Here is a 46,262-nt window from a genome sequence, read left to right as displayed (position 1 = left end):
CCTTCATGCAATTCTGTCGCACCTATTTTCTCTGCTAATTTCAAATTGACATCAATGGTGTCTGCCTTTAAGGCTAAGCCGGCATTCAGATCGACCATGCCTACTTTCTCCGCTAAACCTGAGCTCAACTCGATTTTACTTGCCTTTAAATTCAGATCCGTTACATCGGCTTTTAAAGCCAGACCGGCATTGATAATGGTCGTACTTTCTGTGAATTTTGCATTCACATCAGTTAGGTCGGCTTTTAAAACTAATCCATTATGCAGTTCTGTCGCGCTTACTTTTTCGGCTAATTTCAAATTGACATCGCTGGTGTCGGCCTTTAAGGCTAAACCGGCATTCAGGTCGGTTATATTCGCTTTTACTGCGAATTTTGTATTCACTTCAGCCAGGTCGGCTTTCAAAATTAAGCCATCATGCAATTCAATAGCACTTACTTTATCAGCTAATTTTGTATTGACATCGGTTAGGTCTGCCTTTAAAGCTAGACCGGCATTAACATCAGCGATATTCGCTTTTACAGCAAACTTTGTATTCACTTCAGCCAGGTCGGCTTTCAAAATCAAGCCATCATGCAGTTCGATAGCACTTACTTTATCGGCTAATTTGGAATTCACTTCAATAGTGTTTGCTTTTAAAGCCAGTGCATCAGCAACGCCACCACTTGAAACAGCATTATTACTTCCTGCTGTTGGTGTGCTATCCACATCGGTTGCTTTTGGAACACGTCCCCAGGCAGTACCATTAGAAATAACCCAATCACCAATTTTGAAATTGTTACCCTGCTGAGCTCCTTCAACATTTACCACCCAATATTTTCCTTTATTAACCGATGCGGCCGGTAAAGCAGGATTATTTGTTGCCGCATCATACGTTCCCTGATAATTAACCGCACCAACAAGGGCATCATTAATTTGTGAAAGGGGTATTTTTCCGTCAACAAGGTCCGCTTTATTCAAGAACCCGGCATTTAAGAAGTCAATTGCGTCCTTTAGCTGCTGATCAAAACCCAGCGCTGTCCATTCCGTTCCATTATGTCCTTCAAACTTTTCAGTCATTGGATTAAAACGAATACGTCTCTTAAGTGCAACATTCGGCAATACATGCGCCTCAGAATCCTCAGGAACCTGCATAACAGTTGTAGCACTTACACCACCAAGATATTCCGAAATTATAACTTCGTCTCCTGTTGTAATTGTTTTACCTTGTGCATTGATTTTCATATTATCGTTTTGTATAAAGTATTATATATTGTGTGTTTGCTCTAAAATCCCAATTCGATAAAGTCCCGGTTATCGGGTCCAGTTGTATTACATCCATATCTATCTGCCCCATATACATCACTGCATTCAGCGTGGTATTTTTAAGCGCATCAACCTGCAGTTCAGAAGTGTCAACGGTTGGAAAAACGGGTAAAAACCGATACGGTGTCGAAACCCTTGCAAATAGTTCAGCATGGGCATTCATGTCTGTTGCATGAATACCGAGCGATGCTTTTTCTGCTTTATTATCAAGATCGGCTTTAAGATTCTGAATTTTAGCCTGTGGAATAATATCGTCTTTATGCCAATAGCTTTCCATCCATTCCCAAAACTGGGATTGTGTTGGAAACAAGCCCGTTTTAAACCAATTTTTTAAAATATTCTTACTTGCCATAATTATCCTTTAAATTCAATAAACATTACTATTTTTTATAAGGGCTCCTTATTTCAAAGGTTTGACCACCATTTGTTATCGTTGCTGGATTCCCCTTATCCGAACCCAATGCCTGAAGGCAGCCTGATTGCATTATTCTTAAATTCTGTTTCCGAATTAAAATTCCGGCAGGCTTTTTCCTCCTGCCGTCATTACTTTTACCTATACCGTTGGTTCGGCGTCTTTATTCGCCTGTTTTGCCGGTGGTTCCTGCAATCTTAATTTAAGCGCTCCACATACTGCCACAAATATTCTCAAAGCAGCTCCCACCCATTCCGGTGCATTAATTTGTTTTAAGAACAAAGGCATAATGTCTGTTGTCTGATCGATCACCGCTAAAATGATTACTACTGCGAACAAAGTCCAATTTTTAAATTTTTCCATAGTCTATTTGGTTTTATTTGGTTACTGCTTTATATCCATCTTGACGTATCGATTGGCAGCCTCACCCAGTTATTGGTGTCTACGCAAAAGTATACGTATGAAGATCCTACTCTTATTTCGCCTTTTCTGCCGGTGTCTGTCTGCGATGTCGGAACGGTATAGCCTATATTGGCATCAAAGTATTTTTTGACCCCTCCGGCCGTCACATAATTCAGATCATTGTTAAACTCGCTACCGGAGTGATCCGTTACGTTTCTAAGACCGTAGTTATAGGCATTTACTAATATTCCGTGTCCGGATGCATCGGAAGCTCCCAGTTTCAGAAATGTTTCAAATCCGAAATAGTCTCTAACATACAGTTCTGCATTAGTACCGGTTCCGGTATCGAATAAATCCAGTTTGGCGCTACCGTAGGCAAGCCCTGGTCCTATCTGATCATTACTTTTAGATTCAATTCTTACCAGGCCTCTTTTTTCGGCAATTGAATTGACTGCCAAAACTTCCTGCAATCCGGAAGCCGGAGGAATAACCGGTATCTGATCCGTAGTTGCCAGAGTACCGTTTCGCTCCGGTACGTTCAGGTTGTAGGTAGCGGCTGTTACACCGGAAGTCGGAAAGTTCAGGTTAACGCTGCCGGTAGCAGCATTTTGAATACTTATCCCGTTTTTTTTATAAAATGTTTCCGCCAGATTCCCGGTTGTGGCTTTAATCATCATCCCGCCGGGATCTGAAGTATATGGAACCGGATTTAATATTGTGAACTCATTGGTATTGTTTAACGTGATGCTATTGAATGCAGCACTCGACCTGGTATTAAGAACCGTATCTAATCCGGGCGATAATGAACTTCCTTTAAAAAGATTACCGGATTCATCTGTTACAATGGGTTTATAATAGCTGTCATTGCCCGTTGCTTCCATTAGCTTCATGTTAACAACTGCCGGTTTAACCGTTGGCTGAAAATAGGATATCGGGGTTACCACCGTTCCGATTGTTCCATCATAAACAAAATATCGGTATTCTCCTATCATTATTGACGAGAAGCCATACACACCAACAGCTCCGTCTACATCTAACATAACCGCTACTTCATTACCAAGCTGGTCAGACAGGTTATAATGTATGTTAAGTCTTAAAAAGGTATAGTTATCATAATCCGGATACCCTGTGTCATTGCCCACTATTTCGATATTGGCATATTCGCCAAAATGCTGATACGGTATATTTTCCACTACGGCTTTACCCGTTAATTCCACATAGGACAATTCTTTTAAAACAAGCGCTTCCGATGCATGACTAACGGAACCATTGTCATTCATCAGCATGACTCTTTTTATGCCTGTTTCCGGTTCTCCGGAATCGGGAGGAACCTGCATTCTGACATCGGCATAGTTTAATTTCCGGTACTGGTAGTTTCCGGTCATCTCTATCGAAACGGTATTCTCATCATCCCAAAGCTGGTAGTTGGAACAATACATTATTCCGCCTCTATCGCCAAAATCTTGTTTTGTAAAGGTGTAGTAATCTGTATAAGTATCTTCGTTTTCGGTTATGGTTAACTCAAAGTTTATTTCATTACTATTTGTTATCGCACTACGGTCCTCGTTGAATATAAAAGTTCTGTTCAAAAGGTTCCCGTCCGGGATGTCTGCCCTTACCGGTACTAATATAAGTGCCGGATCGGTTTCACTGGCATCCGTATCATCACCTAACAAAGCAAAGGTTCCGACTTTGTTATAAGTAAAAGAATTATAATCCATGTCTACCGACCTGTCATCGTCCATCTCGTTATCTCCTGTTCCGAATTTGTTACCGTTAACCATCTGAACCAGATCCTGCTGCGCTTCTATTTCGCCGCTAATTGTTCCCCAGGTAGCCGTTCCGGAACTACCACCATCTATAGTAATATTTCCTTCTTTATCGGCAGGCTTGCCATTTACGGTAATGGGTATGATATACGGATTTGAACCGGGGTCATTTCTTCTCGGGCTGGCCGGCCACACATAAAAATGCCTGCCTTTATAGGCAGAACCCATTTCATGCTGCAGTCCGATATAAACATCATATTTAGGTTCTCTGCTATAGCCGCCATAAAGCCTGTAACCGGAATCATAATATTCGGCATAGTTGTCGTCTGTATCGGCTGTTCCGGATCTGGATATTATTAGATTTTTCCTGCTGACGTTTCCCTTATTGGTTACTTCATTTAATGTTGTCGCCGGCAGCACATTGTAAATTGGGGTCTTTTTTAGTTTGTCACCTTCAACAACGACCACTTCCTGGCCCATTCCTTTATCCATAACAGGTGGTATTCCTGCAATTATATCGGAATACTTTTCACCTACGAATCCCTGATATTTATATGATCCTCCAGATAAAAACTCAGACCTATAGGTCCATTTCCGGTTGTTTGCATCATAATTAACATCGAAGCCTTTCGGGAAATAAGGAGCTCCGTCTTTTGAAACCAACAGCTGCAAATATCCGCCGGGAGGCGTGTAGCTTATATTACTTCCATCGGCTCTGTAAATTGTACAAACCCCTTCCGTTTCGTCATTTTCTAAAATAACTGCTCCCTCATCCTGAGCTGTCAGCTCTTCTATGTTTCCATAAGATGTATAGTTGTTGATTATGAAATCGCCAGCATGGTCAAACTTCATATTCTTTCCGTTCATATCCACAAACCGGTGGTTAATCCCATCCGGCATTTTATTGTCCTCTATACCGAATCTGCTTCCGGCACCTTTTTCGGCTTTATTCTCAAGGTCGGTTATAAGGTTTTGAATTCTGGATTGCGGAATAACCTCGTCTTTATGCCAAAACGAGTCCCATGTTGCCCAAAATTGTATTTGTGTTGGCTTCAAACCGGTTTTGAACCAGTCTTTTATTTCTGCTAAACTTGCCATATAATGTTTTTTATTATTTACGTTCCTGTTTATTGTGTCTTCCGGTAATTATCGCTGCAAAATATCCGGTTGTATTTGTGATCCTCTTTTTATTTTATCCGACAATTGTCCATCCTTTATTGGTCGCAATAGCCCTTTCTTCTGCAGTGAGTAATGAAGAACCCCAGTTATTGGTAATGGTTACGGTTTTTGACGCCACACCCGATGCCAGGTTGTTGAATATATCAACCAAGGCACTTTGTGACAGTTTTGAATTAGCATACGTAATTGTATTTTTCGTTCCTGAGAGCGCCGCTTTACTCAAGGAGCCGCAATTGATGAATATGTCGGTGAGATTTGTTCCATTGGACGTATTCAATGCCGGAACAATATCCAGTTTACCGCATGAATGAAACATGATACTGAAATCTGTTCCATTTACCGTATTCAACAGCGGAACGGTTCGCAAGGCAGTACATTCAAAAAACATACTGTTGAATTCGGTTCCGCTTACTGTATTCAATAAGGGAACGGTTCGTAAGGATGTACATCCTAAAAACGTGGCAATAAAGCCCGTCACTTTTGACGTATCAAATAAAGGAATGGTTCGTAAAGCAGTACATCCCAGGAACATGGCATTAAAGCTCACGCCATTGGATGTATTGAATAACGGAACGGTTTTTAATGCCGCACATGAGGCAAACATATTCGTAAAAAAAAGTCCTTTTCCCGTATCAAATAAGGGGACTTTTTGCAATGAAGTACAGGATCTGAACATATAACTGAAATCTGTTCCGTTTGAAGTATCAAACAGCGGTACTATTTCCAGTGCTGTACAGGAGGCGAACATATTGGTAAAATTCGTTCCGTTTGAGGTATCCGATAATGAAACGGATTGCAGCTGACTGCATCCCTGAAACAATTTACGGAAGTCGGTCATTGCGTTATTGCCTAAAAAACAAAACGCTTCTAAATATCCGTGATACATTACAGATCCGCCAATAGCGAGACTCGTCATGTTTTTTCCGCTTAGCCTGATATCCATCCATCCGGAACTGTAAAAATTCAGGAAAGCCTGTTTGTGCTTTCGCTGCAAATTGATACCGGTCAGATTCTGGCCCGCCTGAGGCGTAATCGTAACAATAGCCTGCCGGCAACCGCCTGTCGTTTCCGTTCCTTCAAAAGAGCCATACGAATAGGTATGATAGGCCGTAACTCCGGAGGCGAAGTTTTCAACAACACCATCGCCCCAATCTACCGTATAATCTGCTGTAGCAGCAAGCGAAATAAAGTTACTATCTTCCAATACCGCATATAAGCCCACGAATTTCTGATCGCCGGCCACTACCTTGTTTTCTATGGGTAACCAATCTGCAGGACGCACCCATTCCAGCGGATCTTTTTCGTTATCCGCTGTCGTTATTTCAAGAATCTTACCGGCATATTCCCTAAAGGTCGTTTCCGCAGGAACCGTAATGCCTTTTAAAATGATAGCCTCCCTTATTTCGGCTTTCGTCTGGCCCAAATAGGTTAGTTTATCTGCAATTGTTCCCATCCCGTTAAACTATTTGTCCGTTAATGATGTCCATAGCATTTCCTATAGTTCCTATGGCTCCATTTACCGCATCCACTGTGGGAAACTTTGTTCCCGTGCCATCCGGCGTCAGACTATTTTGTTTGTATCCACTATTTTCTTTAGATGCAAACAGAACAGTATGAGCCTGCTCGTCTGTGAGGTGTGCTGTAAATTGTACCTGTCCGGCCTTTTGGTTAAGCATCGGTTCCAAACCATCGATTTTATTCGCTGGAATTACCTCATCCTTATGCCAAAAAGACCGGAATGTTGCGTCAAAATGTAACTGCGTCGGTTTCTTACCCTGTAAGAACCATTGTAGCAGGTCATTAAATGGTGTTATCATATTATATGCTCTGTATTTGATGAAATTATTACGCCATAGGGATCCACTACCCCAAGAGGTAGCCTGCTTCCTTTTATAGTTTTCGGTTTTGTTCTGGTCAGGTTCCGATGCCTGAAGATGGCTTTTTAAATACCGGTTATTCCGATAGTCTATCCGGTTTTATCCCACGATAGTCCATCCTTTATCGGTAGCGACAGCCCTGTCTTCTGCTGTTAGTAATGCTGCGCCCCAGTTATTCGTGATGGTAATGGTTTTAGCGACCACACCTGAGGCCAGGTTGCTGAAAACAGCGACCAAAGCTGTCCGGGAAAGCTTGCAGCCTGTATAGGAAATATTTTCTTTGGTTCCTGAGAATGACGCTTTGCTCAATGTCCCGCAATTGGTAAACATGCTGTCAAAACGAGCAACGTTTGAAGTGTTCAATAGCGGAAGCGTTTCCAATGCATAACATCCCGAAAACAGGACACCAAAATCTGTTCCCTTTGAAGTATCCAATAACGGAATGGTCTGTAATAGTGTACAGCCACTAAACATGCTACCAAAATTAGTACCGTTTGCTGTATTCAATAAGGGTATTGCCTGTAAGGACGCATTTGAGGTAAACATGCTACTAAAATTAGTCCCTTTTGCCGTATCCAATAAGGGAACGGTTTGTAAGTTGTAACACATAGAAAACATACCGCTAAAATCCGTTCCATTTGCTGTGTTTAATAACGGAACCGTTTGCAGGGACGTATTTGAGGAAAACATGTTATTAAAGTTAGTTCCTTTTACCGTATTCAATAAGGGTATTTCTTGCAATGCGGTACAGCTCTGGAACATACTACTAAAATTAATTCCCATAGAAGTATCAAATAGAGGAAGCGTTCGCAATGACTTACAGTTTTGAAACATATAACGAAAGTCCGTTCCTTTTGCCGTATCAAAAAACGGGACGGTTTTTAAGGAAATGCAATCCTGGAACATATTACCAAAAACAGTTCCTTTAGCAGTGTTAAACAATGGAAGCGTTTGCAGCGCAATACAACTCTGGAACATACTACTAAAGTTAATGCCTTTGGAAGTATCGAGCAAAGGAACGGATTGCAGTAAAGTACAAACCTGAAACATATATTTAAAATCCGTCCCGTTAGAAGTATCCAACATGGGGATGGATTGCAACACATAACATCCCGAAAAAAAACGGTTAAAATCTGTTATTGCATTATTGCCTACAAAACAAAAAGACTCTAAACATCTATGGTAGATGGTTTGTCCGCCAATAATAAGGCTTGCTATGTTTTGCCCGCTTATCCTGATATCCAGCCACCCGCTGTTATAAAGATTATTCAATCCGGCCTGGTTGTGCTTTTTTTGTAAATTGATACCCGTCAGATTCTGTCCGGCCTGTGGTGTAACTGTAACTATAGCCTGGCGGTAACCGCCTGCCGTTTCTGTTCCCGGAAAAGCATCATAGGAATATAGATGATACGCCTGAGCTCCCGATGTAAAATTTTCGACCAGACCATCACCCCAATCCACCGTATAATTTCCGGTAGCAGACAGGGAAACAAAGTTACTGTCTTCATAGATCGCGTGTAAACCCACAAACTTCTGATCGCCGGCAACCACTTTGTGTGCTATCGGCAGCCAATCGGCCGGGCGTGTCCATTCCGCAGGATTTGTGTTTCCCTCTTCTGAGGTTATTTCACGGATCTTACCGGCATACTCCCGAAAAGCAGTTTCTGCAGGAACCGTGATGCCTTTTGAAATGATCGCATCCCGTATTTCGGCTTTTGTTTGTCCTAAATATGCTAATTTATCTGCAATTGTTCCCATTCCCTACTGTTTATCCGTTAGTATTCTCCGATTGTTATCCCGGTCCTGTTTCGATCATTAAAGCTGATTTTATCATTCTTTTTTAAAAAATTCTGAAATAGAACCGGTTTTCTTTTTCGCTGCCAATAATTTCCGCCCAACCATTTGCCGGTATCGTTACCGAAGTATTCGATACTCCTGCTACCCAAAAGGTCGTTATTCCAACCCTGTTAATGGTTATGGAGTGTCCGGTATTGTTGATAATCGTGTACCTGTAGCTGTTAAAACTCTCTGCCGGAATTGCCCAGGTAGCATTTGCAGTACCATTATAAACCAGCGTTGTGTGCAATGCTCTATAATCACCACCACTGTTATCCAGCGGGGTTATCAGGGTATTTAACTGCGAATCCGTTAATGTTGCTGCCGTAGTAGCAATCGTTCGGTGGATCAATGCCGGCAGTTCTGATTTAACCGGCAAATGCCCGCTCTTTTTAGGCAATACTACCTCGGCTGGGTTACTATTTCCCTGCGCCATGTTTGGAATTACCGACACTGCATATCGGCAGGAAGGGTTATTATAATGTGATTCAAAGCGTACTCCATTCAAGGTATAAGAGGCAAACCTGTCGTTACCCGAACCATCATTTGCATTATAGGCAATCAAAGAGCCTTCGCCGTTTACCTGATTTCTGTTGTGGTTATCGTTCGTTCTGAAATCGACATCTGCATTTATGGTATTCCCGCTTGCCGCAAGTATGCTATCGATATCCGGAATTCCCGGCGCTGCCGCTCTTAGCGTTCCGTCGGGTTGTACCCGGACTACATTATCATACAGGAATCCGCCCATATCGTCGGTATCCGCCGGCAGGTTCAATTTAACCGCGTTAGGCGCTATTCTATGTACGGTGGCTCCATCCAAATAAATACTGGTGTAGCCTGTTAACGCAGGCATTGTCCACGTAGGGCCATAACCGGTTGTCACTGCAAAATGGTCATTCTTGGTAAAAACGTAGTTTCCGGAATGATCATCAACCGATAAGCGTACGGTAATTGTTTCACTTTGGATATTTTCATCAAAGCTACCCGGATCAAGAGCAAAAAAGAATAAACCGTCAAACTCCGGATATTCCGGTGTCGGATTAATACTATCAAAATACATATTCCCCGTTTCAGGTCCGCCAAAGCTTGAATACCATTCGAAGCCCGGTTTGACATTACCTTTTAACTCTAAATCGCCTTGTATCGTCTGCTTGTCTGTAAAGGTATTTTCTCCTTTTAGATTTGCTTTATTTTCAAGATCGGTTTCGAGGTATAGAATATTGGCCTGCGGGATAATCTCTTCTTTATGCCAAAACGAGTCCCATGACAACCAAAATTGCATTTGTGTTGGTTTGAAACCGGTTTTAAACCAGTTTTTCATTTCTGTTAAACTTGTCATATTAAAGTGCTTTATTTTTTTTAAATTCCTGTTATTTCGACAATATATCCGGTTGTATTTTTATTCTCTTGCTGCTCTTTTATCCGCAAATAATCCAGCTTTTGTGTAACTATGGCGCTTTTTTCTGTCCGGAATCGCGTTTCGTCAAGTTCTTCGCTCCTGCCCGGCAGCTTATACTTCCGGGGTACTTTCAGTGGGTACCGGTTCTCTTTCGATCCAGCCACTCAAATCAGTACCGATAGGTGCCGTAACTCTGTTGGTCGTTTCCTGTCCGTTAAATAATTCCATTCCTTCTCCGGCAATTATTTCTACAAAATATTCGGTTGTATTTGTTATCATATTTTTATTTTTTTTATCCGACAATGGTCCATCCTTTACCGGTAGCGATTGCTTTTTCACCGGCCGTTAATAATGGTGCTCCCCAATTATTTGTTATTGTTATTGTTTTAGACGATACTCCGGATGCTAAGTTGTTAAAGATGTCAACTAAGGCCGTTCGGGAAAGTTTACAGCCCGCATAGGAAAGTACATTTTTAGTTCCTGTAAAGGATGCTTTACTCAATGTCCCGCAATTAGTGAACATCCCGCTAAAATTAGTTCCGGCGGAAGTATTCAGTAACGGAAGTGTTTCTAATGCCGCACACGATCCGAACATGTTACTAAAATTGCTTCCCTTTGCCGTAACAAGTAGTGGAATGGTCTGCAAAGCTGTACATCCGAAAAACATGTTACTAAAGTCCGTTCCGTTTAACGTTTTAAATAAGGGAACGGTTTGTAAGGAAACACAGCCCTGGAACATATAACTAAAATCGGTTCCTTTTGACGTTTCCAATAACGGCACGGTTTTCAAAGAAGCGCATGATTCAAACATACTGGTGAATGCAGCTCCGTTTGAAGTATTCAGTAACGGAATGGCTTGCAAAGCGGTACTCAGTGAAAACATCAGACTAAAATCGGTTCCTTTTGCGGTATTCAATAAGGGCACCGCCGGCAGTAAAGTACATCCGAAAAACATGCCGCTAAAACTCATTCCGTTTGTTGTATCCAGCAAGGGAACGGTTTTTAAAGAAGCACATGATTCGAACATATAACTAAAATCCGTTCCTTTTGACGTAACCAATAAGGGAATGGTTTTCAGCGCCGTACATGACGTGAACATATTACTGAAATTCGTTCCTTTGGAAGTGTCCAGTAAGGAAACGGACTGCAGGGCACTGCATCCTGAAAAGAATTTGGAAAAATCGGTTATTAAGTTGCTTCCTAAAAAACAGCATGCTTCTAAAGATCGGTGCATTATTGTGGCTCCGCCAATAACAAGGCTCGTCATGTTTTGTCCGCTAATTCTAATATCCAGCCATCTGGTACTGTACGAATTCAATCCAGCCTGCTTGTGCTTTCGCTGTAAATTTACGTTCGTTAAATTCTGCCCCGACTGCGGTGTAACGGTCACAATAGCCTGACGATAACCGCCCGTCGTTTCTGTTCCCGGAAAAGAGCTGTAGGTATAAATGTGGTAGGCCTGAACACCTGACGCAAAATTTTCGACAACGCCATCACCCCAATCTACCGTATAATTCCCGGTAGCCGATAGGGAAATAAAATTACTGTCTTCATATATTGCGTGTAAGCCCACGAATTTCTGATCGCCTTCCTTAACTCTGTTCTCAATGGACAACCAATCCGCCGGGCGTGTCCATACTACCGGATTTTCGCCTCCGCTTCCGGCTGTTATCTCACGGATTTTACCGGCATATTCTCTAAAGGTTGTTGCGGCTGGAACCGTTACACCTTTTGAAATGATCGCATCGCGTATTTCTGTTTTTGTTTGTCCTAAATAGGTTAGTTTATCTGCAATTGTTCCCATTATACTATTTGTCCGTTAATTATATCAATAGCATTACCAATGGTTCCTATAGCCTGATTCACAGCATCTACTGTAGGAAATTTTGTTCCGGTATTGTCCGGTGTCAGGCTATTTTGTTTGTTCGCTATATTTTCTTTGGCAGCAAACAATCCAGTATGAGCCTGCCCATCTGTGAGATGTGCTGTAAATTCTGCCTGTCCTGCCTTTTGGCTAAGTACCTGATTAAGACCATCCACTTTAGTTGCCGGAATGGCTTCTTCCTTATGCCAGAAAGATCTAAATGTTGCTTCAAACTCTGACTGCGTTGGTTTCTTACCTTGTAAGAACCATTGTAGTATGTCATTAAATGGTGTTGTCATATTATATGTATTTGATAAAAATTACTGCCTTATAAAAGTAGGTTGTATACAGAAGGTACTTTTCCATTATGGCCGTTGCACCTTACCTTAAATTCCCGCTGTTTTGTGCTGTTTAAAACCAGGAAAAGCCTCTGAAATGAAGGCAATAATTAAAATTTTGGTGTTTTACTTCCGATAAAAATTCCTGTTTGAGCTTGTCTGCAATCAGGATTATTGTTTGGTCCTATGGAATTGTGAGGTTTTCAATTCCCGGGATATATCGGTACCCAAATGCATGGAGTACTTCTGTATGTGTATTTGGGGTATTACAATAGCAATCAGCACTTTGCCCTAAAGCGTATTCTGATCGTATTTCGATTGTACAAACACCCCTCATCAGAAGGCCGTTCCCAGACGGATGGTCCCACGGGTTTCCCCAGAGTCCTTCTCAAAAAGTATCCCATGCGGTTCCGGATCAGCTCCTGCGGTAGCAAGGAACCACACCCGACACACAAGGGCTACATACAAAAAGAACGTCCTACCTGGACAAGGGTTGTATTGTACTGTTTTAATCGAAATATTTTATTTTTTAAAGATAAACCCCGTCAGAAGGCCGTTCGCAGACGGATAGTCCCACGGGTTTCCCCAGGGTCTTGCTCAAAACGTATCCCATGCGGTTCCGGATCAGTTCCTGCCGTAGCAAGGAACTATACCCGACGCACAAGGGCTACTTACAAAAAGAACGTCCTACCTGGACAGGGTTATCCCTGATAATTAATCTAAAAGATAGTTTATGGAATCGGTATCGCCTGCAGAACCTAAAATGATTTTTAATCCTACGGGCTGCGACCGGTATGCAATACCGTTAATCAGTATTTCCACCTGCATGGTAATCGGTACAAAAGCTTTTCCATGTCTTGAGTACTTAAAAGAACCGGATTTATTGAGGCTTCCTGATGGCAAAAAGTTTTTATACGCTTTATTCGGTCTGAAATAGTGGATGGGTTCCAGGTCAAGAATCATTTCCCGTTCTTTCACAATGTATTCTGATTTTCTTTGCCATAGTTCTGCATCCGTCATTTTTTCCCGATAAAATCCGGACTTTTTCTTAAAGCCGCTACGCAGTCTTTTTTTCTGCTTGTAGCGCTTTATTATGATTTTCGGCTGGTGTGTTTCAATCTTAATTCCGCCAAGTAGTTCTATATGCAATTTTTTATAGAACACTTCCCGGCTTAAGACATGATGATACCCGTTAAAAATCTGAGGATCCTTTCCTGCTTCCGATTCGATTATTATGTGGCCAGCTCCGGAATTAGCAACATCGTCAGCTTTATAAAAGTCATAATACTTATTGAATATTTCTGTGGCCGGCTTGATTGAGAGTCCGAAATTAAGTTCATTTAAATGAACATATCCGTCAATCAGTTCCGAAAACTGGCTCTCAGTAGGGCGGTCTCCTCTTTCAAAATATTTTTTGAGTTCCTCTCTCGTCGTTATATTTTTCATAATCTTGTTGTAATGTTCCTGATGGTTGCCTGTTTGTAACAATTCCACAGTCCGTTAAACATTTCTCAGTATTTTTTTGTTGTTTTTATAAGCCGGATATGCCTTCCGTTACTTGTATGCAGCACTATTGTATCTGCTTATTTTATGGTTACAAAATTCAAATATTGGATTTGAATTTTAAGTATATTTTGTGTTTGAATTCTGTAGTTGCAGTAAGTCTTACCTTCCGGTTTTCCTGCTGTTCTTCTTATTGAACAATGCAAATTTCAAGTATTTTTATTTCATGCTATAGCTTTTCGGCTATTCTATTCTGTAGTTGCAATACTTCTGATTTTCTTCGAACATTATTGTATCAGCAGCCCGCCCAGCACAAGGCCTACAGCAAAACCGGCCACACCAAACAACAGGCTTTTGCCGCTGCCGCCCTTATTCAGCCGGAGTTGTTCATCTCTGATTTTCAACTGTTTTTCAGTCAGCAGCAGCGTTTCTCCATAAAGCTTGTTTTGTTGTGCCATATAGCTGATCAATACGTCTTTTTCTTTTTGGATTCCGATACAGTCCTCCAGATTTGTTTCTACTTTATTTTCCCTGAGCCGATCATAATCCGCCAGGTCAATCAGTACTTTTCTGGCCACTTCTTTCGAGATCACAACACTATCTTTCGGAATAGCGGTTTGTGAGCTGGCGTGCCAGGCTGTCAGCATCATCAGTATTACCAATGTTAATTTTGATTTGTTCATAACGCATATTGTTTTCTTTTGCCTTAGCAACCTGATCATAAAGCGATTTTTCTTTTTCAGCTATCACGGCGATTTTCTTTTCTTTCAAAAACGCTATGCTGTCTAATCGCATTAAGTGCTCTTCCTTCAGCAGTTCCAATTCCTCCATCTGTTCATCGAGAACAGCATTGAGTTCTTTTTTCAAAAAATACATTCGAATGTTCAGTACTAAGATTATAACAACCAGAACACCCAAAGCATAGCATAGCACCTTATCTCTCATTTTCCTTGTTTTTTATATCCATTCCTTATGCTAACGATTTCAGCATCGCGATGAGTTCTTGCTGAGGATGCACATCAGACTTGTCCGGCCTGAAAGAAACATGTCCCCATATTCCGCTTTCGCCGCTCAATGCTCTTTTGTTACATTCAAACATAACATCGCCTTTATAATCCAGCGGGATTTCATATCGTTTGCCCCAATATTCCAGAAGTTCCTTTAAAGAGTCGAGCTGTGCCGGCGTGTATTTCTCAAAATACTGATAGCCCCGAAATCCTTTTTCATAATACACCACGTTTTCTTTCTTTACTTCCTGGCCTGAAAAGGAATAATACCGGGCATTTTTACTGGTCAATCCGCCCCAACTGTCAAGCTCCACTCCTATAAATTCTTTATTTCGCTGGGTATTTGAGGCCGGAAGACCGAATAGTTTAAAATGTTCTTGCTTTATTCCTAAGTGATGTGCCCAATATTGAGAAGAATATAACTGGTGTATCCCGCCATCTCTAGCGATGATTATAGGTGTGGCAACACGTTCCGCAGTGGATTTCCACCATTCGATATCGCCCGCGACCGAGTCGCCAGAGACGGTATGATGCAGCACAATTCCTTTTTTTTTTGTCATTTCCCTGTAATATTGATTTTCAGGGAAATCATGACTTATTGTTTTCATCTGTTTTGCCTTTTTAAGTTATTTTTCATCCTCATCTTCTTTCTCTTTTGGTGCCTTGTCCGTATTGATCCCGTATGTCTTTTCGATATAAGCTTTTACCGCTTTGTCAATCCAGCTTGGGAGATTTGTTGTGATCATTTTTAAGAATTTATCATAGCCATAGCCAAGGACAAAAAGCATCCCGGTGGAATACCATTTGTCATTGACATTCGCTTTATGCATCACATAACTCATTGTAAAGCCTACGATTATCACAATCAATAAGGTTACGATATGTTCCCAAGGCTGTTTTTTTTCTTTATTCTGAATCGAAATCAATACCCTCAACAGTCCTCCTGAGAATGCGACTGCCGTTCCTATAAATAAGATCTTGAAGTTTTCTAAATTCATTATTCTTTATTTATCAGGTACATATTGTCTAAAAAGCTTTTGCTTTTTTTAATGTTTTGACTCTCATCCAGATAAGCGATATCATCAATAAGATCATCAATATCTTTTTCCGGTTCATCAAATACCCCTTTCTTTCTCTTTGTTGCTTTCTTTTTTCTTTTCATAATTATTAGTATTATACTTGTAGTTAGTGGTTTATCTGGATGCTAATCTGAAAGGGAATGCTTCCGAATGAAGACAAAAAGGTCTCCTGCCCTTTAAGTCAATGCTTAAAAAGCCTGTCATTTTTTGCTTTATTTTTTATTCTCTGAAGACGCCACTATACAATAGTCATTGCATCAGGTTTCTTTAAATACTGGCTTACGGGCCTGTTTCCCAGATATTAATGTGGCGTTGTTTCTTTTTTTAGAAAAGTTCTTAACTGTTTACGATATCCGATGCATAACGGCATGGTAATCTTTTATACTGACAGTTGCATTTAAATAGTCTTTACCGTAGTTCCGGGCTTTATTCCCAACCTAACTCGGGAAAATCCGGTTCGTTTTTGTCCTGATAGAACCAGAACAGGTTCCATCCTTTATCAAGGCTTACAATCCTAGTAATCATTTTCATCATCAGTAAGGATATTATATATGGTACGTTCTGACAGAAACAGCATCTCTGTCAATTCAGTCACAATCACCTTCATCTGCTTGCTCTGGTTATGCGTTACGTAGTTCGTAACAAATTCTTTTCGCTTTTCAATTAATTCTTTACTTCTTCTCATCGGTTTGTTTTAAAAATTGGTTGTTTTAAAAATTGATTAAAAAATAAATCCAGCATTTGTTGTAGCTTTTCTTTACGCAAATAGTTCTGCAAAAAAAATAAAAAATGCACAATACCGCACTATGTTCGTATTTTTATTTTGTATTTTTGCAGTTTCCAAAAAGGAAATAAAACACTGTAATATAAGAGCGTCACTTGATTATACCAATACTAGCAACACTGTTAAATGTTGCATATATTTCGTATATTTGCATTAATCTCGATACGCTACACGACAAATATGCGAATTATGTTCGTGTTTACAAAACAAAAAAGAGTACAATTTGCGTTTTATTTTGTTTAATATTTATAAAAATCTCATTATGAATTATTTAGAGTTTAAAGAAATTCGAAAAAACTTAAACATGAAGCAATCTGAGCTGTCAAAATCTATTGGAGTTGGAATTAGAGCGATACAGTATTGGGAAAAAGGCGAACGAAAAATTCCTGAAACGACTGCCTTTTTCATGAAAAGCCTGTTAGCTAAAAAACAGAAACCAACTAATGAAAATGGATCTCCGGTTATTTTTTCCGAATTAAAGGTCATGAATGTGCCGCTTGTAAACCAATATGCGCAAGCCGGTTACCTTAACGGTTTTGCCGATGAAGAATACACGGAAAGCCTTCCTACCATTCCCTTCACTGACGACGTAGAACACCGGGGCGAGTACATGTGCTTCGAAGTTAAAGGCGACAGTATGGATAACGGATCCTACGAGAGCTACCTGGAAGGCGACATTTTATTATGCAGGAATATCAGACAGGATTTCTGGATGAGCAAACTGCATTATAACAAGTGGGACTTTGTGATTATCCACAAGGAAAAAGGTATTTTGGTAAAACGGATCATCAATCACGATGTGGAAAACGGAATTATTACGCTGCATTCCTTAAATGACTATTACAATGATTTTGAAATCCATCTTAAGGATGTTGCCAAACTGTTTAACATCATTAGTACAAGACGCAAAAACAACCGGCGATAACAACAATCGCTTCCTGACCATTTGATCATGGTTTCTTTAAATTCTCAAAAAAACAAACAGAAACGTCGGGCCTTCCGGCCCTACGTTTTCTTGCCACTAAACAACCTCAACCTGCTTATCACGCTCGATTACTTTAACCGATTAAGCATTTAGCCTATGCCTGTGGCATTATTTCACTATGTACAGAATAGCCATTAGCAAAATAATCCAAAGTTCCGTTTACTTCCAGATTATACACTGTAAAATTCCCGCTTATAAAGTCGTCCGTTTGTAATGGTTCCGTTAGATCTCCAGCTTTCATAAGCATAATATCTCCACTCAGCTGGCCTATCTGAAATGACGGCAGAATCGCTCTGGTCTTTTCCGGCTCATACGATCGCCAGCCAGATGTTGTTCGTACCGGATGTGCCCCCGTTATAAAGTGTACCTCCTCATTCAATCGGTACAGATTAACCTCCGCCTTATAATTAACAGATCTGATAACCGTCACAGAGCCCTTATAGGATTTTAACCGATCTCCTTTTTTGATTTCTTCAATATTTTTCAAGCTTCCGTTTTCCATGGTTATTTTGGTTCCCGGCAAGAAGGAAGTCCCTCCCCGCGGTGATACCGGCTCCTGAACCTGCACTATAACGGTATGCACTTCCGTTGAATGATACCAACCCGCACTGCTGCTCAAAAGCACATCAATCTTTCTTTCCCCGGCATCAAGCGGCCCAAAATCCATCTCATTTACAGATGTAGTATTGACACGCTCACCATCCAGGTACCACTCATATTGTAAGTCCTGAATATTGCTTGGATTATTCGTCACAGCCTTAACATTCACAATATCATTGGTACTTGGTTCCGATGGCGTTACAATCAAATTTGTAATACTCACCTGCGTTTTCACATCAAACACAAGGGTAGCGGACCCTTCTAAATTATTCGAATCTTTAACCGTTAACTTCACCGTAAAGACTCCGGCATAAGGGAAAGTTGCTCCAACCGGATTGCTGGTACCCGAGATAATCACATTAGGATCATCACACGACCATATATAACCGGAATCCGGAATTGTACCTGTTCCAGGCGTTACTTCTCTGTAAATTTTTGACTGGTGCCTCCCCGGTACATACAAGTCCGTAGGTATAGCACTAAGCGCTACCGTTGGAGGAGTATTATTATTTGTTGGTTGCGACACATACCAATTGGTAAGCGTTACCATCTGAGAACAGCCGTTTCCTGCTGTAACCAGGACATTTACCGGGTTTCTTCTAACTTTACCTTTAGCAAAGTATATATTTTTAACATTACCCGCATCATCCGGTTTAACAGAAACATAGCTTCCATTACCCAGGAAATCCCATTTATAATCATATTCCACTCCATTCTGATTCGAAACCTTAAACGTCACAACTGTTTGCGTTGAATCGCCTTCAGGATAATCAAATTTGACCGCATTGATTGTTACGGCAGGTATTGGTAAAACTCTGACCTTACAATTGGTTGGTTTTCCGTTTACTGTAAAACTGATCTCCTGATTCAGTAATGCCGGTTCAACCAAGTCCGGATCAAACAAATATTGTCCGTTGATCTTTGTAACACCTGCAAGGAGTACATTGCCAGCAGCTGCTTTTACTTCTCCATTTGGCGGATTTACGGTAAAAACCATCGGTTTTCCATTTTTACAAACGGTCTGAGACGGAAGGCTTAACGAAATAGGTGTTTTTGGTGTACAACAAATGTAAGGCAGGGCAAAATCGGCAATTACATAAGGATCACTTTCCGATTTGTAAACCACGACAAAAGTACCTCCTTTATGAACTCCATGTTTATGTTCCAATGCCGGGTTTTTCCCAACATAATCGGCAAAATCAGCCTTATAGAAATCCTTATTATTAAGTAGTTGTGTCAGAGACACCGACATTACTTCAAAGCCTAACTGCTTCGCGTTTTTTATTGTCTGAATCGCATCGATCACTTCATGATAATCACCTCCCTGATGTCCTTCGATAAGATAATAAGGCATTTTATCGATGTTGTAATCGAGCGGCATTTGCACGTTAAGCGCTGTCGAAAGATTCGATTTATTATAATTTAAATTCGTATCGAAAGCCCTGTTACTTGTTTTATCAAAATTCCAAAGGCGTAAAAATTCTTCCGAAGTTTCATAATAAAACGGAATGGATCGGTCTCCTAACGAACTTTTGTTCATTGACGGCGTAATGACAACTCCGGTACCAATATTGGTCGGATTTCTAAACGCAAGGATCAATTGGTTAAAGCGTTCGATTAATGTTCTAACCCTTAATGTCTTTTTTTCGCTGTCTAAAACAGGCGAATTATAAAAGTTATGTCTGGTATAATCGTATCCGGCTATTGGCAGCAATTTCCCAAGTATGACATGCTTTGGAAAAGAAGCCACATCGGGCAGCGATTTCGTAAAGGAACCCGGTAGTAATTTGACGATTTCGGCAAACGTTTCCGCTAAGTCTTTAAGGACATCATAGGCATACTGAAAATTATTACTCTGATCGGCAAGCTGGTTTAGCGTACTCACAAAGTTAGTCCGATTGATCAACGGGATGTTCATTTTTTCCGAAATAAAATCAATATTCGAAAACATCCAACCGTAATCATTTTCCGTTACAATATTTTTATATGCCTGTTTTAATTGTTCCGGTGTTCCCAGTTGTGGTGTTAAAATAACACGTTTTAATTTTCTGGCTGTGGTTACGTTACCCGAGATCATACGTTCCGGAAAAACGTTATCCTTAGCCAGAATCCGGTCGGCACTACTATGTGTCGTAACCAACACTTTCAGGTTTCGAATTTGCTGGATTCCGTGATTATCACAATCCACACCGCGACATGGTTTTACTTCTTTTTCATAACTTTCAAGATAAAGCAGTAAGTATTTGTCATCAAAATCGCCAAGTGTTGCCAACGGCTGAAAATTTGTTGTGGCTTCTTCGGCTGTTGCCAGTTCCCAAAGTTGTACGTTCTGCACTCCTAAATTGGTATGAAAAGGCGGATACATTGCTTTACTATTGTCATAAACCCTCCAATGTGTGTATTCTTTATCGGATATGTTTATGTTTTTTAGTTCGCCCATATAGGCGTCGCCACTTAAATCCTGGATTTTACTTTTCTTGTTTAACGTAAGTAAATCTCCATCTGTAGTGATTGCAACACCTTGCGAAAGCTTTATTTTGGTAAGCAGGTTATTTTCGTAAATCGGTTGTGGTTCTAAACCACATACAATCCCTACGCCTTCCAGCATAACCCGGGACAAGCGGTCCTGATCTTCAAAAAAATCCAGGAACTCGTTGAATTGCAGATCCTCTACTCTTTGCCCTTTACTAAATTTTCGGTATTGGGTTGCTATGTTATTTAATTGATAATTGTAATTCATTTTTAATAATTTAAATGGTTTAGCAGCTTTTCACAGGAAGCCATACTGCGGTTATTCTGCATTCCGTTACCGTATGTACAAGTCCCGCAGTATCTGTCCTGATTGTATTCAAGCATGACGCGTTTTATAAATCCTTTAAAGATGTCATTACTTACAACTTTTGCATCCACACCCCGTATCTACATGAGCTGTTTTTTTCTCCAACGTTCCCAAATAGTCCTTGTATTTTGCTATAAAAGCATCGGCAGATTCAGTCATAATAATCCTATCTTCTACGGTATCAAAACAAAAAAGAACCTCTTCATTATTCATTACCATGATTTGTTTTATATCGATAACGGCATCGCTTGTAGTAAGCAAACTATCAACTTCAATGACAGTTCCGTCTTTTTCATATCGTTCGATCAGTTTCATATTATTTCTTTATTTCTCCTGTACAAGGGTTAATAGTCAAGAAGTTATTTTTCGGACAACCGTTATAAATTACCGCACCATCTAATTTTAATGTAGTCCATGCTACACCGCTGTGACAAGAACTGTCTGCACAAACCAATGAGAACGAAATGAATCCGTCGTTAGGCTGGTTTGCCGCAACAATGGCCTGTGCCTCTGTTGCCGAAATGCTATAGGTCCACTTACGCGATCTTCCGGAAGTTTCTCCATCGCCATAAGCCTGTCCCGGCTGAAGTGCTGCACTACCATTATTTAAGTTCACAATGTTACTACCATTAGTCGCATTGCCAAGTGGTATCGAATTTGCCAATAACTTGAATCGGGCCGAGTTACAAGCGTGTCCACCCGGACAAGGTCCTTTGGTATCGTGATACTGAATCGTGACTTCCAGACCGGATAAACATTTCACGGTTGTTTGTCCTGTTATTACAATCGGTTTAAGATCATATTTTTTAGAACAACTGTTCGTGTTCGAAATTGTAATTGTTGGTCTGAAAGTATCTTCCTGACCTGCAACAAGCTTGTACGTATTCTTGATTTTACCATCTGATGGCACTGTACCCGAAGCTTTTTTACCATCGCCAAAATCCATCATATAGGTCAGATTTGCAAGCGCTCCGGTAACTGTAAACGTTACCTCTGCATCCGGAAGATCCGGAACTTCACCGTGAATCGGTTCAGAAGCGGTTACCGTTACATTTGGCAGTGCATGCACGATCATTTTTGCATCCACAGGATCGTCGTTAACGGTAAAGGTGATTGTTTTACCTAAATCGGCCGCTGCCACAAGGCCCGGATCGAAGAAATTCTGACCTGCTGTTTTACTAACGACTTTCACTTCCCGACCTGCAATATTCGCTTTGATGTCGCCATCCAAAGGAATAATCGTAAACGGAATCTTCGCATCATTCTGACATAATTTAGCCGTAGGCAATGCCATAAATACCGGATCTTTTTTGGAACAACACAGGTAAGGCAATGCAAAATCGGCTAAAACGGTATTGTGTTCTTCCGATCTGTAAATCAGATACAAAGTCCCGCCAACCGGTACACCGCCATCATGTTCCAATCCTGATTTCAGGTCAAGGAAATCGCCTAAAAATTCGGTGTCTACCTTTTCTTCTTTGGCCGTTTGTGTTACAATGGAAATCCCCGAATCAGCAATCGCTTTAAAATCGATCGTATTTAATAATTTTAATTGATTATCCAAGCCGGATATTGTTCGCAAGGTTTGCTGTGCATTAACCTGATTACTAATATCACTGGAAATAGCCACTAATTGTGCTCTCAGATCTTTGATTGATATGGTTGTCAACTCTGGTCCCACTGGCAAAACAGGTGTTTCTGGTACAGCCGTTACGTCGCCCGGTGTAACTACGGCAGCAATACCCGCAGCGGCAGTAGCAACAGTAGCTGTAGCAGCAGTAGCCGTTGTAATGGTTCCGCTAAGCGCTCGGGAAGTACTTTTCTCCAGGGATAATCCGGAAACTTTAAATGCCAATCCATATCTATCCCTAAGGGCATTAATATTTTGCATTGCAATGGTATACGGCATCCCGACAAAGCCTTCAATTTTATAAAAATCGTTGTGATCCATATTGTACAGCAACGGATTCCGAATAAAATCGTCGGTTGCCAGATTGGCTTTATGGTAACTTAAGTTATAGGTTTCCTTATAATTTTTCGTTTTTTCGAAATTCCATTTTTCTAACAGATCCAGATCTACATTATAATAAAACGGAATGGCTTTTTCACTTAGCGCAACACCTGTGTTAGACGGTGTGATAACGATCGGCCCTTTAAACGATTGGAATTTTTTAAGTTTTAGCGTAAAACGGTTCGCCAATGAAATCAATTTTTCTTTGTTTTCATCTTCATGGGTATTGATTGGCGCACTATAAAAATCATGACGGTATGACGTATGATCTCCCTGATTTAGCGGAGCGCCAAGAGGTCCTAATAAAAGGTGCTTTTGAAACGCGTTAATATCCGGACAACATTCGGATTTAAGGTGCAATACCAATCCTTTGATTTCGTTGTATGTATCCACTAAATCTTTTAACAGGTCATAGCGATACTGATAATCGTATGAAGCCGTATTTAATGCCTGATCCAGTTTATCTCTCAGGTTTAATCCACCAAAGTCCATGGTAATATCAAACATATCCGCAATGAGATTAAAACTAAAATCCAAATCGGTAATCAGCGTACCACTCTGAATGGCATTCTGGAATTTTGTACGTAACGCCAATTCCGTTGTCACATTTCTATCCAGAATTACCCTTGGAACTTCAACGTTTCTTAACTGTTCATAAAGTAATTCGTAGTTATTGTACTGTTGATAAATACTGTCATATCCATTACTGTTAAGTGCATAGAAATCCATGTCGCTTCTGTTCGCCAAAAGCACTTTAAGATCAGACACCTGTTCTGCTCCATTATTGTCGCAATCGACATCCTGACAAGGTGATTCTTCATTAGAATAGCTTTCCAGATATAGAATTACGATTTTATTGCGCACTTCCTGTTGCAGTGCTGATACAGGACGAAAGGAATCGGCTATGGCTCCTTTTGCTATCAGATCCTCATAGTCGGCCTGGGTAAACAATTCCAATAGCGGCATTTGTGTATTTCCGCTATAGAAATGCGGATATTTGTAAGGATCCAAATAGGCTCTATAGTATGCATATTTTGTTTCGGCATCGTCTATTTTAACCTCTTTAGATTTAGATCCGGGAATATTTTTACGCAACGTAATCAGGTCTCCATCTGTGGTAACACCCACACCTTGCGAAATTGTAATAAATTGAAATTGCTGCTGATACTGCTGCTGGTCCGGGTTTACGACTGCGATTCGTGCCGCAGTATTCGCCATAAAGCCGGTTTCAAAACCGCAACCGACTCCAACACCATTTAGCCTGGTTCTTGATAAACGATCCTGATCTTCAAAATAATCAATAAATTCATTCAATTGCCCTTCGGTTAACGCCTGATTTACGTTGAACTTTCTATACTGGGTCGTGATATTATCTAATTTAGTGTTCATTCTTTTTCTGTTTTATATGTTTGATTGTCCTAGTATGATTTTTCCATCCAGACTGTCGTTATCGTCCACGGCACAGTCTAACAGCCTTCCCGGCTTATAGATATTATTTAAGTTGGTTAGTGCATCCAGTAACGCTTTGGTACTGCTTCCCAAACTGCTAATATTATTTCGTGCTTTATCGAGAAGGAATTTTTTATAGGTTCTTTCGAAATCCGACAGATCACCCATCGCGGTTTCGACCTCACCCTGTCTGTCACCAACCCAACAAATTTTTGCTAAAACGTGTGCCGGAAGTTCTTGTCGGATAACCGTTTCGGCATAACGTCTGAAATCATAATCTGAAAAACGATACGCATATCCGGAAAGCACTACGCTGACACGGTAGGAATACGGATCAAAAATATCGTTCTCACAACCATCTTCGCAGGTAGTCATAAAGGCATCCGGATCGGCAGCTCCAGAGCCGCCATCGCCATCATACATCACGATAAAAGTGTCTTCAATAGCCATACAACCAATACCGCCCATCAAATCATAATTTTTAACCGATGGTTTTAACAACATGTGTTCTACCAGGAAAAGCCCTTCTTCGGTGAAGCGATATTTGAAATAATCTACCAGATTAAGGATTCCCTCTTTTAAGGCATCCTGTGACGTATACGGGTTTGTTTTCTTATGGGATGCGATAACTACAGCCGCTTCGGAATCGTCTACAATTTCCAGATAGAAATTTTCCATCTCCGATTTACGGATGATGATGTTTCCAATACGTTCGTTTCCATTAAAAGTGGTTTCCAGCTTGTTTTCAAGATCTTCCTGATCAATCTGAATAACCTGATAAACGGCTTCGTTTAACGTTTGTGTAGCGCCATACTCAATCTTGAAGCTTTTAACACCACTCAGAATAATGGCATTATCGGCATCCTTAATACGCCATTTAAAGGCCGGGGCTCCGTTTTCTGTGATTTCGATAATCTGAACAGGCGAATTGGACACATTTCGGTGCTTGTAATCTTTCATTCCCAACAATCGCGCAATTCTTTTTTGTACTCCGGAAACGTTACTGGTATTCCACAAATCGGTATCGGCAGTCAGGGTATAATTATGTCCCAATCCTCTATCGGTACTCAATGTGCTGTACTCGCTCAGGAAAACTTCTTTGTTTCGCAATACAATTTCATCAGTAGACACTCCGTAAAGTGTTTTCATCAGGAAGGTATAATCACTGAATGTTTCTGCAAACCGGGCAGTCAGGTGATCCAGAATCTTGTTTCTTCGTTCTACACTATTGTCCAGTTCTTCATATAAAGCATCGGTAAGCTTATCGTCGTCGTTAGTTACATAATTCTTTACCAGATTTTCAAAACCATTGATTCCTTTAAGCGCCTGTGTAAAATAGGTTCTTTTCAGCGTACCGTTAACACTCAATATTTCTTTTACTTTTTCAAGATGTTTGAAATAACTGGCCAGTACTTTATCGAAAAACAGCAAATACCCTTGTAACTGCTTGGCAAGTGCTTCTCTTTCCACACCCGGATTTCCAATAATTCCGGATGTTCCCACACCATAGGTATCCGGGAATTCATTTAAAATAGAGGCATAATTCCCCAGGTCATAGGCCGTTCCCGTAGGGATTTCCAATGTTTTGTTTAACCGCGCATCTACTCTAAGTGCTTCCTGCTCCTCACGGAATGTTTTCTGGTATTCGGCTACTTTTTTACGATTGATATTTAACGGTAGCGATCCTTTGGAATAGCTAAAAGAACTTAGATCACACAATACCGGTTTTCTTCCTTCTCCGATACAGATCACCCATTCATCACTTTGTTGTAAAGTACCGTCACATCCGGCGATAGAAATTTCTTTAATTTCCTGAACGCCTTCAACCTTCATAATCTCACTGATAATATCGGACAGCCGTACTTCTTTTCTTAGCTGACTGTTTTTAAGTTCTTCCGTATCGATAAAACCATTATCCAAAAGCGGTCCGTCAAAAATCTGATCGGTCGTATATCCTTTGTCAAGCATTTGCTTTAAGGAATAGAAGTGCACTTCCGGCGACAGGTAATTGTTAATGCTTCGCAACACTTTTGCGTGTACGAGTTCTTCGTCGGCTTTGTTTGTAACACCAATCCGGGCACAAACCGCAATACTTTGCGTTTCAACTTCCCTGATATCAACTAAATCCTCACAAAGGCTTCTGTTTGCATGATAACGTTCCAGAATTTTTATTCTGGTGTTCGATCTGTCGCAAACATCGGTTGTGTCTTCTCCTTCAAGGTCATCACCATATTCTACATAAAGATCATAAAGTCCCTTTACGTCGAAGCTTTTTGTTTCAGTTACGCCTAAATCGTTCGGGTTTAACGCCAGTTTTGTTGACTTACAATCGGCATAAACCAATTCCACCCTAGGACGCCACCAGCAGTTTTTTACAGCTCTGCTACTGCCCGATTTTAAACCAACATCGATAAATAATTTTCGGTAATCCAGCTCATTCAATGGTCTTGACGGCAGAATTTCGGTAGCTTTAATAAATTGGTTTTCAATATTTTTATCCGGATCTTCAGAAGATAAAATATCTTCCGTATTAAGGTTCATTCGCATGCCCAGATCGGTAATGGCATAACTTAACACTTCCAAAGTAGTGATCCCAGGATCATGAGAATTATAATCTGTCCAGAGTTTACTACCCAGTTCTTCTATGTATTTAATACCTGTCTTTCGTAGGAACTGAAAATCTAACTGGTCTTCCGTTTCAACTTTTTTAGGTATACTAATATGACTATTTTCTGACATAATTATCTGTTTTTTATCTATTTGTTTTGTTTAAATACATACCTGTTTTGCAATAGTCACAGCATGTTGTTTTGCGGATACTAATATGGATTTCGGATCTACTTCGATTAAATATTTCGTCTGTATTTCACCATTAATCATTACCTGTAAACTGTCGATATAGTCAACATAATAAAGTTGCTCCAAATAATTAATCAACTGATTTACATTGAGTTTCATATTAAAAGAAACTACGTCAGAATCTCCGAAAGCCCAGGGCGATATAAATTTTTTAATATCTTCGTCCAGTTGCTTGCTATAAAATGCCTCATCATATTCGTTAAAGAATTTCGCTTCTATTTCTACAGTGGCTTCCTGATAGTTTGGATTGATAACATGGGTTTTAACATGCATTGAATTTAATCCATTAACATAGTTTTGAATCTTGTTCAAACTGGCACGACTTATTCGTGGCTGGTAAATGTCGAATGCATTTTTATTTTTGGTATTCGGAATCACAACCAGTGTCACATGACCAGGAGCCATAAATGATTTTTCGGAAGTATGGTTCAAACATTTCACCATAAAAACGTCTGGGAATTCCTGCAAAATAAGTTGCTCATAATCCCATTGTGTAATCGCTCTGTTTTTGTGTCGTAATCGTTCGCTAACACGTCTGTAGAAGGCCGCATCGGTTTCCTTATATTTTCCGTCGAAAGAATTATAGGGCTGACTTACTGATTTGATCTGCGGTACTCTTGTAATTAGTTTTGCGATGGTTCCCGCTTCCAGTCCGTGATCCAGGTGGGTCAAATCATTGTCCTGATTCTGAAAAGTAGCCAGGACAGCTTGTGTATAAATTCCCTGAATTTTACATACGGCGTCATAGCTTGTTTTTGTTTTAGCTCTGATCCATATCCCTTTTTTCTCAAATAAGGTTGTGTTTATATCAATATCCTTCGGAATCTTAAATTTCAGGATTCCGGATTCCAGGAATCGTTTCGTCTCGTTTGTCAGGATATTGTTTCTAAGACTTATCCATGTATTCTTAGAAAGGATATCCCATTCAATATTTTCATTGTTCTCAAAGGTATCGGCCAAAGTGTTTTCACTTCCTTCCAAAGCCTGGATTAGCAAGGATACCGTTTCACTTGGATTGGCATCCAGGCAGATAAACAATTCACCTCCAGCTTCGTGAATCGGTACAATACTATTGGCAGACATTTCTTTTTCAACCTGACCAAATGCATCTTCATAAAACAATGTTACTTCTTTGTTCTTTGCTGATTTCACACTGTTTGCCAGAATACTTCGGCTCGGAGAAATGCTTTCAATGTTTAATGATTTTACATTCTTTGCCAGAATATTTTGGCTCGCAAAAGCGCTTTTTGTATTTAATGCTTTTACATTCTTTACCAGAATATTTCGGCCCGTATAAGCACTTTCTGAAGCCGAATAGTTCAATTCGACATTTTCGGTCACTGGGATATACGGTTCATTCGGGATCAGGATGTTTGTTTCGCCGCTGGTTAATGCCAGTGTGTATAATTTTGGATATACATCCTGTAATGCCGATTGTTTTAAGGTTAACCGGATCGACTCGGAAGTTCCCGCAACAGGACTGGCGTTTTTGATCGAAAAATACGTTTGATAACCGGTTTCCGTTTTTTGGTACAACTGGATGTCTGTCGCTTTTATAGCCCATCCTTCTTTTTCTAAAAGAGAAGCATTCGCTTTAAAATGATCGTCTTGAACAACAACAGAACTCTTCATTTTAGCAGCGCTAAAAGTATTTTTCGAAACAACAACATTGGGCTTAATCGTATAGCCTTCATAAAGATCTTTTATCGATGTTGGTGTGTTTTTCCAATTGATTGTAATGGATGCTTTATCCCATTTTTTAGCAAACATCTCCGGATATTTAATATAAAAATTAGATCCTGTTACCGGTTGTCCTGTAAATGGGAAATAATCTTTTTCCGGATTTAGCGTACTGCTATCGTTTTCAATCAAAATGGATTTTACTCCTTTTACATCAACGGCAATGTCTACATTCTGGATTTCTTTTTCCGCCAGTGCCTCATAAAGTTCATAGTACTTGTTTCCTTCGATCATAAATCGTGCAATGGCAAAATTGGTCAGGAATGTTCCGCCCAATATTTCTTTATTGTAGTTTACTACGGCTGGGAAATTTTTCGTCAGCGTAAAGGATAACTGTAGATTTTTAGCATCGTTGTTAAGACATTTTATTGCACTACCAGACACCCATTCTTTTTCACCACTGTAAAACAATTTGATATTGTTTTCGATTTCATTAGGCTTTAAAGCCGCTAATCTTGAGGTTCCGTTATTTCGGAAGCTGATCGTAACGGTTACGGTACGTTCGCCTTCTTTTAAGCTTAGCAATGAGGAAGCGATTGAAAAGCCCAGTTTGGCGTTTTCAAGTTCTTTAAAGTCCGATTTTTCCGGCTTGGATTCGTCCGAATTGTATCCGAAAGGCCACCAATAATTACTGGTTTCCGTTAGTTTTTCGGCTATTCCGTCTAAGGTATTAACCGCACGGGCTATTTTTAGTTCTTTTTTTGTTTTATCGTTTAAAAAGCTTTTCAGTCCGACCACTTTTGCCTGGCTGGCAATAAGTTCTTTTTCGGTTTTAAAAACACGTTTTTTACCTGTTGCATCTTTTTTAGCGTCAAGTAAGGTACCTTCCGGCACTCTTTCCTGGATTGCTTTTTTGGCTAATTCGAAAATCACATAAACCTTATCCGATTTGGCATCTTGTTTTTCGATCTGAAGAATTTCATTGTAATAGAAATCCAGATGTCTCTGGGTAAGGTTATTAAGTGCCTTTTTCGAAAAATCCATCAACTTAATAAAGCAGATAAATAAAGTCAGGTGAGGCGTAAGACTTCCGTCTTTCTCAAATTGAGCGACAAGTTCTGTAACCTCTTTTTTCAGGCTTTTATAAGCAACACTTTCCCTACGCGGAATGGAATAATCATCGGCACCTAAAAAAAAGCCTTCCCAGCTTCCGTTAGGTGTTGTTGCATCATTTTTATCAAAATAATTTACATGATTGGCAAAATTGTTTGCAAAGAGTAGCCAATCAAACAAATCGAAATCGTGCAATTCAAGATTACTGGGATCAAGTTCTGTTAAAAAGCGTTGCATTTGTGATTTTCCGTCACGATAATGCGAAAATGTATCTATTTTTTTCATTTGTTTATATTTAATTTTCTATGGTCAGCTGCAATACTTGATGTAAACTATTCTGGCAAAATCGAATCGGGTTACAGTAATTACAAGTCGTTTAGATTGCTGTGGCTTCTCCTTTATAAAAAGGGAAAACAACATTGCTTCTCGTATTGGTATTTCTTACTTCATAATCGATATGTATCAACACCTGTCCTTCCAGTTCTTCTGTAGTATCAATTTCAATACTGATAATATTGATCCGGGGTTCGTGGTACAAGATGGCGCGTTCAATAATACCTTTCATTTGTGTGATTAGTGTTAGTTCCAGGGGCTTAAAAAGCATTTCCTGTAAATCACAGCCATAGTTTGGAAACATGACACGTTCTCCTGGTCGCGTAGACAAAAGGATTATTAAACTGTTATTGATATCTTCAACATCAGTAGTCATCGTCACGCTTCCTTCTGCTTTATTAAACTCAGGCGGAAAGCTCCAACCTATTCCTAAAAAATCTGTATTTATTTTCATACTGTTCTTTATATTTTTTTTATTGTAATAGTTTATCGGTAATATGATGCCTTTGTTTACCGCGGTGTGGTTATGGATGTTTCAGTTTTCAGGCCAGGCCGAATACGGGTAGCAAAGCCATTACTGAGTTTAAATATCATTGTGCAGCATTATCCACCAATTAACACGGTGGGCAGACCAGCCGATATGACACCTCCATGTGCTGTGGTATCGCCTTGTCTTGCTGCCGGTTTTCCGCCTATTAAAACGGTCGATGATCCGGCGGCTATCGTATCGGGTGGACCGGTACAGATTGCTTTGTCGCCTACTCTTGCTGCGGGCATTCCGCCAATTAATACTGTCGGTTCGCCGGCCGGCAATATAGGTCCGCCTACATGAGGTACATTTCCGGTAACCATCGGGCAGGTATGCATATCTGTAATTCGTGCTGCTGGTTTCATATATTGTTATTTATAATTTTTTCAGATCGTAAGGCATCGCTTCCTTTGCATTTCTTTTTTCGTCATCGCGATCCTTATCGCTTTTTAGTTGATTTTTACCTGAGAGCCTTTAACTACGGTTACCGCTCCTGAGGACACTTCCGAACCGGAGCTTCCTTCGGCTTTAAACTGTGCGCTGGCTTTCAGTTTTACATTGGTTCCTTCGATGCTGACATCTCCGGAGGCTTTAATTTTAATATCTCCCGCACTTTCCATCGTAATACCATCACTCTTAAAGGTGAGTATGTTCGAATGTTCATCTTCAATCTTTATAATATCGGCATCTTCGTCTAAAATCACTTTCTTACCAGCCGGTGTTTCAAGTGTGTAGGAAATTTTATCATCATTGAAAATCATTTTCATTTCACTTCGGGTCACGAATCCTTTTTCATGATTGTCATCGGTGGCTGTTATCGGTGCCGGTTTGGCACTGCTGTGCAACATTCCCAGGACTACGGCATCGTTCGGATCGTCGTTTATGAAACCAATAATAACCTCATCGCCAATTTCCGGTCTGAAAAAAGAGCCTCTGTTTTCTCCGGCATCAAGTGTTGCTACACGACACCAGATTCCTTCTTCTTCATTGTTTATAATTGGTATTTGTACCAGGATTCGATCTTCTCCATCCGGATCCGATTCCAATTGTGATACCACTCCAACATGCAAACCACTAATGGCCGGCATGATTCCGGATCCCGGCATTTCGCTCACTTCATAGGTTTCTGAGAACCACGTTGGTGTTAATCCAAATTGTGCGGTCACCAACCAGTTTCCTTCTGCAACTTCATGGCGTACGCCTGTGACATAAATGGTACCGTTAAATCGGTTTCCTAAGCCTTCTAATTTTAATAAGACGCCTGGTTTTACTTTTGAAATCCCCTGAAACTTTACTGTTCCGCGTGTTTTCGCTAATTGCTGAAAAACGGCTTTGGCATCGCCCCAGTCCTGTAGTTCTTCCTGGGTTATCTTACCTCCGTGTCGCAATTGCAGGTCTTCAATTCCGAAAACAGCAGCCAGATCACCTGGCGAAAGGTCACCATTGAGTGCAATTGCAGGATCCTGCGCTTCTGCTTCTACGATTTCCTGATCGGTATAACTCCACGAAGTAGCCGTGATTTTACTAAACTGATTTCTGGCGTCGATTTCTCCGTCAAATTCATGAACAGAAGAACCAAAGGCTACGGTTTCTACCGTTTCGCCGCTCACTTTCGGTTTGGCTACTTTGATGGTGCCGTCGTCTACAAAACAAAGTTTCCCATTGGCCTGTGCCCGGGTTACCATAAAATCCCAATCGGACGCACGGTATTGCACCAATTCCTTATGTGATTTTGCTGTAGCTTCAACATCGGCAGTAGCACCACTATTTCCGATCAGCTCTTCGATAATATCGCTGTCCTTACTTTCGTAGAAATACTTGCTTTTTCTTCCCAAAGTCATCTTGACGGCTTTGTCTTTACACTCCACAATCAGGTAAGTCGATCCGTTTTTAACTTTTAAGTTATGTTTTACCACAACTCCTTTAAAAAGGGTGTCTTCTTTGGAATGGTATCCAACCGTAATTTCAATTTCCTTTCCCGGAATCAGTAAATTTTCACTACTTAGTTTAAAGTTCTGATCCGGAGCACTTCCATCTAAAATAACAATGCGGGCATGTGGAATCCTGTTCACTTCTTTTTCTACCACAATACTTTTTACGCCGTATTGAACGGGCAGTTCTGTGCCTCCGGACATCACTTTATAGGTTACCAGGTCGGGAGTTTTTGCTGTTTGTATGTAGCCGCTATTATTCATCTTATGATATTTTTGCTATAGGTGGAAAGAATAATTCTTGTCCGGGAGTTAATTGCCTGAAATCGATAATACCGTTTACTTTGGCGACTTCTAAATAGTATTTGGAATCACCATAAATTCTTTCGGTCATCAAAGGCAGTGTGTCACCATCTACTACCGTTCGTTTATGGGTAAGATCGGGCGAGTTTAGTTTATCTGTTTTTGCAGCGAGTTCCGGGCTAATGGATTCTGTGAATTTTGCTTTTCCGATTGCCCGTAACGGTTTTCCTTCATTATTGAATAATTTATATTCGATGGTAAACTCCGACAGAAATCCCAGAAATTCAAAATCACCCCAGTTTATAATAACATTATAGGGTTTGTGAATCCTTCCTTCAAGTTGCCCTGTAGCCTTATAAAAATCTTTTATCTGTTTTGACACTGCAGCCGCTGCGAATGCTGATCCCTGACCCGCTTTTTGCGCCGCGCTACTAAGTGCTTTAGTTACGGCATTTGCTTCTGATACTCCTGTGCCATCAAAAAGAAAATCTAATTGTAAATCAGACGGAACCGAATTGGTATATTTCAAATCTGCTTTAGAAGTACCCATTGCCTGATCTGAAGCAAAATTTGATTTATAGGTCATGGAAAAACCCGCAGGATTGATAAACGCTTTAAAAGCCCCCATTAAGATCCTGGTTTCATAGTTTGAATCTTTATAGGTTCCAATCGTTAATTTTTGAATTGATCCTCCCATTATCTTTCTTTTTTACGTTGTTCAATAGTTACTATTTGTTCTACGCTTTCGCTGATTGCCCGCATGATTCCTTCCTTGTCTACCGATGTGGCAGTTGTTGTACCGGATGCATTTTCGTCCACATTTATCTTAATATGGAGTTCTTTTATTTCTATTGGCATTTCGTTTGCTTTTAATGGATTAGTAAACGCTTTAAATACTGACAATAAGCACTTTAAAGCGCTATTTATTAAAAAACCAAACACATAAAGCGTCCGTTCAGGTTGATTTTAACAATCAAACTGTCGCCTTTTTTTAAAAAGATTTAGTTAAGATTTTACCTTTAACTAATACACTTTATGTGTTTAGTTTTGCTATTCAAATTACAAGCTTAGACCGCTTGCTTAAGGTATTGTGTAATATCTATATTTGAGTTCTATTGTTTCAATAGCCAGTTTGCTTTCTTCGGCGTTAAATTCGGACACATCCCATTTTACCGGATATGCGCCTACAACATTCCAAGACATCGATGGTGCTGTTGAATCTGTTCCACCTGAAAGCGTAATGACTAAATCTTTGGGGGCGAACTCGAATCGTTCCATGGCAGCTCTACACCATTCAATCAATCCGGAGTCTTCTACAAGCCCACGCTTTAAAACTAAATTAGGGTATTTTGGACGCAGTGGAAGTTGATGAACAAATCGGTTCTCACCTCCTTCTGCATACTCCTCAGTTCCAATTTCTGTAGATAATCCAGATACAGATTGAAATCTGGAGTCAATACCCTCTGATGCTACTCCGCTAACTGTAAACGAAAAGCTTGTTGGAGGATATAAGCCTGCCATGACTAGTTATTTTCAATAGTTAATCCTTCGTGAGCGATCTCTAACGTTTCGATAGCAACTTCACTTGCATCGGCTTTCAAATCGGTAGCCTGTAATTTAACAGGGAATGCGTTTTTCACTTTCCAGGTAATGGCCGGTGCTCCGGTTTCGTCTAAAAGTGAAATCGTAACCGAACGACGCTCTACTGTATTCAGGTTGATGGTGTTTAACCAGGTAAAGTACTCGTTATCTCCTTTGAAAGAACCACGTTTTAATGTGATGTTTGAGAATTTTCTAAGTCCCGGCATTTTGATTTTACTGAAGTCCGGGCTGGCTCCGTGTCTGTATTCCGTAACGTCTGTTTCAACTTGCATTCCGGTAACTTCCGTGAAACCTAATTTTGTTCCACCCCAATCAACTTCGAAGGAAAACTTTGCTAATGGATATTCATTCATAATTTTTTGTATTTAATTGTTATCTATTTTTTATGCTTCTTGTAATTTGTGTGAAAAGCGTAACACGATAAATTCTGCAGGACGAACTGCCGCCATACCGATTTCAACGATCATTCTACCTTCTAAAATATCCTGAGCCGACATCGTTTCGTTTAAACCAACGCTTACGTAGTAGGCTTGTTCCGGAGTACTTCCGGCTAATGCACCACTCATCCATTGTTGGTTAAGGAAATTTTCGATCATCGCTTTTACACGTGTCCATGTTTTAGCATCGTTAGCATCAAATACAAAACGTTCTGTAGCATTTTTAACTGATTCTTCAACCATGTTAAAGAAACGACGTACAGATACATATCTCCATTCGTTGCTGTTTCCGTCTAAAGTTCTGGCACCCCAAACTAAAGTACCTTTACCAGTGAATGTACGGATCGCATTGATTGATTTTCCAGCTTTGGCATCAACGTTTAAGCTTTCCTGTTGTTTATGAGAAATTTTCTCAACCGGAGCAACTACATAGTTAAGACCAATGTTTGCCGGTGCTTTCCATACTCCGGAAGTACTGTCAACTTTTGCATATACTCCAGCGATTGCTGAAGACGGTGCTAAAACGATACGTTGTGCAGCAATTGCTTTTTTCGCCTGGTTGTATAAAGCAGAGTTATTTCCTTTTAATGCACTAAGAAGTACCGGTGCATTCGTTACAGCTTGTGTTGATCCGTTTGGAAGTGTGATTTTATAGCTAGAAATTGTAACATCTTCGTCTTTATAATTGTAGCTCAAAACCGTTTCTAATTTTGGGTGGTAGGCTGCTCCATATTTTAAACCAGGTGCTTCCACTCCAGTTCTGAAAAGTTCAAGATCACCAATTACATCCATAATCACAAAACGGTCACCCATTTTTTCTGCATGGTTTAATGCGCTGATGTATAAAGAATAGACCTCACTTTGTAATAAAGCTTCAGCTTCCGTGAACATTACTAATGTTGGTTCATCCTCTTTTTCCAACAGGTCTAATCCAGCTATCAATTCATTAAATTTTACTTCATTTACTGTAGTACCAGTTTTATAATGATTTACAGCAACGATATAACAAGGACCACCACCATTTGCAAAATACATTTGCAAAGCGTAGTACAATTTAAAATCACTTAAACTGGCTGCAGTTACAGTTGCTGTAGCTACTCCATCAAGGACATCTAATGTAATTGCTTGTTTTTCAAATTCGGCACCTCCAAAAAGTGTTTCATACTCCATTAAGGAAGAAATTCTTGTTGGCTCTCCTTTTGGTCCTTTTTGAGTATATCCAATAAAAGCCGGAATAGCTGTTTCTACTTGTGCCACTGATGGTGGGAATTTTACAATTTCCTCTACGTAAACCCCTGGTGTTTTGTAATTCATGTGTTTTAATTTAAAAGTTATTTATTAATTGTTTTCGATTGTTAATCCTTCGTGAGCGATTTCTAAAGTTTCAATTGCAACTTCACTTGCATCGGCTTTCAAATCGGTAGCCTGTAATTTAACAGGGAATGCGTTTTTCACTTTCCAGGTAATTGCCGGTGCTCCGGTTTCGTCTAAAAGTGAAATTGTAACCGAACGGCGCTCTACTGTATTCAGGTTAATACTGTTTAACCAGGTAAAATACTCGTTGTCTCCTTTGAAAGAACCACGTTTTAACGTGATGTTCGAGAATTTTCTAAGTCCCGGCATTTTGATTTTACTGAAGTCCGGGCTGGCTCCGTGTCTGTATTCCGTAACGTCAGTTTCAATCTGCATTCCGGTAACCTCCGTGAAACCTAATTTTGTTCCACCCCAATCAACTTCGAAGGAAAACTTCGCTAATGGATATTCATTCATAATTTGCTGTATTTAATTGTTATCTATTTTTTATGATTCTTGTATTTTGTGTGAAAAGTTCAACACAATAAATTCTGCAGGGCGAACTGCCGCCATACCGATTTCAATATTCATTCTGCCTTCCAGTACATCTTGTGCCGTTGTTGTTTCTTTACCAACGATAACGTAATAGGCTTGTTCCGGAGTTGTTCCCGCTAAGGCACCACTCATCCATAACTGGTTCAGGTAGTTTTCGATCATGGCTTTCGCTTTTACCCAGGTATTCGCGTCATTGGTTTCAAAAACGAATCGCTGCATTGCATTTTGAACTGATTTTTCGATCATATCAAAAAGACGACGAACCGAGATATATTTCCATTCGGTGTTTTCCGAGTCGAAAGTTCTTGCACCCCAAACCAGATTTCCTTTACCGGTGAACGTACGGATTGCATTAACCGATTTTCCGCTTGGATTTACGTTTAAGCTTTCCTGCTCTTTGTCTGAAATTTTTTCGGTTGGAGCGATTACATAGTTAAGTCCCAAATTCGCCGGTGATTTCCAAACCCCTTGTGTACCATCAACTTTAGCATATACTCCAGCCATAGTTGAAGACGGAGGTAATACCACGTTTAGTTCAGCGATTACTTTTTTAATCTGATTGTATAAAGCGGAATTTGTCGTTTTTAACGCATCCAGTTTTAATCCGTTTGCATCGCCTTTTTTATCCTCAGCTCCTTCTACCGCAGTTTTCAAGGCAGCTAGAATTCCAATAATAGCTTCATCGTCAGCTGTTCCGCTTTTCAAGTACTGTAAATACGTTTGAGCATCCACCAACGAAACTTTACTATCGGCCGTAACATTTACATTTTCTACGATAGCAATAGCACTCTTTATAATATCGATAAGCTCTTTTGTATCAGCAGGTTCCTCAGGAGTTGCATCTTCCAGTTCCGCCGAAGCCAGGCTGCTTAATGCACCCAAATCGGCCGCAGCATCAGCGAAGAAATTCCCCGGAGCATTGGCTAACTGCAATCCGGCATGATCGATTACAGCTTTTTCATCGAAACTGTAGTTCAATACGGTCTTCAAATGTGGAAAATAGGCTGCAGCATGCATTGTCGTCGCGATTTTGTGACGAAGATATCCAACCGTATCAAGAGGCGAATCAGCACCAGCAACCGGTTCTTTCGTTTTTGATTCACCACGGAATGTATCCATGATCAGGAATCTGTTTTTTAAGTCATCAGCCTGAACTAATGCATCCTGATAAATTGCATAAAATTCTTCCTGCTGTGTTAATGATGTTGCATCAGGAAAAACAACAATTGTTGATTCTTCCTGCAAAGCAGAAGCATCCAGACCTAACTTCAGATCACTTTTGTTTACACCGCCGTCATAACCGCCTACAGAAACGATATAACACGGACCACCACCATTTGCAAAATACATTTGCAGGGAATAGTACATTAGGAACTTTACATTCGGTTTTACAAGGGTCAAGCCTTGGTCTTCAGTATCTTTTAATTGGATACTTTCTTTTTTCGCTTTTCCAAAGTACGTTTCATAGTCCATCAAAGAACTAATCTTTGTAGGCACCATTTTCAAGGTCTTTTTGTTTTTGTCAAGCGCTGTTTCAGTATAGCCGATAAATGACGGTACTGCCGTTTCTACCTGAGCTACAGATGGTGGAAATTTTGGGATTTCCTCTATAAAAACGCCCGGAGTTTTAAATTCTGACATGTTTTAAAAATTTAGGTTAATAATAATTTTCTTAGATTTTTTTTTCTTTTCTTAGGATATCGATATCTTCGATTACTTCCGGATAGGTTTCTCCGGTTTTTTGGATTTTCACAATGCTTATTTTGTATAAAGCAGACGGAATTACTTTACCACCAAGCAATCCCCATACATAACTTAGCTGATCAAAAGGAAGCGGGTGTAATTGTAATTTAACACTGAATCCCTTTGTTTCATTAACAAATGTTTTCTGAGTATGGAAGGTTTCAATAACTTTAGAAATATTTCGAAGTGCGATTTCATAATTGTCACGGTTTGCCGCAACCATTACATACAGGTTCAGATAAGCTGTCGGATTCTTTTTCTTATACCCCTTAGGTATAGAAGATCCCTCAGGATAAATGGGTTCATATCTTGATGTATTTTTTAATACCGATTCTTCTTCTGCGCTCAACAATGTAATGACCACCTTATTGCCAATCGCTGTCGCATCATTATCTTCTTTTGCTATACTATCAATTACGATGTCTACCGGTTCCTGAACCGGATACTCCGGATCCGGAAGATTTAGTTCATGATCCAGCGTGTCACTTAATGCTTTTAATACTTTATAAATCATAATTTTCTATTGTTGATTATCACGATGCAAACATACAATCACCCCTTTCGAAAAAACGAATATTTTGCCCCCTCAAAACTGTCTTTGCAGTAAGTCGTTTTTCCGGGCAATTGTGGAACTCAATAAAAAACAATTCATAACACACTGATATAATGCTATTTAAAAACGATTATATTACCTGAAATTTTAGACTCTTTTAAGGTGCTGATCCCGCAACAAGCCAGCCATTAAAAAGGCAATTCGCACCAATAAAAATCAAAAAACTCTTTTCGCAATATTCAAACAGAAAAAAACAAGGGCGATATTAACAATACAAACAAAAAAAAGAGTCTGTAAAATCCATTAATGAACCATTTTTTACAAACTTCATCGCACTTAAGTCAAAAAACAAACTCGTTTACCTCCTCTTTTCAAAAAAAAGAACACCCGAACCGACGATTATAGTTTCTCCCTGTATTCACGCCTATTGCAAAAGATTCAGCCTTAGTACAAACCCCTGTTTCAAATTCCAATCTACTGCAAAGACAGAATCCAGACGACTAATAACTAGCCTGATGCAATCACTTCTAATAATTTTGGCAGTATAATTTTAATACTAAACCCGATGAATTTTAAAAATCTTTTCCACAAACGCAATGAGATTGCGGATGGTCATTTTAATGAGTTTCGTTCCAAAATCGGATTCGCAAATGAAAGCGACGAGCACATTTTTTCGAAAAGGGAAACCATCTGTAATGCCTGCCCTTTAAAAAACGGCAACAGTTGTGACACGCAACGATGGATCCATCCCTTGACTTTTGAAGTTTCAAATATGCCTCAGGAAGGTTTTATAAGAGGCTGTGGCTGCAGGCTAAGTGCCAAGCAAAAGTCAAAATACAGCCGTTGTCCGGCCGACTTTTGGGGAGGAGAATTTGAATAATTACAAGTAGCTGATTTATAAAATAAATTTACTGTGGAACAAACCCATATTATACATAAAGTTGTCATTGAAGTTTCGGTTAACAACAGGAAAAAGGCGTATGAGATAAAAGACGATATCAGTAGCTTTTTGACTATGACTGTTTTTCCAAAACTTGAAAAACATCTTAACACTGTACAAGCCCGAATACCGGCTCATACCTTACAGATTTCACGATTGGCTGTCGAGATCAATCATCGTGAATCATCATTAAATACCACATTAAAAAACGACATTATAACATCGTTCAAGAAAGAACTTGGTGAAATAATAAAAAAAGGATCGGGTCAGCATCTAAGTCAGCGACAAAATCAAAGCTCAAATGAGCGTTACAACCAACAATACAGCAAAACTCAGCGTAACGACCAAAACCAGAATCAGCCTGAAGGACAACATCAAGGTTATGAGCAAAGTCAGAGCGATACACAAGGTCGGAACGACCGGCAAAACCAAAGTCCTGGACAAAACCAAAGCCAAAATCACGGGCAAATTCAGAACCAGAACCAAGCTCAGAACCAAAATCAAAACCAGAATCAGGATCAGAATCAGCTACCAAACCAAGGTCATAGCCAAAGTTCGCGTAACGGACAAAATCAGCGTAATGAACAAAATCAGCATCCCAGCCAAAATCCGCGCTACAGGCAAAATCATGACCAAAATCCGCATTATGGTTATGATCATGGCTACGACCAAAATCAATATCATGATCCAAATCAGTATTATGATGCTACAGAAAATCCCGAAATCCATTTTCTGGGAGAAACCGAAAAATTGCTACTCACCTTTATTCATTTTATAGAAAAAGGTACTATGCCCTGGTGGAATGCCAATAAAACATCGGCCGCTATTTTTGAATCCGTCCCGTTCAAAAAAATTATTTCCGAAAAAGCTTTTGCAGCCAAAATTGTAGCCAGCCTGAAAAAACCAAAAGTACGGGAACGCATTGTCAATCAGTTTACCGATGCCCAGATAGCACAAATCTGTTTGGCAGTTATTAAAACCAAAGGTTTGAAAATAGCACTAAAAGGTACCGGGATAAAACAACTTTCCGGATCGTCTTTTGCCGACAGAAAAGCGTTATGGTTTTTAATTTTTAATATTTTAACGGTTTCCTTTCCTGATTCTGATTCTGACGATTATCAGAAATACATAATCGAACAGGCTGTTAAAACCATTCCCTATTTGCAACTGGCTAAAAGTGAAGATACCGAAGAACAGCTCTGGGACAAAATAATGGCTCTTTTTCCGGCTATTAAGCAACGTGATGTTAATACAATCCGAAATAAAAACAACCACACCGGTAAAAAGGTTCCAAAAAATAAGGAAAACACGCGTGAAAAGGGTATTCTGGAAAAAGATTCGCGAAAAGTAAACCGAAACCAAATCGACACGAATACTTTCAACACCGATATACAGGACGATAACACCACCGATACGGTAAATGGTTATCAGGTGGAGAATGCCGGACTGGTACTTATTCATCCTTTTATCGGCAATCTTTTTAAAAATTGTAATCTGATCGATCCGGAAACCAAAAAGCTTACCGATCCGGAAACCGGCATTCATTTGTTACATTATATTGCTACCGGAAAAACGAACCAGCCGGAAAGCAATATGTTATTTGAGAAATTTTTATGCAATGTTCCTTTGCACCAGAGTATCAACCGGCATGTAAAACTTTCACGAAAGCACAAAGCTGAAGCGGCAAAAGTAATCGGAGCCGTGCAGCAAAACTGGAGTTCGATGACAACAGCATCAGTAGCATTGCTGCAACATGAATTTTTTCAGCGTCCGGGAAAATTAGTCATCGCCAATCTGACATTGACCGTTGAACGGAAGACACAGGACATTTTAATGGACAAACTATCCTGGGGAATTGGTATGATCAGATTGCCCTGGCAAAACGAGTTTATTTTCGTCAATTGGTAATATGGTTACTTCCGTTAAGGAAAGCATTTACCGAATCTTGTTCCTAAATTTCTCCATTTGCACAAATCGGTTTAAGATTTGTATCGCTATGGCAATCGAATCGGAAAGACCTTATAGTTTAATGAAATGTCTTTCCGATTTTATTTTACAAATAAATGAAGTGTAAGATTTAGTTTTTTCAACACTCATTCTTTTAGTAAACCTCTGCTTCGTAAAAATTTTTTCAGTTCATCTTCAGAAGTCTGTTTGAAAATATAATTTTCTTTAGAATGTTGGGCTGTATCTGTTATAATGGCTCCTATCAAGAGTATCAAACCTATGTATAACCAAAAAGCACAATAATTTTCTGTCATAATACAATACCCATACGCCATAAAGCAATATGTGGCACTTATATAAATAATACTTAATTCACCGTGTTTTAAATGAATTTCCGTTTTAATATCGTCGTTAATTAATTCATTTTTCAAACATTCATAAGCTTGCCTGCGTTTAGAAAAAGTAACCCCTAAATAACCTACATATCCAGTATTAGATCTTTGGTGCTGATTTTTATATCCATGAACTAAATCTGTCACATAATGATAAAATCGTTGTAACTGAAAAAAAAATAATTCTCCAATAATGTGAAAATATAATGAATAGAGTCCTATTCCTAACGCTAAAGAAGTAACTACGGCAATTGGAGAGCCCAGAGTCTCAATAATGTCTTTTATTTCTTTTGGTTTTAAAATGGCTATAACCAATACTGCGGAAAGGCCTGAATAAAAATAACCTATCAGCCTCTCTATGTTCGCTCCAAAGTCCCTGACAATTTTATATTGATTCATTTCTATATTTAAAATACTTTATTCTAAATGACAACAGTATTAGTGACACGATAAAATTATATCGCTCCATAAATTAACACCTATTTTTTTTCAAAATGATCACTACCAAACAATATAATTAATTTTCAAACTGTCATTACATACCATATACAATCTTTTGACCCGTCAAATAAGATCACAAACACTTAAATTATTCAGCAAAGTCCATTTTTTGACTTTACCGTTTAAAAATTATTTCTCCTTTAGGGGCATTTACAAGCCAACATTTATTGACACATAAAACCTTTTACCCTGATTAATAAAACTTCATACTTATATCCAACAAAGTTTTATATTTTAAATTAATATACAATAAGTATTACTACCTAATTTATAACATTATAGCTTCTGTCCAAACCGATAAAACACCTTATACAATTTCCAGGGATTAAAAAACGAAATCACATCCTTGTCGTCGATTTCCAGAAACTGATAATCCGAACGGGCTTCCAGTGCCTTCGGGTAAATATACCAGGAAGCACCGCCATCGAAAGAGATATAGGTAAAGCCATTATCATTGTCCAACAGGTAAATCTGTTTTTCTTTTTCAATTGCCACCACACCATGGTTCCAGGAATTTTTAGTGACCTCATTTTTCACTCTTAGTGTTCCCGAACCGTTTTTAAAAAACAACTCATGTTTGTTGATTAAGTGGAAATTTTGATAGTCAACAGTATCCGCTTCCTTTTGCACTTTGATTACAGGGCGCGGCGCATATACCTTTTGTTCTGTTTTAAACTCCCATCCGTCATTCACCCTGTTAATAACGGCCTGGGAAAACGGTTTTCCATAGTCCGGGTTATTTTCATAATTCCAGGTACCGAGCAGCATCACATCTTTTACAGCAAACTGATAATGATTGTGTCTTTCTATATAGTTGTCAAATTCATAATAATCATCAGGTGTTTTTAGCGAATCGACCACCTGCATATTTTTCAGCAGATAGTAGGTTATCTGTTTTATATTGTAATTTCTCGTTTTGTGCTTTATCTCTTTTCTATTGTAACTCAAAGCGTAGTCTTTGTCTAAAAACTCGATATGCTCAAAATCGTATTTGTTAAACAGCTTTGTTACAGACCGGTTTTCCTGCCACGTCCTGCCTTCGTCATCAGATTGGTAAATACATTCTGTGGGCGGTATGTAATGTTGGGTCTGGTCTGCCTTTTCCGTAAACCACACACGCTGATAAATAGCCGTATTAAAAGTATCCTTATATAGGTAACCGCTGCTTAAAAAATGTGACTTGTTTTCTGGAAACCAATGCCTGATGGTGTTTTCACTTTTATTGTAAACCGAAAACAGGTATTTCCAGTTACTCTCATTCAGGGAATCCTTACTATAGCGCACCCTTCCAAAGTAAACATCCTTATCCTTTGTAGGATACAACGCATCATCCCAATACGGTTCTTTATAAGGTAAAGCCGGGTTTTCAAACTTTGCAGGTTCAACCCGTTTGTCCACGGTAAAATACCCCTGTGTAAAATTACGGACAATCCTGTCTTCTATTTTTTCACTTAATGCGGACCTGTTTTTAAATTTTGCACGTGGTGAGGCTATGGAATCATACAGTGTTTTCGGGATAATAAAATGTCGTTGGTTGAGGTTTACCACTTTGACATTGCCGTCTGCCAGCGGCAGATTGTCCAGTAATGCTTTTGCCCAGGCAGGAAAATAATAACGTCCGGCTATAAATTGCAGCGTGTAGTCAGAATCCGGTTTGGCTTTTACCACCTCTTTCCTATTATTAAATATCATGTTCTCAAAAATTCTGCTTCCCGAACCGGTAGTCTGGTTAAGATACATCGTGTCCTTTTTATGGATTATTTTAATTTCTAACGGATAATTGGCATCATGAATATCCTGAGGCAGGCGAAGAGAAAAATCATTGATCCGTATATAATGATCAAAACGCATGGTTTTATTTGGAACAACAGCTTTTAGGGAATCGTTCGGAATATTGGGCGCCTTATACCGTATACTGTCAACAATTATACTGTACTCTTTATTCTTTTTGAAGGAGATTTCGTTTCCCTTCTTATCTAAAATGGTATAATAATAGCGCATGGTAAAATCCCGCCATCCCGGTTGTGCGGTAACAACATTGGAAAGCATGATAAGCAATAAAGGTAAAAGGTATCGGAACGGCATAAGTTAGTTTCTTTATTTTTTCAGATAACTAAGATAGCCGGAACCCATTTGTGATTATTCCGGACTTGGTAAACGATTGTTTTCACTTGGTAAAAGCATCCCTTCATTATGCTTTTATACGTTATCCGGAAGAAGTCCGCTTTATGTCATTAATCTTAAAAAAACAACCCTCATTATAAAAAATCCTAAAAAGCTTTTTTTCGCAACTTAAACAGCTAAAAATCAAAATATACCTTTTTTGTAACAAAAACAATAGAAAAATTACTTTTTTGTGAATTTTAACAATGAGCTAAATTATCAAAGCATTTTTGAATTATATTTAAAAAATTATTAATACCAACTTCACAATAAATTAAAATTATGAAAAAAATTACGTTTTTAATTTTTATGTCATTATTGAGTTTTGTGGGCTTTTCCCAGACTTTCCCTGAAGGTTTTGAGGGAGCTTCTGCCTTGCCGACAGGCTGGCTGATCCTCGATAATGGCGTAGGAATGGGACCATCAAACACCAATTTATGGCTTCGAAGCGGCCCTAACTCGGCTACTTCACCGCCTCACAACGGGCAATATGCCTATTCTGTTGAGCGGGTAAACATCGGAATCGGCAATACCGAAGAAGACTGGTTGATTACTCCTCAGGTTACTGTTCCCGCAAACGGACAGTTACGTTTTTATGCACAGCACGGCCGTGCCGGAGATCAGGGATCTAAATTACAGGTTCGTATTTCAACCGGCAACGTTCAGAATAACATGAGCAGCTATACCATAACGGCTGCCGATTTAACCGAATCACAAATATCTTCAACGGCAGGAACTTATGTAGAACAGG

Annotated in this window: 40 protein-coding genes and 1 pseudogene; 6 read left to right on the top strand and 35 right to left on the bottom strand. The window is 39.6% G+C overall.

The window, feature by feature from the left end; all coding sequences use genetic code 11:
* The 17 genes from B3394_RS11935 to B3394_RS11855 all read right to left on the bottom strand — a co-directional run.
* The coding region (locus tag B3394_RS11935; protein ID WP_286922916.1) for a hypothetical protein at positions 1–1,223 on the bottom strand (1,223 nt) is incomplete at its 3' end.
* Position 1,224: 1 nt separating this feature from the next.
* Positions 1,225–1,656, bottom strand: coding sequence for a hypothetical protein (locus tag B3394_RS11930; RefSeq protein WP_177731930.1), 432 nt, complete (start codon positions 1,654–1,656; stop codon positions 1,225–1,227).
* A gap of 201 nt (positions 1,657–1,857) precedes the next feature.
* Positions 1,858–2,079 (bottom strand): hypothetical protein, encoded by a 222-nt coding sequence (locus B3394_RS11925; RefSeq protein WP_286922915.1) that lies wholly within the window; start codon positions 2,077–2,079, stop codon positions 1,858–1,860.
* Positions 2,080–2,108: 29 nt separating this feature from the next.
* Positions 2,109–4,985: a hypothetical protein gene (locus B3394_RS11920; protein ID WP_286922914.1), complete on the bottom strand. Its 2,877-nt coding sequence runs from the start codon at positions 4,983–4,985 to the stop codon at positions 2,109–2,111.
* Between the two features lie 94 nt (positions 4,986–5,079).
* A complete protein-coding gene (locus B3394_RS11915; protein ID WP_286922913.1) occupies positions 5,080–6,519 on the bottom strand; it encodes a BspA family leucine-rich repeat surface protein in 1,440 nt (479 codons plus the stop codon).
* Positions 6,520–6,523: 4 nt separating this feature from the next.
* The gene (locus B3394_RS11910) at positions 6,524–6,883 is read right to left on the bottom strand and encodes a hypothetical protein (protein ID WP_177731919.1); all 360 of its coding nucleotides are present in this window, start codon (positions 6,881–6,883) and stop codon (positions 6,524–6,526) included.
* 159 nt (positions 6,884–7,042) lie between these two features.
* The gene (locus tag B3394_RS11905; protein WP_286922912.1) at positions 7,043–8,701 is read right to left on the bottom strand and encodes a BspA family leucine-rich repeat surface protein; all 1,659 of its coding nucleotides are present in this window, start codon (positions 8,699–8,701) and stop codon (positions 7,043–7,045) included.
* Between the two features lie 82 nt (positions 8,702–8,783).
* Complete coding sequence (locus B3394_RS11900; protein ID WP_286922911.1) at positions 8,784–10,118, bottom strand: hypothetical protein; 1,335 nt, start codon at positions 10,116–10,118, stop codon at positions 8,784–8,786.
* Between the two features lie 171 nt (positions 10,119–10,289).
* The gene (locus B3394_RS11895; RefSeq protein WP_273245506.1) at positions 10,290–10,457 is read right to left on the bottom strand and encodes a hypothetical protein; all 168 of its coding nucleotides are present in this window, start codon (positions 10,455–10,457) and stop codon (positions 10,290–10,292) included.
* 13 nt (positions 10,458–10,470) lie between these two features.
* Entirely contained in the window at positions 10,471–11,982 is a 1,512-nt protein-coding gene (locus B3394_RS11890; RefSeq protein WP_286922910.1) for a BspA family leucine-rich repeat surface protein, read from the bottom strand.
* Positions 11,982–12,341 (bottom strand): hypothetical protein, encoded by a 360-nt coding sequence (locus B3394_RS11885; RefSeq protein ID WP_286922909.1) that lies wholly within the window; start codon positions 12,339–12,341, stop codon positions 11,982–11,984. Before B3394_RS11885 ends, B3394_RS11890 begins: the two co-directional genes overlap by 1 nt.
* 753 nt (positions 12,342–13,094) lie before the next feature.
* Positions 13,095–13,826, bottom strand: a complete 732-nt coding sequence (locus tag B3394_RS11880; RefSeq protein WP_177731902.1) for a hypothetical protein — start codon at positions 13,824–13,826, stop codon at positions 13,095–13,097.
* A 344-nt stretch (positions 13,827–14,170) separates the two neighbouring features.
* On the bottom strand, positions 14,171–14,566 hold the full coding sequence (locus B3394_RS11875) for a hypothetical protein (protein ID WP_177731899.1): 396 nt from the start codon (positions 14,564–14,566) through the stop codon (positions 14,171–14,173).
* A complete protein-coding gene (locus B3394_RS11870) occupies positions 14,481–14,828 on the bottom strand; it encodes a hypothetical protein (protein ID WP_286922908.1) in 348 nt (115 codons plus the stop codon). Before B3394_RS11870 ends, B3394_RS11875 begins: the two co-directional genes overlap by 86 nt.
* Positions 14,829–14,853: 25 nt before the next feature.
* Positions 14,854–15,498 carry an N-acetylmuramoyl-L-alanine amidase gene (locus tag B3394_RS11865; RefSeq protein WP_286922907.1) on the bottom strand — a complete coding sequence of 215 codons (645 nt, stop codon included), beginning with the start codon at positions 15,496–15,498 and terminating at the stop codon, positions 14,854–14,856.
* An 18-nt stretch (positions 15,499–15,516) separates the two neighbouring features.
* The gene (locus tag B3394_RS11860) at positions 15,517–15,888 is read right to left on the bottom strand and encodes a hypothetical protein (RefSeq protein WP_286922906.1); all 372 of its coding nucleotides are present in this window, start codon (positions 15,886–15,888) and stop codon (positions 15,517–15,519) included.
* Positions 15,888–16,052 carry a hypothetical protein gene (locus tag B3394_RS11855; protein WP_177731887.1) on the bottom strand — a complete coding sequence of 55 codons (165 nt, stop codon included), beginning with the start codon at positions 16,050–16,052 and terminating at the stop codon, positions 15,888–15,890. Before B3394_RS11855 ends, B3394_RS11860 begins: the two co-directional genes overlap by 1 nt.
* 963 nt (positions 16,053–17,015) lie before the next feature.
* On the opposite strand from B3394_RS11855, the gene B3394_RS11850 reads away from it, so the two are divergent.
* The gene (locus B3394_RS11850; protein WP_262888437.1) at positions 17,016–17,678 is read left to right on the top strand and encodes a LexA family transcriptional regulator; all 663 of its coding nucleotides are present in this window, start codon (positions 17,016–17,018) and stop codon (positions 17,676–17,678) included.
* Between the two features lie 154 nt (positions 17,679–17,832).
* On the opposite strand, the gene B3394_RS11845 is transcribed toward B3394_RS11850, so the two are convergent.
* The 16 genes from B3394_RS11845 to B3394_RS11770 form a co-directional block, all read right to left on the bottom strand.
* Positions 17,833–21,078: a Hint domain-containing protein gene (locus B3394_RS11845; RefSeq protein WP_286922905.1), complete on the bottom strand. Its 3,246-nt coding sequence runs from the start codon at positions 21,076–21,078 to the stop codon at positions 17,833–17,835.
* 147 nt (positions 21,079–21,225) lie between these two features.
* Entirely contained in the window at positions 21,226–21,492 is a 267-nt protein-coding gene (locus B3394_RS11840; protein WP_177731877.1) for a hypothetical protein, read from the bottom strand.
* A 1-nt stretch (position 21,493) separates the two neighbouring features.
* Positions 21,494–24,577 (bottom strand): hypothetical protein, encoded by a 3,084-nt coding sequence (locus tag B3394_RS11835; protein WP_286922904.1) that lies wholly within the window; start codon positions 24,575–24,577, stop codon positions 21,494–21,496.
* Positions 24,578–24,589: 12 nt separating this feature from the next.
* Positions 24,590–27,376, bottom strand: a complete 2,787-nt coding sequence (locus B3394_RS11830) for a hypothetical protein (protein WP_286922903.1) — start codon at positions 27,374–27,376, stop codon at positions 24,590–24,592.
* Between the two features lie 30 nt (positions 27,377–27,406).
* The gene (locus B3394_RS11825; RefSeq protein WP_286922902.1) at positions 27,407–30,574 is read right to left on the bottom strand and encodes a baseplate J/gp47 family protein; all 3,168 of its coding nucleotides are present in this window, start codon (positions 30,572–30,574) and stop codon (positions 27,407–27,409) included.
* A gap of 91 nt (positions 30,575–30,665) precedes the next feature.
* Positions 30,666–31,076 carry a GPW/gp25 family protein gene (locus B3394_RS11820; RefSeq protein WP_177731865.1) on the bottom strand — a complete coding sequence of 137 codons (411 nt, stop codon included), beginning with the start codon at positions 31,074–31,076 and terminating at the stop codon, positions 30,666–30,668.
* Positions 31,077–31,225: 149 nt separating this feature from the next.
* Positions 31,226–31,516, bottom strand: coding sequence for a PAAR domain-containing protein (locus tag B3394_RS11815; RefSeq protein WP_177731862.1), 291 nt, complete (start codon positions 31,514–31,516; stop codon positions 31,226–31,228).
* Positions 31,517–31,600: 84 nt separating this feature from the next.
* Entirely contained in the window at positions 31,601–33,346 is a 1,746-nt protein-coding gene (vgrG, locus tag B3394_RS11810) for a type VI secretion system tip protein VgrG (RefSeq protein WP_177731859.1), read from the bottom strand.
* 1 nt (position 33,347) lies between these two features.
* On the bottom strand, positions 33,348–34,082 hold the full coding sequence (locus B3394_RS11805) for a CIS tube protein (RefSeq protein ID WP_177731856.1): 735 nt from the start codon (positions 34,080–34,082) through the stop codon (positions 33,348–33,350).
* Positions 34,082–34,243: a DUF5908 family protein gene (locus tag B3394_RS11800; RefSeq protein WP_177731853.1), complete on the bottom strand. Its 162-nt coding sequence runs from the start codon at positions 34,241–34,243 to the stop codon at positions 34,082–34,084. The genes B3394_RS11805 and B3394_RS11800 overlap by 1 nt, the downstream gene beginning before the upstream one ends.
* Positions 34,244–34,465: 222 nt before the next feature.
* Positions 34,466–34,906 (bottom strand): phage tail protein, encoded by a 441-nt coding sequence (locus tag B3394_RS11795; protein WP_177731850.1) that lies wholly within the window; start codon positions 34,904–34,906, stop codon positions 34,466–34,468.
* A gap of 2 nt (positions 34,907–34,908) precedes the next feature.
* The gene (locus tag B3394_RS11790; protein ID WP_177731847.1) at positions 34,909–35,340 is read right to left on the bottom strand and encodes a phage tail protein; all 432 of its coding nucleotides are present in this window, start codon (positions 35,338–35,340) and stop codon (positions 34,909–34,911) included.
* A 30-nt stretch (positions 35,341–35,370) separates the two neighbouring features.
* A complete protein-coding gene (locus tag B3394_RS11785; RefSeq protein WP_286922901.1) occupies positions 35,371–36,738 on the bottom strand; it encodes a phage tail sheath family protein in 1,368 nt (455 codons plus the stop codon).
* 24 nt (positions 36,739–36,762) lie between these two features.
* Positions 36,763–37,194, bottom strand: coding sequence for a phage tail protein (locus B3394_RS11780; RefSeq protein WP_177731842.1), 432 nt, complete (start codon positions 37,192–37,194; stop codon positions 36,763–36,765).
* A 30-nt stretch (positions 37,195–37,224) separates the two neighbouring features.
* The gene (locus tag B3394_RS11775; protein ID WP_177731838.1) at positions 37,225–38,913 is read right to left on the bottom strand and encodes a phage tail sheath family protein; all 1,689 of its coding nucleotides are present in this window, start codon (positions 38,911–38,913) and stop codon (positions 37,225–37,227) included.
* 31 nt (positions 38,914–38,944) lie between these two features.
* Positions 38,945–39,529 (bottom strand): DUF4255 domain-containing protein, encoded by a 585-nt coding sequence (locus tag B3394_RS11770; protein WP_177731836.1) that lies wholly within the window; start codon positions 39,527–39,529, stop codon positions 38,945–38,947.
* Positions 39,530–40,133: 604 nt separating this feature from the next.
* Here B3394_RS11770 and B3394_RS11765 point away from each other — a divergent pair.
* The 4 genes and pseudogenes from B3394_RS11765 (at position 40,134) to B3394_RS11755 (ending at position 42,416) form a co-directional block, all read left to right on the top strand.
* The gene (locus tag B3394_RS11765; protein WP_177731833.1) at positions 40,134–40,448 is read left to right on the top strand and encodes a hypothetical protein; all 315 of its coding nucleotides are present in this window, start codon (positions 40,134–40,136) and stop codon (positions 40,446–40,448) included.
* A gap of 33 nt (positions 40,449–40,481) precedes the next feature.
* Positions 40,482–40,787 (top strand): annotated as a pseudogene (locus B3394_RS18180) (contractile injection system tape measure protein); the annotation flags it as partial.
* A 22-nt stretch (positions 40,788–40,809) separates the two neighbouring features.
* Positions 40,810–41,286: a hypothetical protein gene (locus B3394_RS11760; protein WP_286922900.1), complete on the top strand. Its 477-nt coding sequence runs from the start codon at positions 40,810–40,812 to the stop codon at positions 41,284–41,286.
* Between the two features lie 11 nt (positions 41,287–41,297).
* Entirely contained in the window at positions 41,298–42,416 is a 1,119-nt protein-coding gene (locus tag B3394_RS11755; protein ID WP_414654271.1) for a contractile injection system tape measure protein, read from the top strand.
* A 185-nt stretch (positions 42,417–42,601) separates the two neighbouring features.
* On the opposite strand, the gene B3394_RS11750 is transcribed toward B3394_RS11755, so the two are convergent.
* Positions 42,602–43,246, bottom strand: coding sequence for a hypothetical protein (locus B3394_RS11750; protein WP_286922883.1), 645 nt, complete (start codon positions 43,244–43,246; stop codon positions 42,602–42,604).
* Positions 43,247–43,624: 378 nt separating this feature from the next.
* The gene (locus B3394_RS11745; protein ID WP_286922877.1) at positions 43,625–45,433 is read right to left on the bottom strand and encodes a hypothetical protein; all 1,809 of its coding nucleotides are present in this window, start codon (positions 45,431–45,433) and stop codon (positions 43,625–43,627) included.
* A gap of 360 nt (positions 45,434–45,793) precedes the next feature.
* Here B3394_RS11745 and B3394_RS11740 point away from each other — a divergent pair.
* Positions 45,794–46,262 (top strand): choice-of-anchor J domain-containing protein (locus B3394_RS11740; RefSeq protein ID WP_286922847.1); only part of this gene is annotated, 469 nt, incomplete at its 3' end.

This window comes from Flavobacterium sp. UBA4197 (assembly GCF_002379575.1).
Classification (GTDB): domain Bacteria; phylum Bacteroidota; class Bacteroidia; order Flavobacteriales; family Flavobacteriaceae; genus Flavobacterium; species Flavobacterium inviolabile.
This window is presented reverse-complemented; position numbering and strand designations above follow the sequence as displayed.

Bases quoted from the DNA above. Each gene is read 5' to 3' on its own strand.
- B3394_RS11930 (WP_177731930.1), bottom strand. From the start codon at position 1,656: ATGGCAAGTAAGAATATTTTAAAAAATTGGTTTAAAACGGGCTTGTTT.
- B3394_RS11805 (WP_177731856.1), bottom strand. From the start codon at position 34,082: ATGGGAGGATCAATTCAAAAATTAACGATTGGAACCTATAAAGATTCA.
- B3394_RS11900 (WP_286922911.1), bottom strand. From the start codon at position 10,118: ATGACAAGTTTAACAGAAATGAAAAACTGGTTTAAAACCGGTTTCAAA.
- B3394_RS11825 (WP_286922902.1), bottom strand. From the start codon at position 30,574: ATGAAAAAAATAGATACATTTTCGCATTATCGTGACGGAAAATCACAA.
- B3394_RS11885 (WP_286922909.1), bottom strand. From the start codon at position 12,341: ATGACAACACCATTTAATGACATACTACAATGGTTCTTACAAGGTAAG.
- B3394_RS11860 (WP_286922906.1), bottom strand. From the start codon at position 15,888: ATGAATTTAGAAAACTTCAAGATCTTATTTATAGGAACGGCAGTCGCA.
- B3394_RS11790 (WP_177731847.1), bottom strand. From the start codon at position 35,340: ATGAATGAATATCCATTAGCAAAGTTTTCCTTCGAAGTTGATTGGGGT.
- B3394_RS11850 (WP_262888437.1), top strand. From the start codon at position 17,016: ATGAATTATTTAGAGTTTAAAGAAATTCGAAAAAACTTAAACATGAAG.
- B3394_RS11875 (WP_177731899.1), bottom strand. From the start codon at position 14,566: ATGAACAAATCAAAATTAACATTGGTAATACTGATGATGCTGACAGCC.
- B3394_RS11745 (WP_286922877.1), bottom strand. From the start codon at position 45,433: ATGCCGTTCCGATACCTTTTACCTTTATTGCTTATCATGCTTTCCAAT.
- B3394_RS11840 (WP_177731877.1), bottom strand. From the start codon at position 21,492: ATGAAACTGATCGAACGATATGAAAAAGACGGAACTGTCATTGAAGTT.
- B3394_RS11845 (WP_286922905.1), bottom strand. From the start codon at position 21,078: ATGAATTACAATTATCAATTAAATAACATAGCAACCCAATACCGAAAA.
- B3394_RS11775 (WP_177731838.1), bottom strand. From the start codon at position 38,913: ATGTCAGAATTTAAAACTCCGGGCGTTTTTATAGAGGAAATCCCAAAA.
- B3394_RS11755 (WP_414654271.1), top strand. From the start codon at position 41,298: ATGCCCTGGTGGAATGCCAATAAAACATCGGCCGCTATTTTTGAATCC.
- B3394_RS11925 (WP_286922915.1), bottom strand. From the start codon at position 2,079: ATGGAAAAATTTAAAAATTGGACTTTGTTCGCAGTAGTAATCATTTTA.
- B3394_RS11835 (WP_286922904.1), bottom strand. From the start codon at position 24,577: ATGAACACTAAATTAGATAATATCACGACCCAGTATAGAAAGTTCAAC.
- B3394_RS11770 (WP_177731836.1), bottom strand. From the start codon at position 39,529: ATGATTTATAAAGTATTAAAAGCATTAAGTGACACGCTGGATCATGAA.
- B3394_RS11795 (WP_177731850.1), bottom strand. From the start codon at position 34,906: ATGGCAGGCTTATATCCTCCAACAAGCTTTTCGTTTACAGTTAGCGGA.
- B3394_RS11865 (WP_286922907.1), bottom strand. From the start codon at position 15,498: ATGAAAACAATAAGTCATGATTTCCCTGAAAATCAATATTACAGGGAA.
- B3394_RS11815 (WP_177731862.1), bottom strand. From the start codon at position 31,516: ATGAAACCAGCAGCACGAATTACAGATATGCATACCTGCCCGATGGTT.
- B3394_RS11830 (WP_286922903.1), bottom strand. From the start codon at position 27,376: ATGTCAGAAAATAGTCATATTAGTATACCTAAAAAAGTTGAAACGGAA.
- B3394_RS11880 (WP_177731902.1), bottom strand. From the start codon at position 13,826: ATGAAAAATATAACGACGAGAGAGGAACTCAAAAAATATTTTGAAAGA.
- B3394_RS11820 (WP_177731865.1), bottom strand. From the start codon at position 31,076: ATGAAAATAAATACAGATTTTTTAGGAATAGGTTGGAGCTTTCCGCCT.
- B3394_RS11915 (WP_286922913.1), bottom strand. From the start codon at position 6,519: ATGGGAACAATTGCAGATAAACTAACCTATTTGGGCCAGACGAAAGCC.
- B3394_RS11905 (WP_286922912.1), bottom strand. From the start codon at position 8,701: ATGGGAACAATTGCAGATAAATTAGCATATTTAGGACAAACAAAAGCC.
- B3394_RS11765 (WP_177731833.1), top strand. From the start codon at position 40,134: ATGAATTTTAAAAATCTTTTCCACAAACGCAATGAGATTGCGGATGGT.
- vgrG (WP_177731859.1), bottom strand. From the start codon at position 33,346: ATGAATAATAGCGGCTACATACAAACAGCAAAAACTCCCGACCTGGTA.
- B3394_RS11895 (WP_273245506.1), bottom strand. From the start codon at position 10,457: ATGATAACAAATACAACCGAATATTTTGTAGAAATAATTGCCGGAGAA.
- B3394_RS11760 (WP_286922900.1), top strand. From the start codon at position 40,810: ATGAGCGTTACAACCAACAATACAGCAAAACTCAGCGTAACGACCAAA.
- B3394_RS11870 (WP_286922908.1), bottom strand. From the start codon at position 14,828: ATGAGAGATAAGGTGCTATGCTATGCTTTGGGTGTTCTGGTTGTTATA.
- B3394_RS11855 (WP_177731887.1), bottom strand. From the start codon at position 16,052: ATGAAAAGAAAAAAGAAAGCAACAAAGAGAAAGAAAGGGGTATTTGAT.
- B3394_RS11920 (WP_286922914.1), bottom strand. From the start codon at position 4,985: ATGGCAAGTTTAGCAGAAATAAAAGACTGGTTCAAAACCGGTTTGAAG.
- B3394_RS11785 (WP_286922901.1), bottom strand. From the start codon at position 36,738: ATGAATTACAAAACACCAGGGGTTTACGTAGAGGAAATTGTAAAATTC.
- B3394_RS11780 (WP_177731842.1), bottom strand. From the start codon at position 37,194: ATGAATGAATATCCATTAGCGAAGTTTTCCTTCGAAGTTGATTGGGGT.
- B3394_RS11910 (WP_177731919.1), bottom strand. From the start codon at position 6,883: ATGATAACACCATTTAATGACCTGCTACAATGGTTCTTACAGGGTAAG.
- B3394_RS11800 (WP_177731853.1), bottom strand. From the start codon at position 34,243: ATGCCAATAGAAATAAAAGAACTCCATATTAAGATAAATGTGGACGAA.
- B3394_RS11890 (WP_286922910.1), bottom strand. From the start codon at position 11,982: ATGGGAACAATTGCAGATAAACTAACCTATTTAGGACAAACAAAAACA.
- B3394_RS11750 (WP_286922883.1), bottom strand. From the start codon at position 43,246: ATGAATCAATATAAAATTGTCAGGGACTTTGGAGCGAACATAGAGAGG.